At 60.2% G+C, this 54946-nt stretch carries 51 protein-coding genes; 2 read left to right on the forward strand and 49 right to left on the reverse strand.

Features of this window, described 5'->3' with window-relative positions; translation table 11 throughout:
* Window positions 1–333: 333 nt before the first annotated feature.
* The gene (locus D8U60_RS24465) at window positions 334–570 is read right to left on the reverse strand and encodes a hypothetical protein (protein ID WP_130901137.1); all 237 of its coding nucleotides are present in this window, start codon (window positions 568–570) and stop codon (window positions 334–336) included.
* A gap of 121 nt (window positions 571–691) precedes the next feature.
* Here D8U60_RS24465 and D8U60_RS24470 point away from each other — a divergent pair, with 121 nt between their 5' ends.
* Together D8U60_RS24470 and D8U60_RS27730 are read left to right on the forward strand one after the other, a co-directional pair.
* The gene (locus tag D8U60_RS24470; protein WP_130901138.1) at window positions 692–892 is read left to right on the forward strand and encodes a hypothetical protein; all 201 of its coding nucleotides are present in this window, start codon (window positions 692–694) and stop codon (window positions 890–892) included.
* Window positions 893–969: 77 nt separating this feature from the next.
* Window positions 970–2760 carry a hypothetical protein gene (locus D8U60_RS27730; protein WP_177435494.1) on the forward strand — a complete coding sequence of 597 codons (1791 nt, stop codon included), beginning with the start codon at window positions 970–972 and terminating at the stop codon, window positions 2758–2760.
* Between the two features lie 79 nt (window positions 2761–2839).
* On the opposite strand, the gene flhB is transcribed toward D8U60_RS27730, so the two are convergent.
* The 48 genes from flhB to flgH all read right to left on the reverse strand — a co-directional run bounded on the left by flhB (window position 2840) and on the right by flgH (window position 54842).
* On the reverse strand, window positions 2840–3979 hold the full coding sequence (gene flhB / locus D8U60_RS24480) for a flagellar biosynthesis protein FlhB (protein WP_076566597.1): 1140 nt from the start codon (window positions 3977–3979) through the stop codon (window positions 2840–2842).
* A 3-nt stretch (window positions 3980–3982) separates the two neighbouring features.
* Window positions 3983–4768: a flagellar biosynthetic protein FliR gene (fliR, locus tag D8U60_RS24485; protein WP_073472764.1), complete on the reverse strand. Its 786-nt coding sequence runs from the start codon at window positions 4766–4768 to the stop codon at window positions 3983–3985.
* Between the two features lie 3 nt (window positions 4769–4771).
* Window positions 4772–5041, reverse strand: a complete 270-nt coding sequence (gene fliQ / locus D8U60_RS24490) for a flagellar biosynthesis protein FliQ (RefSeq protein WP_016771067.1) — start codon at window positions 5039–5041, stop codon at window positions 4772–4774.
* Window positions 5038–5796, reverse strand: coding sequence for a flagellar type III secretion system pore protein FliP (fliP, locus tag D8U60_RS24495; RefSeq protein WP_071171446.1), 759 nt, complete (start codon window positions 5794–5796; stop codon window positions 5038–5040). The genes fliQ and fliP overlap by 4 nt, the downstream gene beginning before the upstream one ends.
* Window positions 5796–6248, reverse strand: a complete 453-nt coding sequence (gene fliO / locus D8U60_RS24500; RefSeq protein WP_024012109.1) for a flagellar biosynthetic protein FliO — start codon at window positions 6246–6248, stop codon at window positions 5796–5798. The genes fliP and fliO overlap by 1 nt, the downstream gene beginning before the upstream one ends.
* Window positions 6249–6710, reverse strand: coding sequence for a flagellar motor switch protein FliN (fliN, locus tag D8U60_RS24505; RefSeq protein ID WP_162999812.1), 462 nt, complete (start codon window positions 6708–6710; stop codon window positions 6249–6251). It lies immediately after the preceding gene.
* Window positions 6711–6762: 52 nt separating this feature from the next.
* A complete protein-coding gene (fliM, locus tag D8U60_RS24510) occupies window positions 6763–7731 on the reverse strand; it encodes a flagellar motor switch protein FliM (RefSeq protein ID WP_008077655.1) in 969 nt (322 codons plus the stop codon).
* 9 nt (window positions 7732–7740) lie between these two features.
* Entirely contained in the window at window positions 7741–8244 is a 504-nt protein-coding gene (fliL, locus tag D8U60_RS24515) for a flagellar basal body-associated protein FliL (RefSeq protein ID WP_016771071.1), read from the reverse strand.
* Window positions 8245–8451: 207 nt separating this feature from the next.
* Window positions 8452–9819 (reverse strand): flagellar hook-length control protein FliK, encoded by a 1368-nt coding sequence (locus tag D8U60_RS24520; protein WP_130901139.1) that lies wholly within the window; start codon window positions 9817–9819, stop codon window positions 8452–8454.
* Between the two features lie 105 nt (window positions 9820–9924).
* Window positions 9925–10272: an Hpt domain-containing protein gene (locus D8U60_RS24525; RefSeq protein ID WP_016771073.1), complete on the reverse strand. Its 348-nt coding sequence runs from the start codon at window positions 10270–10272 to the stop codon at window positions 9925–9927.
* A 30-nt stretch (window positions 10273–10302) separates the two neighbouring features.
* Window positions 10303–12006, reverse strand: a complete 1704-nt coding sequence (locus D8U60_RS24530; protein ID WP_130901140.1) for a fused response regulator/phosphatase — start codon at window positions 12004–12006, stop codon at window positions 10303–10305.
* A 5-nt stretch (window positions 12007–12011) separates the two neighbouring features.
* Window positions 12012–12317, reverse strand: a complete 306-nt coding sequence (locus D8U60_RS24535) for an STAS domain-containing protein (RefSeq protein ID WP_016771075.1) — start codon at window positions 12315–12317, stop codon at window positions 12012–12014.
* Window positions 12318–12481: 164 nt separating this feature from the next.
* Entirely contained in the window at window positions 12482–12931 is a 450-nt protein-coding gene (fliJ, locus tag D8U60_RS24540) for a flagellar export protein FliJ (protein WP_016771076.1), read from the reverse strand.
* Between the two features lie 6 nt (window positions 12932–12937).
* On the reverse strand, window positions 12938–14296 hold the full coding sequence (gene fliI / locus D8U60_RS24545) for a flagellar protein export ATPase FliI (RefSeq protein WP_016771077.1): 1359 nt from the start codon (window positions 14294–14296) through the stop codon (window positions 12938–12940).
* The gene (gene fliH / locus D8U60_RS24550; RefSeq protein ID WP_130901141.1) at window positions 14286–15092 is read right to left on the reverse strand and encodes a flagellar assembly protein FliH; all 807 of its coding nucleotides are present in this window, start codon (window positions 15090–15092) and stop codon (window positions 14286–14288) included. Before fliH ends, fliI begins: the two co-directional genes overlap by 11 nt.
* Window positions 15093–15096: 4 nt before the next feature.
* Complete coding sequence (gene fliG / locus D8U60_RS24555; protein WP_016771079.1) at window positions 15097–16116, reverse strand: flagellar motor switch protein FliG; 1020 nt, start codon at window positions 16114–16116, stop codon at window positions 15097–15099.
* Window positions 16109–17896 carry a flagellar basal-body MS-ring/collar protein FliF gene (fliF, locus tag D8U60_RS24560; protein ID WP_016771080.1) on the reverse strand — a complete coding sequence of 596 codons (1788 nt, stop codon included), beginning with the start codon at window positions 17894–17896 and terminating at the stop codon, window positions 16109–16111. Before fliF ends, fliG begins: the two co-directional genes overlap by 8 nt.
* Before the next feature lie 14 nt (window positions 17897–17910).
* Complete coding sequence (gene fliE / locus D8U60_RS24565; protein ID WP_016771081.1) at window positions 17911–18240, reverse strand: flagellar hook-basal body complex protein FliE; 330 nt, start codon at window positions 18238–18240, stop codon at window positions 17911–17913.
* 128 nt (window positions 18241–18368) lie between these two features.
* The gene (locus D8U60_RS24570) at window positions 18369–19751 is read right to left on the reverse strand and encodes a sigma-54 dependent transcriptional regulator (RefSeq protein ID WP_130901142.1); all 1383 of its coding nucleotides are present in this window, start codon (window positions 19749–19751) and stop codon (window positions 18369–18371) included.
* Between the two features lie 5 nt (window positions 19752–19756).
* On the reverse strand, window positions 19757–20968 hold the full coding sequence (locus D8U60_RS24575; RefSeq protein WP_130901143.1) for an ATP-binding protein: 1212 nt from the start codon (window positions 20966–20968) through the stop codon (window positions 19757–19759).
* Between the two features lie 110 nt (window positions 20969–21078).
* A complete protein-coding gene (locus D8U60_RS24580) occupies window positions 21079–22554 on the reverse strand; it encodes a sigma-54 dependent transcriptional regulator (RefSeq protein ID WP_016771084.1) in 1476 nt (491 codons plus the stop codon).
* Window positions 22555–22726: 172 nt separating this feature from the next.
* Window positions 22727–23023, reverse strand: a complete 297-nt coding sequence (locus D8U60_RS24585; protein WP_016771085.1) for a hypothetical protein — start codon at window positions 23021–23023, stop codon at window positions 22727–22729.
* A gap of 11 nt (window positions 23024–23034) precedes the next feature.
* Window positions 23035–23433, reverse strand: coding sequence for a flagellar export chaperone FliS (fliS, locus tag D8U60_RS24590; protein ID WP_024012101.1), 399 nt, complete (start codon window positions 23431–23433; stop codon window positions 23035–23037).
* Between the two features lie 129 nt (window positions 23434–23562).
* Window positions 23563–25011, reverse strand: coding sequence for a flagellar filament capping protein FliD (gene fliD / locus D8U60_RS24595; RefSeq protein WP_130901144.1), 1449 nt, complete (start codon window positions 25009–25011; stop codon window positions 23563–23565).
* Window positions 25012–25093: 82 nt separating this feature from the next.
* Entirely contained in the window at window positions 25094–25450 is a 357-nt protein-coding gene (locus tag D8U60_RS24600; protein ID WP_024012099.1) for a flagellar protein FlaG, read from the reverse strand.
* 73 nt (window positions 25451–25523) lie between these two features.
* On the reverse strand, window positions 25524–26375 hold the full coding sequence (locus tag D8U60_RS24605) for a flagellin domain-containing protein (protein WP_073472782.1): 852 nt from the start codon (window positions 26373–26375) through the stop codon (window positions 25524–25526).
* 242 nt (window positions 26376–26617) lie between these two features.
* Window positions 26618–26884 carry a hypothetical protein gene (locus tag D8U60_RS24610; protein WP_130901145.1) on the reverse strand — a complete coding sequence of 89 codons (267 nt, stop codon included), beginning with the start codon at window positions 26882–26884 and terminating at the stop codon, window positions 26618–26620.
* On the reverse strand, window positions 26881–28170 hold the full coding sequence (locus D8U60_RS24615; RefSeq protein ID WP_130901146.1) for a 6-hydroxymethylpterin diphosphokinase MptE-like protein: 1290 nt from the start codon (window positions 28168–28170) through the stop codon (window positions 26881–26883). Before D8U60_RS24615 ends, D8U60_RS24610 begins: the two co-directional genes overlap by 4 nt.
* Window positions 28171–28256: 86 nt before the next feature.
* Window positions 28257–29183 (reverse strand): ketoacyl-ACP synthase III, encoded by a 927-nt coding sequence (locus D8U60_RS24620; RefSeq protein ID WP_122880892.1) that lies wholly within the window; start codon window positions 29181–29183, stop codon window positions 28257–28259.
* A 227-nt stretch (window positions 29184–29410) separates the two neighbouring features.
* On the reverse strand, window positions 29411–30463 hold the full coding sequence (gene pseI, locus D8U60_RS24625) for a pseudaminic acid synthase (RefSeq protein ID WP_130901147.1): 1053 nt from the start codon (window positions 30461–30463) through the stop codon (window positions 29411–29413).
* Window positions 30456–31961, reverse strand: coding sequence for a UDP-2,4-diacetamido-2,4,6-trideoxy-beta-L-altropyranose hydrolase (gene pseG, locus D8U60_RS24630; RefSeq protein WP_130901148.1), 1506 nt, complete (start codon window positions 31959–31961; stop codon window positions 30456–30458). The genes pseI and pseG overlap by 8 nt, the downstream gene beginning before the upstream one ends.
* The gene (gene pseF, locus D8U60_RS24635) at window positions 31958–32653 is read right to left on the reverse strand and encodes a pseudaminic acid cytidylyltransferase (RefSeq protein WP_130901149.1); all 696 of its coding nucleotides are present in this window, start codon (window positions 32651–32653) and stop codon (window positions 31958–31960) included. Before pseF ends, pseG begins: the two co-directional genes overlap by 4 nt.
* On the reverse strand, window positions 32650–33270 hold the full coding sequence (locus D8U60_RS24640) for a pseudaminic acid biosynthesis-associated methylase (RefSeq protein ID WP_123442854.1): 621 nt from the start codon (window positions 33268–33270) through the stop codon (window positions 32650–32652). The genes pseF and D8U60_RS24640 overlap by 4 nt, the downstream gene beginning before the upstream one ends.
* A 27-nt stretch (window positions 33271–33297) precedes the next feature.
* Entirely contained in the window at window positions 33298–34458 is a 1161-nt protein-coding gene (pseC, locus tag D8U60_RS24645) for a UDP-4-amino-4,6-dideoxy-N-acetyl-beta-L-altrosamine transaminase (protein ID WP_130901150.1), read from the reverse strand.
* Window positions 34455–35456, reverse strand: coding sequence for a UDP-N-acetylglucosamine 4,6-dehydratase (inverting) (gene pseB / locus D8U60_RS24650; RefSeq protein ID WP_130901151.1), 1002 nt, complete (start codon window positions 35454–35456; stop codon window positions 34455–34457). The genes pseC and pseB overlap by 4 nt, the downstream gene beginning before the upstream one ends.
* 22 nt (window positions 35457–35478) lie before the next feature.
* Window positions 35479–38394, reverse strand: coding sequence for a TIGR00180 family glycosyltransferase (locus D8U60_RS24655; RefSeq protein WP_130901152.1), 2916 nt, complete (start codon window positions 38392–38394; stop codon window positions 35479–35481).
* A gap of 54 nt (window positions 38395–38448) precedes the next feature.
* Entirely contained in the window at window positions 38449–39186 is a 738-nt protein-coding gene (locus tag D8U60_RS24660) for a cephalosporin hydroxylase family protein (RefSeq protein ID WP_039761138.1), read from the reverse strand.
* A gap of 17 nt (window positions 39187–39203) precedes the next feature.
* The gene (locus D8U60_RS24665; RefSeq protein ID WP_123442858.1) at window positions 39204–40274 is read right to left on the reverse strand and encodes a class I SAM-dependent methyltransferase; all 1071 of its coding nucleotides are present in this window, start codon (window positions 40272–40274) and stop codon (window positions 39204–39206) included.
* On the reverse strand, window positions 40264–41136 hold the full coding sequence (locus D8U60_RS24670) for an NAD(P)-dependent oxidoreductase (RefSeq protein WP_241663574.1): 873 nt from the start codon (window positions 41134–41136) through the stop codon (window positions 40264–40266). Before D8U60_RS24670 ends, D8U60_RS24665 begins: the two co-directional genes overlap by 11 nt.
* On the reverse strand, window positions 41133–41693 hold the full coding sequence (gene rfbC / locus D8U60_RS24675; RefSeq protein ID WP_130901154.1) for a dTDP-4-dehydrorhamnose 3,5-epimerase: 561 nt from the start codon (window positions 41691–41693) through the stop codon (window positions 41133–41135). Before rfbC ends, D8U60_RS24670 begins: the two co-directional genes overlap by 4 nt.
* The gene (gene rfbG, locus D8U60_RS24680; protein WP_122611595.1) at window positions 41690–42772 is read right to left on the reverse strand and encodes a CDP-glucose 4,6-dehydratase; all 1083 of its coding nucleotides are present in this window, start codon (window positions 42770–42772) and stop codon (window positions 41690–41692) included. The genes rfbC and rfbG overlap by 4 nt, the downstream gene beginning before the upstream one ends.
* Window positions 42754–43527, reverse strand: a complete 774-nt coding sequence (rfbF, locus tag D8U60_RS24685; RefSeq protein WP_039761130.1) for a glucose-1-phosphate cytidylyltransferase — start codon at window positions 43525–43527, stop codon at window positions 42754–42756. Before rfbF ends, rfbG begins: the two co-directional genes overlap by 19 nt.
* Window positions 43528–44352: 825 nt before the next feature.
* Window positions 44353–47940, reverse strand: a complete 3588-nt coding sequence (locus tag D8U60_RS24690) for a glycosyltransferase (protein ID WP_130901155.1) — start codon at window positions 47938–47940, stop codon at window positions 44353–44355.
* Window positions 47941–48049: 109 nt separating this feature from the next.
* Window positions 48050–49618, reverse strand: a complete 1569-nt coding sequence (locus tag D8U60_RS24695) for a flagellar hook-associated protein 3 (protein WP_130901156.1) — start codon at window positions 49616–49618, stop codon at window positions 48050–48052.
* A 13-nt stretch (window positions 49619–49631) separates the two neighbouring features.
* On the reverse strand, window positions 49632–51677 hold the full coding sequence (flgK, locus tag D8U60_RS24700) for a flagellar hook-associated protein FlgK (protein WP_130901157.1): 2046 nt from the start codon (window positions 51675–51677) through the stop codon (window positions 49632–49634).
* A gap of 25 nt (window positions 51678–51702) precedes the next feature.
* Window positions 51703–53019 carry a flagellar assembly peptidoglycan hydrolase FlgJ gene (gene flgJ, locus D8U60_RS24705; protein ID WP_122602227.1) on the reverse strand — a complete coding sequence of 439 codons (1317 nt, stop codon included), beginning with the start codon at window positions 53017–53019 and terminating at the stop codon, window positions 51703–51705.
* Window positions 53020–53030: 11 nt separating this feature from the next.
* A complete protein-coding gene (locus D8U60_RS24710; RefSeq protein ID WP_024012083.1) occupies window positions 53031–54119 on the reverse strand; it encodes a flagellar basal body P-ring protein FlgI in 1089 nt (362 codons plus the stop codon).
* A 27-nt stretch (window positions 54120–54146) separates the two neighbouring features.
* Entirely contained in the window at window positions 54147–54842 is a 696-nt protein-coding gene (gene flgH, locus D8U60_RS24715; protein ID WP_016771110.1) for a flagellar basal body L-ring protein FlgH, read from the reverse strand.
* Between the last annotated feature and the right edge of the window lie 104 nt (window positions 54843–54946).

Consider the following 54946-nt stretch of genomic DNA (forward strand, 5'->3'; position numbering starts at 1 on the left):
TGGCCAACGCCTGCGAAACCCTCGCCTCGGCCAAAACCATCGCCCAGGAATTCGCCGGACTGGTCAAGCCATCGCAACGCCGAACGCTGATGGGGATTGCGCAGCTGATCATGCTCGGGGAATTGGCGGTGAATCGGGTGCTGGATAATCTGGAGTTGCCGCAGTAGCAACACGCGATGATCGTTCCCACGCTCCTGCGTGGGAATGCCTCAACGGACGCTTTGCGTTCGGCTTTGGAAGGGACGCGGAGCGTCCCGGGCTGCATTCCTTTGCTGCGCGTGGGAACGATCATAAAGAACCGCCGCCCCGTTCAGCAGCTCTGCGATCAATTGCTCAATACCGGAGGATTTTTACTTTTCCATTCTTGCTCTTGGGCAATTCGAACTCGACCTCGCCGCCCACTTTGATCTTCGCCTGCAAGGCCTCAGCCAATGGAACGCTGAACCGGTACTCTTTGGCCGTCAGAAAAAAACCCGTGGCTTCGGCAAAGGACAGGCATCGTCCCGAGGGCTTCGGCGTGATGGTGCCTGTGCCGGTTTTTTCATCGTAGCTGCTGAAAATACCTTTCATGGTCGCGCTCCCTTGCACTCGCTCGACTGACGCGCCAGTGCGCGGCAGCACCTTGCATCAAACTGCAAAATCACGGAGAGGGCACCTGTCAGAGTTGACAGTAAAGGGAGGCCTCAGACCAATGGCCGCGCAGCAACTCAGGAATCCCGACGCAAAATCCGGCATCTCAAGCTGCATGAATTTGTTGGCCAAAGCGATTTCGCGGAATTACAGGGCGATGAACTCGCTGCCCTTGCGCCAGCAGCCCGAGACGCTTCGTGTCAAATCCCGCGACGAGGCTCTGACCGCTTGTCTGAAACACGCATTTACCTGTCAGATATGACAGTGGGCAAAATTCACAGACGAGTATGTGATAGCGCTTCACCCATTTGCCTGCCTCTCAAGGGCCAGGAGCGCGTCATGGACACTGAATCAACTATCGATATCCAATCCGACGAGGTGATTGAAGTTTTAAAACTGGTCCCGGTATTCATACCTGGCTGGGTGACCCCGGTGAAACCCTCCGGTCTTGCTCATGGCGGTGTTCCGAGACGCCTTTTCACCGGGACACCGGAAAGCGTGCGGTGTGTGGTTGATCCGTGGACTTTATTGCTAAACCGAGGCGTGGCGACGCTAGCTGAATATGAATCAGTCGAATTATTTATTAATGCAGGGAAAACCCCCGTATACAGCGCCGTTATCGAGCCCGGCGAGGAAAATAAGCGAGTCGCGCTGAACGCTCCGAAAGCCAAGTTCATAAACGGCATTAACAAACTGCATTACGTAGTTAAACGGTTAAGCGGCAATGAGGAGTCATCGGATATCTTGCACGTGCTCTACCATCTGCACCCCCACGCCAACTTCAAGCTGATTATTCCATCGGAGGTAATCGCTTATGGTGTTACCGCTGAACTGGCCAAGAGGGGCGTAACGTTCGAAATGAGCTACACCACTAAAGAACCCTTCGACCAGGTGCAATTACAACTAGGCAATGCAACATTCATGATGGAGGTCACCGATCCCTCGGCGCCAGTGAGCGTAACGCTGTATACCGATGACTTTGAAAACTTTATTGACGGCGAGATCAATGCCAATTTCGAGGTGACGGACCAATTGGGGAACTTTGGCGAATCGCCGAATGAGACGCTGAACATTCGTCTTAAGGAGAATTTGCCGGCCCCTACCCTCACCAACGTATTGGACTCGAACAATAACGAAGTGCCTGAAGGTGCCAGCACTATCAGCACCAAGTTAATCCTCAAGGGCACCGCCAGCAAAGGCAGGGAAGTCGAGATTTTCGATGGTAGCGGTCCGAGCGCAGTGTCGAAAGGCAAAGTAACCGCTAGTTCAATCGATGGGGCTTGGCAGCACACCATCACCATCACAGTCGGCGGTCACCGCTTGTATGCTAAATCGCTTTACCACCCTACCCCGGTTTATTCAAACGTACGCAATCTGACAGCGGTAGCAGCCCCGGCGCCCACACTGACCTCCGCTAGAGGCTTCCCAAGCGGGACTGCAATTGCCAGCAATGGGTCTACTTTCGAAACTTCCGTAACGTTGAGCGGTACAGCAGCAGCTGGCCAAAAAGTTGAAATACTGGATGGTATTACGCCCAAAGGCCAACCCACCGCCGATGAGACGACCGGCGTCTGGCAGGTGCTTTTATCCGGGCTGGGCCTGGGTCTACATGTTTTCAAAGCCAGGGCTTTATATGGGCAGGAAGCTGAATCAGCCACATGGACTGTGACTGTAGCTGTTGATACTTGGAGAGATTCGATTACCGACTTCAATGGCAATGCGGGAAACTGGGCGTTTGGATCAGCCTCGAGAACAGCCCGAATTCTCAACGGTTATTATGAAAACTACACTTATGACGTCGCGGGCAACTCAGGGGTTTTATTGAGCCAGACGTTTCAATTCGATGCAGCAAGAACTTACAGCTTTAGCTATCGAATAGCCAATGTTAGCCCCCAGCCCGATAACCAACCACCGAGGATCAGCGTCAGTACCTCCAGCGGCCTGGCGATTTTGGGACTGTTTGTTGTTCCTCGCAATGGCGCCTATTACGAGCAAACTGCTCCGTTCAGAGTACCGGTAAGTGGGCCCTACACAATTTACATATCGAATCATGAAGATCGGGGAGGGTATGGCGGAGCAAACGGTGGAAATGACTTCCACATCGACTACATTCATGTACGGCGGTTATAAACAAAGACAACGCATCTTCAGGCAAAAAAACGCCGCCCCATACAATCGGGACGGCGTTTTTTTGTTTCGTACAGTCCGGTCAAGAATCCCGACGCAAATCCGGCGGAATCGGCAAATCATCCTTCAACGGATCCGGCCGTTTGCCCTTGCCTGCCTGGTGCTGGCGGATCTGGTAGACGTAGGCCAATACCTGCGCCACTGCCAGATACAGCCCGCCAGGAATTTCCTGCTCAAGCTCAGTTGAGTAATAGATCGAGCGCGCCAACGCAGGCGATTCAAGCAGCATGACGTTGTTGGCCACTGCGATTTCGCGGATTTTCAGGGCGATGAAGTCGCTGCCCTTGGCCAGCAGCACCGGCGCGCCGCCCTTCTCCGAGTCGTATTTGAGCGCGACGGCATAGTGGGTCGGGTTGGTAATGACCACGTCGGCTTCGGGAATCGCCGCCATCATGCGCCGCTGGGACATTTCCCGCTGGGTCTGGCGGATGCGTTGCTTGACCTCTGGGCGACCTTCCTGGTCCTTGTGTTCGTCGCGCACTTCCTGCTTGGTCATCAGCAGTTTCTTGTGCGCTTCCCAGAGCTGCACCGGCACGTCGACGGCGGCGATGATGATCAGGCCGCAGGCCAGCCACAGTGTGCTCCAGCCCACCAGCAGGACGCTGTGAATGATCGCCATGTCCAGTGGTTCGTGGGCGATGCGCAGCAAGTCGTCGACGTCGGCGGACAGCACCAACAGCGCCACCCCCAGAGTAATCAGAAACTTCGCCAGGGCCTTGAGCAGTTCGACCACAGCCTTGAACGAGAACATGCGTTTGAGGCCGGCGGCCGGGTTCATCCGGCTGAATTTGGGCGCCAGCGACTTTGCGGCGAACAGCCAGCCACCGAGGGAGATCGGCCCGATGATGGCGGCGAGCAACAGGGTGATCATCACCGGCTGAATCGCCAGCAAGGCGATCAGGCCCGACTCCAGCAAGAACCGGCCCATCGCGCCTTGGTCCATGACCACTTCGCGGGACAGGGTGAAGTTCAGGCGCATCACGTCCATCATTTCTTGCGCGAGCATGCCGCCGAAGATCAGCAGCGCAGAGGCACCGGCCATCATCACGGCCAGAGTGTTGAGCTCTTTGGAACGGGCGATTTCACCCTTCTCACGGGAGTCCTTTTTGCGTTTCTCCGTGGGGTCTTCTGTTTTGTCCTGACCGCTTTCGCTCTCTGCCATGACTCAGCGCGCCCGTGCCAGTTCGCGTAGCAACTGCAAGGCCTCGCTGGCCAGCGGTTGATACTGGTTGAGAATGTCCGCAAGGCCCACCCAGACGATGAACAGGCCGAGCACCAGGGTCAGCGGAAAACCGATCGAGAAGATGTTCAGTTGCGGCGCGGCGCGGGTCATCACCCCGAACGCGATGTTGACCACCAACAGTGCGGTGACGGCCGGCAACACCAGCAGCAAGGCGGCGCCGAGGACCCAGCCAAGTTTGCCGGCCAGTTCCCAGTAATGCGCAACCATCAGACCGCCGCCGACCGGCAGCGTGGTGAAACTTTCAGTGAGGACTTCGAACACCACCAGATGGCCGTTCATCGACAGAAACAGCAACGTCACCAGCATGGTGAAGAACTGCCCGATCACCGCCACCGAAACGCCGTTGGTAGGGTCGATCATCGAGGCGAAGCCCATGCCCATCTGCACCGCGACAATCTGCCCGGCGACGGCAAAGGCCTGGAAGAACAGTTGCAGGGAAAAGCCGAGCACGGCGCCGACCAGAATCTGCTCGCCGATCAGCAGCAGGCCGCTGAGATCGAGTGGGCTGACGGCGGGCATCGGCGGCAGCGCCGGGGTGATGACCACGGTGATCGCCACGGCGAAATACAGGCGCACGCGACGCGGAATCAGGGTGGTGCCGAACACCGGCATGACCATCAGCATCGACGCCACGCGAAACAGCGGCAACATGAATGACGCCACCCAAGTGCTGATCTGGGTGTCGGTCAGCTGAAGCAGCGATTGCATGGCTTAGCCGATGACCATCGGAATGTTTTTGTACAGCTGGATGATGTATTCCATGAACGTCTGCACGATCCACGGACCGCCAATGATCAGGGTCACCAACATCACCAGCAGACGCGGCAGGAAGCTCAGGGTCTGTTCGTTGATCTGCGTGGCAGCCTGGAACATCGACACCAGCAGGCCGACCAGAAGGCTCGGCACCACCAGGATGGCGACCATCATGGTGGTCAGCCACAGGGCTTCACGAAAGATATCGACCGCGACTTCCGGCGTCATGGCGAAACACCTCCAAAACTGCTGGCCAGAGTACCGATGATCAGCGCCCAGCCATCGACGAGCACGAACAGCATGATCTTGAACGGCAGCGAGATGATCAGCGGCGAGAGCATCATCATACCCATGGCCATCAGCACGCTCGCCACGACGAGGTCGATGATCAGGAACGGAATGAAGATCATGAAGCCGATCTGGAAGGCGGTTTTAAGCTCGGAGGTCACGAACGCCGGTACCAGAATGGTCAACGGCGCCTGATCCGGGCTGGCGATGTCGGTGCGCTTGGACAGGCGCATGAACAACTCCAGATCGCTGGTGCGGGTCTGCGCGAGCATGAAGTCCTTGATCGGCACCTGAGCCTTTTCCACAGCTTGCTGGGCGGTGAGGGTTTCCGCCAGATACGGTTGCAGCGCGTCGTTGTTCACCCGGTCGAACACCGGCGCCATGATGAACAGCGTCAGGAACAGCGCCATGCCGGTGAGGATCTGGTTCGACGGCGTCTGTTGCAGGCCGAGGGCCTGACGCAGGATCGAGAAGACAATGATGATCCGCGTGAAACTGGTCATAAGGATGACCGCTGCCGGAATAAAACTCAGCGCGGTCATGATCAGCAGGATCTGCAGACTGACCGAGTATTCCTGCGCGCCGTCGGCATTGGTGCCCAGCGTGATCGCCGGGATCGACAACGGATCGGCGGCGAACGCCAGCGGCGCGGCCAGCAACAGGAGCAGCGTCAAGACGATGCGGAGCGCACCCATTACTTCGTATCCTTTTGGTCCTTGCCAAGAATCTTCAGCAGATGCTGAGCAAATTCCGGCGTCGCTTTTTCACTGGCGGTGGGGACTTCGACCGGCTCTTTGAGCACATGCAGCGCGGTGATGGTGCCGGGGCTGAGGCCGAGCAGAATCTGCTCGTTGCCGACCTGCACCAGCATCAAGCGATCACGCGGACCGAGCGCGCGGGAACCGATCAGCTCGATCACCTGGCCCTTGCCCGCCGGCCCCGCCTGTTGCACGCGGCGCAACAGCCAGGCGAGGAAGAAGATCAAGCCCAGCACCAGCAGCAAACCGAACACCAGTTGCGTCAACTGACCGGCCACGCCGCTGTTGACCATCGGCGCGGTGGCGGCAGGCGCGGCAGTGGTTGCGCTCGGCTCGGCAGCCAGCACGCTCAACGGCCATGCCAGCAGCACCCAGAGAAACCTTTTCACTCAGCGCAGCTTCTTGATGCGTTCGCTTGGGCTGATCACGTCAGTCAGGCGGATGCCGAACTTCTCGTTGACCACCACTACTTCGCCGTGGGCGATCAAGGTGCCGTTGACCAGCACGTCGAGCGGCTCACCGGCCAGCCGATCAAGCTCGATCACCGAACCCTGGTTGAGTTGCAGCAGGTTGCGGATATTGATGTCGGTGCTGCCGACTTCCATCGAGATCGACACTGGAATGTCGAGGATCACGTCCAGGTTCGGACCGTCGAGGGTCACCGGATCATTGTTCTTCGGCACGCTGCCAAACTCTTCCATCGGCAGACGGTTGGAGCTGGAAGTACCGGCGTCGGCGGCCAGCAGTGCATCGATGTCAGCCTGGCCGGCATCACCGGTTTCTTCCAGGGCCGCAGCCCATTCATCGGCCAGTGCCTGATCGTCCTGCGCGTTCATATCGTCGTTCATCATGTGTCCTCGGCGGGCAACAATTCGGTTAAATACGGGGGTGAAAGGCGCCGCCTCAGCGACGCTCGATCGGCTCGATCACTTGCAACGCGAGGTTGCCTTTGTGCGAGCCCATCTTGACCTTGAAGGCCGGCACGCCGTTGGCGCGCATGATCATGTCTTCCGGCATCTCGACCGGGATCACATCGCCCGGTTGCATGTGCAGGATGTCGCGCAGCTTCAACTGGCGGCGGGCTACGGTGGCACCGATCGGCACGTCGACATCGAGCACGTCCTGGCGCAGGGCGTTGACCCAGCGCTCGTCCTGATCGTCGAGGTCGGACTGGAAACCGGCGTCGAGCATCTCGCGCACCGGCTCGATCATCGAGTACGGCATGGTCACGTGCAGATCGCCGCCACCGCCATCGAGTTCGATGTGGAAGGTGGAGACCACAATCGCTTCGCTCGGGCCGACGATGTTGGCCATGGCCGGGTTCACTTCCGAGTTGATGTACTCGAAGTTCACTTCCATGATCGCCTGCCAGGCTTCCTTCAAATCGATGAAGGCCTGCTCCAGCACCATGCGCACCACGCGCAGCTCGGTCGGGGTGAATTCACGCCCTTCGATCTTGGCGTGGCGGCCATCGCCGCCGAAGAAGTTGTCCACCAGCTTGAACACCAGCTTGGCATCGAGGATGAACAGCGCAGTGCCGCGCAGCGGCTTGATCTTGACCAGGTTGAGGCTGGTCGGCACGTACAGCGAGTGCACGTATTCGCCGAACTTCATCACCTGCACGCCACCGACGGCCACGTCCGCCGAGCGGCGCAGCATGTTGAACATGCTGATGCGGGTGTAGCGGGCAAAGCGCTCGTTGATCATTTCCAGCGTCGGCATGCGTCCACGGACGATGCGATCCTGGCTGGTCAGGTCGTAGCTTTTGACACTGCCGGGTTCGGCAGCATTATCGGTCTGTACCAGACCATCATCGACGCCATGCAGCAGCGCATCGATTTCATCCTGGGACAGCAGATCCTGCACGGCCATGTCGTGTTCCTACTGCAGTACGAAATTAGTGAAAAGCAACTGTTCGATAACCACTTTGCCCAGTTCTTTCTGCGCCACTTCCTGGACGCTGGCGGTGGCCTTCTGGCGCAGCATCTCTTGTCCGACCGGTGTCGCCAGCGTGGCGAAATCCTGACCGGAGAAGAGCATTACCAGGTTGTTGCGGATAACCGGCATGTGCACCTTGAGCGCGTCCAGATCGGCCTGATTACGCGCCAGCATGGTGATGCTCACCTGCATGTAGCGCTGACGGCCGTTCTGGTTGTAGTTGGCAACGAAGGCCGGCGCCATCGGCTCGAAAATCGCCGCCTGCTTGCCGACCGGCGCAGCTTCAGCGGCCTCGGCAGGCTTGCTCTGCGCGCCGTGCATGAAGAACCAGGTCGCCCCGACGGATGCACCGATGGCCACCAGCAACGCCAGCACGATCACGATGATCAGCTTGAGTTTGCCTTTGGTTGCGGGGTCTTTTACTGCTGCAGCTTCGCTCTTCGCCATGCCAATAATCCGTCACTAATCGGGGGTTTCACAGTCGCACGGCAAGGCAAGAGCAAGTGTTATGCCAGAAGTGTCGGAGTATCTGATTGAGGAAATTGCCACAAACACAAAAGCAAAAGATCGCAGCCTTCGGCAGCTCCTACAGTAGCCGGTGTACACCCTGTAGGAGTTGCCGAAGGCTGCGATCTTTTTGGGTCACCGCAACCGTCAGGCGTAGTAGTCGACCGCGCTGGTGCCGATGACGCTGGTGGTCTGCGCGGCAACTTCCGCCACTGTAGCCGGTGCCAATTCCTCATCCACCGAATCAAGACGCCCACCCGCCGCGCTGGTCCGGCCACTCTGCCCCTGCTGCGCTTGTTCCTGACCTTGCTGCCCCTGCCAGCCACGGTTCTGGTCGGCGACATTGACGTCGACCTGGCCCATGCCCTGCTGGTTGAACATGTCGCGCAGGCGGTGCATCTGGCTGTCGAGCGCTTCACGCACGCTCGGATGCGCGCTCATGAAGGTGACCTGGGTCTGCTGATCGGGAACCATGTTCACGCGGATATCCAGGCGCCCCAGCTCCGCCGGCTGCAACTGAATGTCGGCGGCCTTCAGGTTGACGCTGGACAGGTACATGACGCGGTTGACCACTTCTTCGGTCCAGCCGCTCTGGTGCATGGCGATCGGCTGATTCACCGGCAGCGCATTGGCTGTTTTCGGCGTAGCGGCCTGGGTCAGTGCCGCCAGACGGTTGGCGAAGTCGTCGACGCGGGTGTCGCTGGTCGCGGATTTCAAATCTTTCAAACCATCGTCGATCAACCCGCTGAAAGCTTGTTCGCCGCCCTGGCTGGTGCTGTCCTTGTCGGCCTGCACGTCGAGCATGCTGGCCATGCCGGCGGCAAAGTTCTGCGCGGCGGTCAATTCGCCGTCAGCCTGAGCTTGAGCAGGCGTGGCTTTCGGTTGCGCCTGGCTGGCGGCAGAAATATGCCCGCCCTGCTCCATCGCCATGCGCACGGCCGGCAGGGAATCGAGCGGGTCGGCTGTCGGATCAAATTCGCTGTCGGTAGCCGCCGGATCTTTGACCATGCCCGACACGACCGCCAGTGCAGGCGCTTCGGTTTCCGGCTGGGCTGGCGTGGTGACTGTTGGTGCTTGCACCACAGGCGCTGCCACCAACGGCTGAACGACTTGCGCCAAGGCCGGATCAAGCGCCGGATCTACAGGCGCGGCATCGGCCACAGGGGTTTGTACCGTTTCAGTGGTGTCATCGGCAGTGGCAGTCGCGTCGTCGCTCGTCGCCGCTTTGTCGGCAGGCAACGCTTTGCCGCTATCGGCAACTGCTGGCTCGGGCGCGGCAGGCTGATCTTTGCCGATATCCTTTTTGCCGCTGCTGTCTGCGACCTTATCGCGTGCCGGCTTGACTGAATTGTCAGCACTCACGGCAGGCTTGGCCGGCGCCTGATCGGCAAACACTCTGGCGAAGCTGGAAGCCTTGTCCCCGGCGTCTGCGGCCATTGCCGACGATTTGGCAGAGGCGGCTTGCGCCTTGGCCTGAGCGGCGGTCTGAAGAAGTATGTTGGGGGTCGCAGGCATGACACGGTCTCCGCTGCACTGGGATCGTAGGTACAGTTGAGCAAGATGACTGCAAGTGCCGGGCCAGTTTGGCCAGACACTTGCGAAAAGCGCCGGACGGCAGCTTCAGTGGATGTGGGCGTGGTGCTTTTCGCTTTCGTACACCGGGCGTACTTCGGCGAATTCGGAATGGATATCGGCCACCAGTTGAGCGAGCGCTTCCGGACTTTTGTCCTTGGCATTCGACTCAAGGTCCTGGCACAACTCGGCCAGTCGAACCGCGCCCATGTTGCTCGCGCTGCCCTTGAAGCTATGGGCTACATCGGATAGCGCTTTGGCGCTGGTGCTGTCCTGCAACTCGTGCAGGCGGCTTTGCGAATCTGCCAGAAAAGTCTCCAGCAATTCCGTATAGCCGTCCTCCATCACCTCGCGCAAAGTGTCGAGGACTTCGCGATCTACATGTGGGTCTGTCACTTGCTCACTCCTTGATCAAGAATGGGCGGATTATGCCTCAATCTCCCAGAAAAACTCCACGCTGGCACTACGACCCTGGTCAGACCAACTGGCGTTGCGCCCCAGTTGCCGGACCAGACCGATGCCGCGTCCCGACAAGCGGACGTTATCCACGGGCCGCTCCATGACCCGCGCCACATCAAAGCCCTTGCCGCTGTCCTCGACGCGAATGACCAGCCGCCCGCCCTCGCCTTGCGGCTGGACCTGCAGATGCACGCGCACGAAACCGTCTTGCAGCGCCTCCAGCCGCGCCGCGCGCATTTCATAGTAGCGGGCGAAACCTGCCGCATCGCGTTTAAGGCTGGAGTCCAGCCCGAGCACGCCGTGCTCCAGGCCATTGGAATACAGCTCGGCGAGCACGCTGTACAGCGCCCCGCTTTGCGCGCGCAACCCATGCACCTCAAGCAGCAACTGCAAGAGGAACGGCAACGGATTGAAACGCCTGAGCGTGGCGCCGCGAAATTCGAAACTGGCCGACCAGTCCAGCGGGCACGACTGGCCGCTGTCGGAATACACCGGCGCCGCGCCGTGGGCCTGCGCCGACTCAAGCAGACTGACCTCGACCATGCTCACATCGTCACGGGCCTGCCCGCGAAAATCGCGCAGTGCCTGTTCGATATCCTCGAACAACCGATCCGGCTCGCGGTTCGCCGCAAACACCTGCTGCAAGCGTTCGACGCCGAACAACTGGTCATTGGCATCGCAGGTATCGATTACCCCGTCCGATAACAGAAACACCCGATCATCGACGGCCATCGGATACACATCCGTACGGTCATCGAAGGCTTGCGCGCTGAGAATCCCCAGGGGCAAATGCCGCGCCGGCAACGGCACGCGTTCGCCACTGGCCATGCGGTGCAAGTAACCGTCGGGCATGCCGCCGTTCCACACCTCCACCGAACGGCTCTGGAAACTCAGACTGAGCAAGGTGGCACAGCAGAACATGTCCACCGGCAGGATGCGTTTGAGCTTGGCGTTCATCTCGCGCAGGATTTCGGCCAGGCCATAACCCTTGGCGGTCATCCCATAAAACACTTCGGCCAGCGGCATCGCCCCCACCGCTGCCGGCAAGCCATGCCCGGTGAAATCGCCGAGCATGACGTGCATGTCACCGGCCGGCGTGTACGCCGCCAGCAACAGATCGCCATTGAACAGCGCGTAAGGCGATTGCAGGTATCGGATGTTCGGCGCGCTCAGGCAACCGGAATGCGCGACCTTGTCGAACACCGCTTTGGCCACGCGTTGTTCGTTGAGCAGATAGTCGTGATGTCTGGCGATCAGATCGCGCTGTTGCAGGACCGTTGCCTGAAGGCGACGCAAGCGATCCATCGCCTTGATTTTGGCGGCAAGTATCACCTGGTTGTACGGCTTCGCCAGAAAATCGTCGCCGCCAGCCTCCAGACACCGAGCCAGCGCTTCACTCTCGGTCAGCGAGGTGAGGAAGATGATCGGCACCAATGCTTCACCCGCCAGTGCCTTGATCTGCCGCGCCGCTTCGAAGCCGTCCATCACCGGCATCAGCGCGTCCATCAACACCAGATCGGGCTGCTGCTCTTTGAACGTTTCGACCGCTTCGGCACCATTGGCCGCCGTCAGCACCTGATGGCCCTGACGGCGGACAATGGTCGACAGCAGCAGCCGGTCGGCGGCGCTGTCTTCGGCGATAAGAATGGTCAGCGGCTCTTGCGCCTGCATGGGCGTCAACTGATGTCGAAGAGTTTGTCGAAGTTGGAAATCGCGAGGATTTTCTTCACATCGGAGCTGCTGTTGACGACACGGATATCCGACTCGTCGCCACCGGCGTGATCACGCAGCAGGAGCAGCATGCCCAGCGCGGAGCTGTCGAGGTAAGTGGCCTCTTTGAGATCGACCACGATGGATTCGGGTTTGTGTGGGAGCCGTTCATACGACTCGCGAAATTCCTGATGGCGACCGAAATCGAACCGGCCTTTGACGGCGATCGTGAGCTTTTTCTGGTCTGGAGAGACTTCTGTAACGACTGACATTGACTGGCTTCCTTGTCATTGACGAACCTGTACAAGGTGTAGCACCTGGATAGGGTTGGGGCAAGGCTGGAAAAGCAGATCAAAAGATCGCGGCCTTCGGCAGCTCCTACATTTGAAAATGCATTCCCCTGTAGGAGCTGCCGAAGGCTGCGATCTTTTGATCTTTAAAAGGCATCACGCCGTGGCAACCGCTGCGACAATTCATCGAGCAGCTTCTGCTCGCGCTTGTCTTCCAGGCGTTGTGCTTCATCACGATAGCGCTGCACCAGTTTGCGCAAACCCTCGACGCGGGCAAACGCCTGCTGCCATTCCTCACGCGCCTTGTCGAGCTTGTTCTGATGCCAGACCAGGCTCTGCCGTTGCTGGTCGACGGCGGTGTCGAGTTGCGCGAGAAAACCCTGAAAGCCCAGCAGCCATTGCCCGGTCACGCCGGTGCTGCCGCGCACGATCCATTGCTGCGAGTAATCCAGACGAAAGGCATTGAGGTCGGCCAGTTTGCTTTCGGCAACTTTGACCTGGCCCTGAAAGTAGGCGAGGCGCTGCACGGCGGCTTTCTCGGCCTTTTCGGCCATGTCCACCACCGGTGCCAGGCGCGCGGCGCGGCTGACGGCCATGGCCGGTTACCCGCCCGCCGCAGGGGCGAACAGGGTTTCCAGATAGGCCTGGCTTTCACCCAGATTGATTTTGTCGTTGAGGCCCTGGCGCTGATACCTGACCAGTTGTGGTTGCAGGGAAATCGCCAGATCGGTCTCGCGATCGCCACCGGCTACGTAGGCACCGACGCTGATCAAATCACGGCTCTGCTGATAGCGCGACCAAAGCTGTTTGAAATACTGCGCGCGCTGCATGTGATCCGGCGAAACCACCGCCGGCATCACCCGGCTGATCGACGCTTCGATGTCGATCGCCGGATAGTGGCCTTCCTCGGCCAGACGCCGCGACAGGACGATGTGGCCGTCGAGCACGCCCCGCGCCGAGTCGGCAATCGGGTCCTGCTGGTCATCGCCTTCGGACAGTACGGTGTAGAACGCCGTGATCGAGCCACCGCCCTTCTCCGCGTTACCGGCGCGCTCCACCAGTTTCGGCAGTTTGGCGAACACCGAGGGCGGATAACCCTTGGTTGCTGGCGGCTCACCGATGGCCAGAGCGATTTCCCGCTGGGCCTGGGCGAAACGGGTCAGCGAGTCCATCAGCAGCAGAACGTTCTTGCCCTTGTCGCGGAAATACTCGGCGATGCGCGTGCAATACATTGCCGCGCGCATACGCATCAGCGGTGCGTCGTCCGCTGGCGAGGCGACCACTACCGAACGTTTGAGGCCTTCTTCACCGAGAATGTGTTCGATGAATTCCTTAACTTCGCGACCACGCTCACCGATCAGGCCGACGACGATGATGTCGGCCTCGGTGAAGCGGGTCATCATGCCCAACAGCACCGATTTACCGACCCCGGTGCCGGCGAACAGACCCAGACGCTGGCCACGGCCGACCGTCAGCAAACCGTTGATGCAACGGATGCCGACGTCCAGCGGTACGCTGATCGGGTCACGGTTGAGCGGGTTGATGGTCGGGCCATCCATCGGCACCCAGTCTTCGGCCTTCATGCCGCCCTTGCCGTCCAGCGCACGACCGGCACCGTCAAGAACACGACCGAGCATGCTCATGCCCATCGGCAAACGACCGGTATCGGCCAGCGGCACCACGCGGGCGCCCGGGGCAATCCCGGCGACGCTGCCGACCGGCATCAGAAAGACTTTGCTGCCGGAAAAACCCATGACTTCCGCTTCCACCTGGGACGGGTGGTAGCTGTCGTCATTGATCACCATGCAACGGGTGCCCATGGCGGCGCGCAAGCCTTCGGCTTCGAGGGTCAGGCCGACCATGCGCAGCAGCCGACCTTCAAGGATCGGCGCGCCGGCAATCTCGGTGGCCTCGGCGTAGGTGCTCAGGCGCTTGGCGAAGCTGGTGCGTTCAAGGCGCATCGCTGGCGTCCGCGCGCGGCTCGTCAGAGTCGACAGCCGCTGGGGTGTCTTCAGGAATATCGAGCGTCAGGTCTGCCGCTGCCGGATGCAGAGCCTGCTCATGCAATTGGTCGAACAGCTTGGCCATGACCTGGGTCACCCGCGATTCGACGCTGGCGTCGATGCGGCTGTGCTCGGTTTCAACCCGGCAACCGCCCGGCAACAGCGACTCGTCTTCGACGATGCGCCAGCTTTCTTCGTGGCGTTCGCGCAGGGCTTTGACCTGGGCGAAATCCTGCGGATTGACGTACAGGCGCACGTTTTCCACGCCCAGCGGCAATAGCTTGAGGGCATCGCGCATGACGTGTTCGATCTGCGTTGAATCGATGGCCAGTTCGCGCTTGATCACCTGCTTGGTGATGTGTTGCACGAGGTCAACCAGCGACTTTTCAATCTGGGTGTCTTGCTCGGCGATCGGTTCGAACAGGTTGGCCATCAACAGCTCGAGGCTGGCGATTTTCGCCGCCAGCGCCGTTTCGGCTTCCTGACGCACCTTCAGCGTGGTGCTGTGAAAACCTTCTTTTTCGCCGATGGCGAAGCCCTCGTTGTAAGCCTCCTGACGGATACTTTCGAGTTCTTCCAGGGTCAGTGGCTGGACTTCTTCCAGCGGCACTTCTTCCATTTCCGGCGGTTCGGGCTCCGGTTCCGGCTCGGGTTCCGGTTTCGGCGGGTCGAAGCTGGGCAGCGCCCAGGATTCGAAACCACGAACATCGCGGGCGCGGATCAGATCCGTCACAGACTCGTCAGGCTTATCCATGGGCTTAGATCATTTCCTCGCCGCCCTTGCCACCGAGCACGATCTCGCCGGCTTCGGCCATACGACGGGCAATAGTGAGGATTTCCTTCTGTGCGGTTTCGACGTCGCTGACGCGCACCGGGCCTTTCGCCTCGAGGTCGTCGCGCAACAGTTCGGCAGCACGCTTGGACATGTTCTTGAAGATCTTTTCCTTGACGCCTTCGTCCGAACCCTTGAGGGCCAGCACCAGCACATCGGAAGAGACTTCGCGCAACAGTGCCTGGATGCCACGGTCGTCGACGTCGGCAAGGTTGTTGAAGACGAACATGAGGTCTTCGATCTGACCGGACAGGTCTTCGTCGACTTCGCGGATCGAGTCCATGAGCTGGCCTTCGATCGAGCTGTCGAGGAAGTTCATGATGTCGGCCGCACGCTTGATGCCACCCAAGGTGGTGCGCGAGGCGTTCGAGTTGCCGGAGAACTGTTTCTCGAGAATCTGATTGAGTTCTTTCAAGGCGGCCGGTTGCACGGTGTTCAGCGACGAAACGCGCAGGATGATGTCCAGACGCACTTTATGGTCGAAGTTGCCGAGCACTTCACCGGCCTGATCCGGATCGAGGTACGCAACCACGATCGCCTGGATCTGCGGGTGTTCGTAACGGATGACGTCAGCGACTGCGCGCGGCTCCATCCATTTCAGGCTGTCGAGGCCGCTGGTGTTGCCACCGAGCAGGATGCGGTCGATCAGGCCGTTGGCCTTGTCTTCGCCCAGGGCCTGGGTGAGCATCTTGCGCACGTAGTCGTCGGAACCGACGCCGAGGCTGGTCTGATCGCCGACGATGTCGACGAACTCGCTCATCACCTGCTCGACCTGTTCGCGATGGACGTTGCCCATCTGCGCCATGGCCACGCCGACGCGCTGAACCTCTTTGGGGCCCATGTGGCGCAGCACTTGCGCAGCATCGGTCGAACCCAGGGACAGCAGCAGAATCGCGGCTTTGTCGACCTTGGTCAGTTTGACGGTGGCGGCTCGGTTATCACTCATCTGCGTTAATCCACTCTTTCACGACCTGAGCCACGCGACCCGGGTCTTCAGCTACCAGACTCTTGATTGCATTCAGCTGCGCGTCATAACCCTCGCTCGGGCTCGGCAACAGAATGCTCTGCGGACCACCGAGGCTCACGCGGTCGTTGGCCAGTTCGCCGTCCAGGCCGCCCATGCCACCAAGTTCCACGTCGCTGCCCAGACCGGCCAGCTCCTTGCCTTTGCCACCGCCGGTGATGTTGTTGAGCACCGGACGCAGCACACCAAACACCAGTACGAGGATGAACAGCACACCCAGCACTTGTTTGACGATGTCCCAGAACCATGGCTGGGAGTAGAACGGAATATCGGCAATCACTTCGCCGCGTTCGGCGGAGAACGGCATGTTGATCACGCTGACGCTGTCACCACGGCTTGCGTCGAAACCGACCGCGTCCTGCACCAGACGGGTGAAGCGCGCCAATTCGTCGGCGCTCCACGGCGCACGACTGGTTTCACCGTTGGCCGGGTTGACCTTGACCTGATCGTCGACCACTACCGACACCGACAGGCGATTGAGACGGCCCTGCTGCTGCTTGGTGTGGCTGATCGAACGGTCGAGCTCGAAGTTCTTGGTCGATTGTTGACGCTTGTCCGCCGGGTACGGTGCAAGCATCGGCTGGCCGGTGGCCGGGTCCATGATCTGCTGACCGTTGGCGTCAACCAGTGGCTGACCCGGCTGGATCATCCCGGCCGGTGCGGCGGTGCCACCGGTGGTCTGCGGCGCCGAGGCTGGCGCCGGTGGCTGGTTGCTCAGGGCACCCGGCACACCTTGCGGACCATTGCTGGCGGTGCGTTGTTCGTTGACCGACTGCTCGCTGCGCAACGCCGGTTGGTCCGGGTTGAATTGCTCGGCAGTCGATTCGACGGCACTGAAATCGACGTCGGCCGAAACTTCAGCCTTGTAGCGATCGTTGCCCAGTACTGGTTGCAGAATGTTGTGCACGCGCTGGGTGAGCATGCTTTCCATGCGGCGGCTGTAATCGAACTGCTTGCCGGCCATGGTCATTTCCGAGTTCTCCGCCTGATCGGAGAGCAGGTTGCCCTTCTGATCGACGACGGTGATCTGCGATTTGCTCAACTCGGGCACGGAAGTCGCCACCAGGTTGATGATCGCCACCACCTGACCCGGCTCCAGCGAACGCCCGCTGTACAGCTCGACCAGTACCGAAGCGCTTGGCTTGCGCTCGTCACGGACAAACACAGAACTCTTCGGAATCGCCAGGTGCACGCGGGCACCCTTGACGTTGTTCAGGCTGGAGATGGTCCGCGCCAGTTCGCCTTCGAGGCCGCGACGATAACGGGTCGCTTCCATGAACTGGCTGGTGCCCAGACCCTGTTCCTTGTCGAGGATTTCGAAACCGATGTTGCCGTCGCTGGGAGTGACACCAGCAGCAGCGAGTTTCATCCGCGCACGAGACAGGTCGTCGGCCTTGACCAGCAAGGCGCCGGAATTGGGTTCTACGTTGTAAGGGATGTCAGCGGCGGCCAGGGTTTCCATGACCTGCTTGGCGTCCATGCCGGCAAGGCTGCCGTACAGTGGACGGTAATCCGGCTGCTGCGACCACAGCACCACGGCAAAGCCAATCGCCACGCTCGCAGCCAGACCGACCAACAGGCCGACCTGACGCAGCACGGTCATCTGGGAAAGGTTTTCCAGAAAGGACAGGCCGAACAGCGGCGGTTTGCCGTCGATCGGGGTGGCCTTGGCCGGAACGTTATCAGCGACTGCTTCTGCCATGACTTATTTCGCCCTTAAACCGGCATCTGCATGATGTCTTGGTAAGCCTGGACCAGCTTGTTGCGCACCTGGGTCAGAGCCTGGAACGACACGCTGGCTTTTTGCGACGCAATCATGACGTCGGTCAGGTCGACACCGCTCTTGCCGATCTCGAACGCGTTGGCCAGTTGAGTCGACGCCTGCTGGGTATCGCTGACTTTATTGATCGCCTGACCGAGCATGTCGGAAAAGCTGCTGCCCGCGATTTCAGGGACAGCGGCAGTCGATTTACGCGCAGACATGGCATCCACTTTCATGGCCTGCATGTCCATCATCAACCGATTAAATTCAATACCTTGGCTCATGGTCTACTCTCTTGGGCGGCCCGCAATTTTTTGACACTCACTCGGCGGGTACACAGGTATTAGCAACAAGGGTGCCAGCTAGTGGGCACCCTTCTGAGAAAAGCATCTGGAATGTTTTGCAGCATCGATCAGGTGGCGAACAGATAGCCTTCGACGTCCATCCCGGCGTCGCGCATTTGCGCCAGTTTGTAGCGCAGAGTCCGCGGGCTGATGCCGAGCTTTTCGGCAGCTTCCTTGCGCCGGCCACGCTCAGCGCGCAGGGTGTCGATGATCATCTGAAACTCCCGGCGGCGCAGGTCATCGCCCAGGGCGCCGGAGGAGTCCGCCTCGATTTCCACCTCGCGGATCACCGGTGCCGGGACCGGCAGCGGCGCAAGTGTCACCGCACCGCTCAGGCAAAAATCCTGCGGCTGAATCAAACCGCCCTGCTGCAGAATCAGCGCGCGCTGAATGGCGTTGTCCAGTTCACGCACATTGCCCGGCCACGGGTACGCGGTCAGACATGCTTGAGCTTCGGGGGACAGCTTCGCTGCTGCGTGCTTCATTTTATTGACGTGTTTGGCCAGCAACTTTTCCGCCAGCGGCAGGATATCGGCAGTGCGTTCGCGAAGTGGACGCCAGGCCAGAGGGAAAACCGACAAGCGGTAAAACAGGTCTTCGCGAAAACGCCCCGCCGCCACTTCGCCGGCCAGATCGCGGTTGGTCGTGGCGACCACGCGAATATCCAGACTGATCGGCTTGCGCGCGCCCACTCGCTCCACTTCACGCTCTTGCAGAACGCGCAGCAGCTTCGCTTGCAGGCCCAGGGGCATTTCGGAAATTTCGTCGAGCAGAATGGTGCCGCCGTCCGCCTGCTCGAACTTGCCGGCCTGCGAAGCGATGGCGCCGGTGAACGAACCCTTCTCATGACCGAACAATGTCGCTTCGAGCATGTTGTCGGGGATCGCCGCGCAGTTGATTGCGATAAACGGCTGGCTCGCCCGCCGCGATTGCTGATGAATGTAGCGCGCCAGCACTTCTTTACCGGTGCCGGACTCGCCGGAGATGAGGACAGTCGAATCACTGCGCGCGACCCGTGCCGCCAGCTCAAGCAACTGCGCACTGGCCGGTTCAACGGCGACCGGACCGTCCGCTTCGCCCGCGTCAATGCTGCCCAAGGCATGGCGCGCCACCAGATCGAGCAGCGCTTTGGGCTCGAACGGCTTGACCAGATAATCCGCCGCGCCCTGGCGCATCGCATCGACCGCACGCTCGACTGCGCCGTGGGCGGTCATCAATAGCACCGGCAATTGCGGTTGGCGTGCGCGCAGCAACGCGAGCAACTGGTGGCCGTCCATACCCGGCATGTTGACGTCACTGACCACCAGGCTGAAGGCTTGCTGCGCGACCGCCGTCAGTGCTTCTTCGGCGCTGCCGACGGCGTGATAGTCGTGGCCGGCGAGCAACAGCGTATCGGCCAGCGCTTCGCGCAACGAACGGTCATCCTCGACCAGCAACACCTTGATGCCCATGACGTTTATTCAACTCCCTGTGCAGCGGAAAACAGTGGCAGGCTGACCTGCACGCAGGTGCCGCGCCCGACTCGCGAGCGCAGGGTCAATTCTCCCTGATGCGCGCGGGCCACCGCTTTGACCACGGTCAGGCCAAGGCCGGTGCCGGTGACTTTGGTAGTAAAAAAAGGCTCGCCGAGGCGCGCCAAAACTGTCGGCTCAATGCCGCTGCCGCTGTCGCTGACACACAGACGCAGGGTGTTGCCTCTGGTGTAGCAATGCACTTTCAGGCGCGCTTCGCCGGCGCTGGCCTGAATGGCGTTTTCAATCAGATTCAGTAATGCCCCGACCAGTGTGTCGCGGTTGCACAGCAGCTCACCGGCATGGCTGTCGCACTGCCAGCGAATTGGCAGATCCTGCACATGGGTCAACGCCGCTGCCTGCAGCGATTGCATCAAGGCATTGGGCGTAATGCGGTCGGTCAGCGGCAATTCACCGCGAGCGAACACCAGCATGTCGCGCACCTGATGTTCGAGTTCGTGCAGACGTTCTTTCAGGCGGCCGGCAAAGCGCTGCTGGGTTTCCACCGGCAATTGCTGTTCAGTCAAATGACTGGCGTAGAGCAAAGCGGCGGACAGCGGCGTGCGAATCTGATGGGCCAGCGAGGCAACCATGCGCCCCAGCGACGACAAACGCTCATGCCGTGCCAGTTGATCCTGAAGATGCCGGGTTTCGGTCAAGTCGTTGAGCAGCACCAACTGCCCCGGCTCGGCATCCAGCGAGCGGGTGGAAATCGACAGACGTCGACCGTTTTTCAAGGAGATTTCATGACCGTCGTCTTCACGGGGAGCGAAGCAACGTGCGATCACATGGCGCCAGAGTTCGCCTTCGAGTGGCGAGCCGAGCAGATCGATGGCGGCCGGGTTGGCTTCGCGTACCAGGCCGTGACCGTCGATGACGATGACGCCGCCGGGCAACAGGTCGAGAAGGTTTTGCAGGCGATTGGCCAGGCGTTCTTTTTCCGCCAGTTCCTGCATGCGTTGGGCGCTGACCACGGCCAGCTCACCCTTGAGTTCGGTGACCCGCGCTTCGAGCAGGCTGTAGGAGTCGGTCAGCTGGCTCGACATCTGGTTGAACAGCTGGAAGGCCTGCTCAAGCCCCTGACGACTTGCCTGCTCTACGGACGAGGGTTGCCCCACGATATTGGAGGCAGAAGAGATCTGGGCGGCTTGGGGCATTGGGCTCTCTCGCTTGGCTGACCGTCAGTGAAACGGAACGTTGCGAGGGCTATAGCAATACCCGTGCCTAAAAAAAACCGCTTATAAATGAAGCGCTTGAAAAACAGGCGTCAATCATCCGCCTGTTCATCTCCTCCAGCCCGGCTCATGCCGTACTTGCGCATCTTCTCGACCAGGGTGGTGCGACGGATGCGCAGACGTTCAGCGGCGCGGGCAACAATACCATTGGCATCGTCCAGCGCTTGCTGAATCAGGCCCTGCTCCAGGCCACCGAGGTAGTCTTTGAGGTCGAGACCTTCCGGCGGCAGCAGCGCACTGGCGCTGAAATCCGGCGTATGGCCGTTGATCGCCACGCGCTCTTCCAGATCGCTGCGCAGGCTGTCGACCATCTGCTCGTCTTCGTCGTCGACGTAGCGGAATTTCTTCGGCAACTCGACCACGCCGATTACCCCGTACGGGTGCATGATCGCCATGCGCTCGACCAGGTTGGCCAGCTCGCGGACGTTGCCCGGCCAGCCGTGACGGCACAGCGACATGATCGCCGCCGAGTTGAAACGGATCGAACCGCGCTTCTCGTGCTCCATGCGCGAGATCAGTTCGTTCATCAGCAGCGGAATGTCTTCGACGCGCTCACGCAGCGGCGCCATCTCGATCGGGAACACGTTCAGGCGATAGTAGAGGTCTTCGCGGAACGAGCCGATCTCGATCATGCTTTCGAGATTCTTGTGCGTTGCGGCAATGATGCGCACGTCGACGCTCTGGGTCTTGTTGCTGCCCACGCGTTCGAAGGTGCGCTCTTGCAAAACGCGCAGCAGCTTGACCTGCATCGGCAGCGGCATATCGCCGATTTCGTCGAGGAACAGCGTGCCGCCGTTGGCCAGCTCAAAGCGCCCGGCACGGCTGGTGATCGCGCCAGTGAAGGCGCCCTTTTCGTGGCCGAACAGTTCGCTTTCCAGCAACTCTGCAGGGATCGCCCCGCAGTTGACCGGGACGAACGGCGCGTCGCGGCGTTTGGAGTGGTAGTGCAGGTTGCGCGCGACCACTTCCTTGCCGGTGCCGGACTCGCCGAGGATCAGTACGCTGGCGTCGGTGTCGGCCACTTGCTGCATCATCTGCCGCACGTGCTGAATCGCACGGCTGGTGCCGACGAGGCTGCGGAATAGATTGGGTTCGCGATGACGGCCGCGTTCGCGGGCCTGGTCGTACATTTCGCGATAGACCTGGGCGCGATGCAGCGAATCGAGCAATTTGCTGTAGCTGGGCGGCATTTCCAGGGTGGACAGCACGCGGCGACGCTGGTCTTCAGGCAGGTCAACGGAAGAATTATCGCCCATTAACAAAACCGGAAGGAACTCATCCCAGGTTGCGAGTGTCTTTAGCAAGCCCAAAAGCGCGCCAGGAGCATTGACGGTCCCGATCAGTACGCAAATGACTTCACGACTAGACGACAAAGAGCCGACAGCCTGCTGCCAGTCATGGCTGCCGCAGGGTAAATTTTCTTCGCCAAGAAAATTCAGAATCACCGCCAGGTCGCGGCGGCGGACGCTATCGTCATCGATCAGCAGAATTTTGGTTTCACGCCACATGCAATAGCAACTTCCCTAGTCAACTCAATGCCCGAAAAATAAGGCAAGCGAGACGCTTGCAGGACACCATGTGCCTGTAGACGCCCTAAACCTGATAATAGCCACTAGTTAAGTCAAAAAACCGTTCACAGTCAAATTTATGGCGCACATCTCTGGTTTAACTGACGGTTAATCAACCAAACAGATGGTAAACCTTTGCAGCCTTTTGCGCTTGGGTGATCTGCGACATCTCGTTGGCTATCGCCTGCCGCTCGCCCATTGCTACCTCGAGAAGCTCTTTGTAGACGAATAGCAGCTCTTCAAGGTTGTCGCGCAGTGCCACTTCGTCCAGCGAAGCTTCCGCCATGACGTCTTCCATGCAGGAACGGCAAGCCAGATCCAACTCACCAATGGCTTCCCAGTTTCGTTCGGCCAATGCTCCGACCAACGCTTCGCGGGTATCGGCTATTCGCTGCAATACAAGACTCATGGTGATCTCCTTCAGAACTGCGGAGCCGGCACAGGCGCGATGGCGTCCCAGCCTTCTTTGACCGTTGTCAGCAGGCCGGCGACTTCGTCGAGTACACGGGGATCGCTGCTGATGTTCGCTTCGGCGAGGCGCTTCATCATGTAGATGTACAGGCCATCCAGATCGGCCAGTGCCTCGGCGTTGTTCTCAAGGTCGAGGCCTTCACGCAGGCCACTGACAATGCCGATGGCCTTGCTGATCGCCGTGCATTTGGCGGGGATGTCCTTGCGCTCGATGGCGCCCTTGGCCTGAGCAATACGGGCCAGTCCACCTTCCATCAACATTTGCACCAGGCGGTGCGGGCTCGCTTCGGACGTCTGCGCATGGGCGCCGACTTTCTGGTACTGCCGAAGGGCTAACATCGGGTTCATGTTCTACCTCATTGCCACGTTGACTCGTATAACCAGTGTATCGCCAACCGGTCCGAAAACTTTAGATCAAAAGACAAAAACCCGGCGCACGCCGATAAAGCGTAGCCGGGTTTTTGTCGTTACTGACTGTTACTTCGCCGACTGCTGAGCGTTCAGCGAGCTGAAGAACGACGTGATGTTGCTCGCCGTTGCCTTCATTTGGCCTACCAGCAAGTCCATGGCGTTGTACTTGGCGGTCAACGTCGTAGTCAGGTTGGCCACGCGCAGATCCAGCGCCGCCTGCTGCTTTTGCAGGCTCGATGTCAGATTAGTCAGGTTGGAACTGCGCTGATCGAGCAGCCCACCAGTCTTGACGTATGGATCAACCGCCGCAGTCATACGCGCCAACAGACCATTCTTGGAATCGGTGCCGCTGAAGAGCTGCTGAACCTGGCCAGCCATGCCCGGAGTTTCCATCCGCTTGTTGAACACCGCCGTATCGAGCGTCAGCAAACCGGTTTTGCTATCGGTCAATACGCCCATCTGCGAGAGCACGGACAATTGCCCCGCTCCGCCCGCCCCTGGATCTGTCAACTGAGCGCGCACATCCGCCATCAACGAACGCGGCAGAGCGTCACCAGTGAAGGCTGCGGAAACGGTCAGATTGCCGTCGGCATCCGGCGTTGCCTTGGACAAGGTGTCGATGGTTTTCTTCAGGGTGTTATAGGAATCGATGAACGATTGCAGCGATGTCTGGATGCCGGCGGTATTGGTCGCAACCGAAACGGTCGCTGGCGTTGCGACGCCATTGACCAAGGGACTGGCGGCAGTCAGGTTAAGCGTCATGCCGCTGATCGCACCGGTCACGGTGTTGGTCTTGCTGGTAACGGCCAGACCGTCAATGGTCAGGCTAGCGTCCTTGGCCACATCACCGACCGCACCGGATGCCCCTGCCGCAGGACTGTCACCCATCTTCTGGGTACCATCGATTTCGAGGCCGGCGATACCGCTGACCTGCAGGTCCATGCCGGCGCCCGTCTTGTTGGAGCTCAGTACCAGACGCGAGGCGCCCGTACTGTCAGTCACGATATTCGCGGAAATGCCATTGCTGGACTGCGCGGTGTTGATCGCATCGCGCGTGGACTGCAAGGTGGCATTGGCCGGAATCGCGACATTGTAATCAATGCCATTCTGACTGATTTTCAGAGTACCACTCGGAATGGCACTGGCGGCCCCGCCGGCGAAGGCGGCACTGGCGACTTTCGAGCCGGTGGCCAGATTTTTCACAACGACGCTATACGTACCCGGTACGGCGGTTTTATCCGAAGTGGCACCAACAACAGTCGGCGTGTCCGAAGTCGCAGTAAAACCGGCAAACGCCGGGCTCGTTGCCTTGTTCAGATCGCCCATGGCTTTCTGATACGCAGCCAGTGCACTTTTCAGCGAACCGACACCGGAGATCTTCAGGCTGTTGGTTTTGGTCGCAGTATCGATCTGCGTCTGCTTGGCAGACTTGTCGGCGTTGACCAGCGCGGTCACGATCGCGCCGATGTCCAGGCCGGAACCCAGTCCGGAACCCGGTAGAATTGGACTTGCCATGTGCATCTCCCTTCAAATTGCTGTCATTCTTTTGACCGTTACACGCGTCCTGAGAACGAACAAACACTATTCATGCCATTTATCAGACTTTGGCGTCGAACAATACATGACTTGCATTGGCGAGGCTGTCGGCCAGTTTGAGGGCTTCGGCGGAAGGAATCTGTCGAACGACTTCACCCGTCTCGCTCGCGATCACCTTGACGATGACCTTGCCGGAATGCTCGTCGATCGAGAACTCCAGATTACGCTTGATCGACTGGACGAACTTTTCTATCTCTTGCACCGCCAGTTTCAACTTGGCGCCGTCCGCATCCTGATCCTTGGCAGCGACCGGCGCTTCAGTCTTTTGGACTTTAGGCAGCTCTGACGGTTTGTCAGCAACCGGTGGCACTGGCTTGGGAGCCGGATAAGACACGTTAAGCTTTACGCTCATGTCCATGCCCATCACCTCTTAACGTAAAAAAGCGAGAGAGCACGACAAGCGCACTCCCCCGCTTAAACTCATTCCGAAATTACTGAAGCAGCTTCAGTACAGCGGAAGGCAGTTGGTTGGCTTGAGCCAGTACGGAGGTCGAAGCTTGCTGCAGAGTCTGCTGCTTGGTCAGGTTAGCAGTTTCAGCGGCGAAGTCGGTGTCCTGTACACGACCCTGAGCAGCGGTGGTGTTTTCAGTGATGTTCTGCAGGTTCTGGATGGTGCTGGTCAGACGGTTTTGCGAAGCACCCAGGCTGGCGCGGGTTGCACCGATGTTAGCGATAGCTGCGTCGATTGCAGTGATCGCGCTGTCGATGGCGACGGCAGCGTCAGAAGGGCTGGCGCCAGTCAGTACAACAGTGCCGCTGCCAACCGACAGGCTGACGGCGTCGAACTTGGAGCTCAGTACCAGGTCGATGTGGTTAGCCGAACCGGTGTTTGCGCCCACTTGCAGGGTCACAGTGCCAGCCGAACCGTCCAGCAGGTTTTTGCCGTTCAGGTTGGTCGAAGCCGAGATACGGGTGATCTCGTCGGACATCTGAGCGAATTCAGCGTTGGTAGCGGTCTGGTCAGCAGTGCCGTTGGTACCGTTACGGGCTTTAACAGCCAGTTCACGCATACGCTGCAGGATGTCGGTAGTAGCTTGCAGAGCGCCTTCAGCGGTCTGGGCAACGGAGATACCGTCGTTGGCGTTCTGGATGGCCTGGGTGTTACCGCGGATCTGCGAGGACATACGGTTGGAGATCTGCAGGCCAGCGGCGTCGTCTTTGGCGCTGTTGATTTTCAGGCCGGAAGACAGGCGCTGCATCGAAGTGGACAGAGCGTCGGAAGCGCGGTTCAGGTTTTTCTGAACGTTCAACGATGTGGTGTTGGTGTTTACTGTTAAAGCCATGACGAATTCCTCGTTGGTTGGGTACTGCGGCTTCCGGCCCTGGCAACCGCCGGGTATGGCCTAGAGAACCTTCGTAATAGTTATCGTCGGGATTGCAGGTTGCTTGAGGGCTTTTTGAAAAAATTTTGCCATCACCACGCCACCCCCGAGAAAACAAAGACTTAGCAGCACATCCAGCGCGAAAAAATGACGTCATAAAACCGCCTGTAACGCAAAGCCGCGGGCCAGCGCTGCGCAGCGGTTCAGCGCCTGGCACTTTCCAGCAATTCGACCAGTTCGTATTCCATATAGTCAGCCAGACCCAACCAGTCCTGGCGCTCCTGGCAATCGAGCATTTGCGTGAGCACCTGTGCCCACGCCTGCTGGATATCCACTGAGGCAGACGCCAGACATTGCTGGGCCTGTTCGAATACATCGACCATCGTCAGCGCCGCCTCAACGTCACGCCCAAGGCGAAACAACGCCGCACACTGACGACACTGATCCTGACACTGACTCAGCGCCCTCATTGCACGAACTCCGGATTGAAAGCGGTCCCGGCAATCAATGCACCGGCGCGGCTGCTGTTGAGAAACTCGACCTGCGGATGCGCGGCGATATAACGCTCAAGCACACACAGATAACCGCGAAAGTTTAGCTGAGTGCTGACGCGCTGACCGTGGCCATCGCGCACCCAGTGCCGCGCCTGATTCACCGGTGGTCCGAGATCGCCGTCATTCCAACCGGCGTGAGTCTTGTTCATCGGGAAAGCGAAGTCAGCGCCAAATAGCGTGATACGCCTCGCGCCCATTTTTACCGCGAGATCCACCGCCGGATGGATCACGCTGCCGCCGACGTGCAGCTCGCCGCGTGGATACTGTTCTTTCAGCTCGGCATAGATCGGGCTGGCCGAATAGCCGCCATAGCGCTTGCCCTTCCATGCCTTCAATACCTGCGGGTCGCTCATCGGCAGGTACACCAGCGTAATGCCGTCAGACGTCTCGAAGGGCAGATGCCGAAAGCCGATGCGCTGATCGATGCTCACCACCAGATCAGGCACGATGCCATGTTCGCGCAACGGTCGATAAGCGGTATCAACACAGATGAACAACGGCCGCTCGGCACGCTGACGAATCGCCGCCAGCCGCTCGAAATGCTGCTCCAGCGTCGGGCCGGTGGCGATCACGTAGATTTCACGTCCAGCGCAACTGCCGAACAGCTGTGCGACATCGTCATCGCCAAGCAGCACCGGCAGACAGTCCTGCAAGCGTTGCTGGATTTCTGGCGACTGCGGATCGAAATCGCGATTGTTGAATGTCAGGTGCACTTCATTGATCAGCCGGTCGCGGATCTTCGCGTTGAAGTCATCGGCCAATAACATCTCGGCGGGCAAGGCAAAGAATGGCGTGAAGAAGTCCGAATGATCACCCGCGTAAAACAGCTCGACCCGAGGATCCTCCAACCATTGGCGCTGATCGAGCAGTTGCAGTACCAGCGCGAACAGCGCGCCGTTGAGGATGTGTACGTACAGTTTTTCCAGGTCTGCGCGATCGAGCAGCACGCCGGGCAAGTCGCCCAGGCCGGTGCCATAGACATGCAGATGCGGTTTTGCCGGCAGGCTTGCCGCCTGAACCTGCGCCTCGTGCAGACGATCATGGCGACTGGTCAACTGAATGCCGTCAACGCTCAGCGTCGAGCCCAGTCCTTGCACGAGTTCGGCCTGCACGGACGCGCTGTCTTCAGCCATCAATCGCTCGAACAGCGCCGGCCAGCGCCGTTGCAACACCTCGGCATTGGCTTGGAAAAACTCGCTCATGGCGCCTCGCGCTCCTTCTCGGGCAAAAAAATAGCGTTCAAGGTTAACCTTGAACGCTATTTTTGTATCAGTGGTTTTTCTGCAGTTTACGGACGATAGATGATCGCCGAGCCCCACGACAGACCGACCCCAAAACCGCTCAGCGCAACGCGCTGCCAGTCGGAATCAAGCACATGTTTTTCCAGCAGCAGCGGAATGCTCGACGACACGGTGTTACCGGTCTCGACCATGTCCTTGATGAACTTCTCCGGCTCGCCTTCGAAGCGTCGCGCCACGGCGTCGACAATCGCCGCGCTGCCCTGGTGAATGCAGAATGCGTCGATGTCATCGGCCTTGAGATTGGAATCGTCGAGCAACTCGTGCAGGTGCGCCGGGACTTTCAGCAGAGCGAAGTTGAAGACCTGACGACCATTCATGAAGAACACGCCGTTGCTGACTTTCAAATGCGGTGCGCCGGAACCGTCGGTGCCGAACTTGGCCTTGCCCAGCGCCCAGGTCGGGTTTTCGCCCATCCAGGTGGCGGTGGCGGCATCGCCAAACAGCATGGTGGTGTTGCGGTCTTCCGGGTCAACGATTTTCGAATACGGGTCAGCAGTGATCAGCAGGCCGTTCTTCAGGCCGGCGGCTTCCATGAAGCCCTTGATCGCGTAGATGCCGTAGACGTAACCGGAGCAGCCCAAAGAGATATCGAACGCTGCGACATTGGTCGGCAGGCCGAGCTTGTCCTGGACGATTGCTGCTGTGTGCGGCAGGCCTTCTTCATCACCGTTCTGAGTGACGACAATCAACGCGTCGATCGATTCACGCTTGAGTTCAGGATGGCTGGCAAACAGCGCATTGGCCGCTTCCACGCACAGATCGGAAGTTTCCTGCTCAGCGTCTTTGCGCGGCAGGAACGCCGAACCGATCTTGCCAAGGATGAACTCTTCATCTTTTTCGAATTTTGCACCTTGTGCGTAATTGTCCACGCCGGCTACAGGAACGTAGCTCGCAATGCTTTTTATGCCAATCATTACGGCTTCCCAATAAAAAACAGCCCAAAACCACCGCTCGCAAGGATTCGAGGGGCGCCGACAAACAGAAAACGGCCGCCACGACGGGCAGCCACGGGAAGCGCAAAGGGCTATCACTGGAACCGCAAAACGGGCCAGGCGCCATCTCCCCGGTCAATACAATACAGTGAAGATGCGCGTTATGACTCGCAGGTCACGCTATTTTGCCGAATCGATGGCAGATTGGCCTATTCGACCAGCGACCAGTCCAGCGGCGTACCGCGCTTGATCGCGGTGCGCGCACGGCGTCCGAGCACGGCTTCGGTGTGCTTGGGCGGCAGACCGAGGCCGGGACGAATGGCGCGCAGATTGTCCCCGGTAAAGGCTTCACCGGCGGCCATGTCAGCGGTGACATACAGCGAGCGGCGATAGACCAGCGACTTGCACTCGGCCGCGGTCGGACCGTACTGAACACGCCCCATCGCCTGCCAGGCACGCTCGGTTTCGACGACCAGACTGGCCAGCTCCGCGGGCTCCAGGGAGAAACTCGCGTCCACGCCACCGGCGGAACGGTCGATGGTGAAATGCTTCTCCACCACCGTCGCCCCCAATGCCACCGCTGCCACCGACACGCCAACGCCCATCGAATGATCTGACAGCCCCACCTCGCAACCAAACAGCTCGCGCAGATGGGGGATCGTGCGCACATTGCTGTTGAGGGGCGTGGCCGGATAAGTGCTGGTGCACTTAAGCAACACCAGATCCTTGCACCCGGCCTCGCGTGCGGCACGCACGGTCTCATCCAGTTCGGCGATGCTGGCCATGCCGGTAGAGATGATCAGTGGTTTGCCGGTCGCTGCCACTCGACGGATCAACGGCAGATCGGTGTTTTCAAAACTGGCAATCTTGTACGCTGGCACTTCAAGGCTTTCGAGAAAATCCACCGCGCTGTCATCGAACGGCGTCGAGAACGCGAGCATCCCCAACTCCTTGGCCCGAGCAAAAATCGGCGCGTGCCACTCCCACGGCGTGTGGGCTTTTTCGTAGAGATCGTAGAGCGACGTGCCGGCCCACAGACTGCCCGGATCCTTGATGAAGAATTCACCTTCAGCCAAATCCAGGGTCATGGTTTCGGCGGTGTAGGTTTGCAGCTTCAAGGCATGCGCCCCGGCCTTGGCCGCCGCCTCGACGATTTGCAGAGCGACGTCAAGGGACTGGTTATGGTTGCCGCTCATCTCAGCAATGATGAACGGCGGAGCATCAGCACCGATGGTGTGCTGGCCAATCTTGAAACTAGACATGCGGGTGATCCTTCAAAACACGGCTGAACGCGCAGGTCTCTTGAGTGAACCCGGCGTCGCGAAAAACTTTCAATGAGGACTGATTGTCGGGCATGACCCGCGCAGTGATGCGTGTCAATTGCGGCCAGTGCGCAGCGACAAATGCTTCGCCACGGCTGAGCACTGCCCTGCCCCAACCGAGGCCGAAACGCCCTTCCAGCAGATAGATCGACACTTCGGCATCGAACCCGCGCAAGTCGTAGCGCAGCACCCCGACCGGGCCGTCATCCGCCTCGGCGATCAACAGCAACCGTTGCGGATTGCGCAGGGTCGCCGTCAGCCAGTTCAGATGCTGCGCCCAATCGATCACGCCGGTTTCCAGCGACCAGCGCCGTACCGCTTCGGCATTGCGCCCATCGAACAGCAACTGCGCATCGTCCAGCGTCGCCGGGCGCAGTTTCAGCACCGCGCCGGCCAGCGCCGCCGCGACGCGTGCGGCACCACGCCCGTCGACCAGTTGCCGCGAGCGCTCGGCAAGGCTGCGGCGTAGAAAATGATTGTTCACGACGAAGCCGACCGCATCACGCAACTGCTCGACGCTGACCTGCTCGCGAGCCCCCATGAACACATGCGCACCGGCAGCGGCCATGACTTCGCCGTTGGCCTGCTGATTGTTAGCCACGGCGATGCAGATGGTCGGCAAACCCAGCGCCGCGCGCTCCCAACTGGTGCCACCGCCAGCGCCGATAAACAGGTCGGCCTCAGTCATGCGCTGATGGAAATCACTGACGAAACTGTGCAGGCGCCAGTTCGGTCGCTTCTCGGCCAACGCTTGCATCTGCGTCCACGCCGGGTTGTCGGCGCCAGCGACGAAATCCACCTGCAACTCAGTGAAATCAGCCAGCGCCAGCATCGCGTGATGAGTCTGCCTCGCCGCGTCGAAACCGCCGAAATTCACCAGCACGCGCCGGGCCTTCGGTTTGATCTCGATGGCCTCGCAGTCGAATTCTTCGCGCAACATGGCGTAGCGCGGGCCGAGCAAGGTGCGACAGCCTGGCGGCAGCAGCGGCGCGTAGTTTTCACTCAAGCCAGAGAGGTTCTGATTGAGCAGCAGATCGACGCTGTAGCGCCGCGTGGCCAGATCATCCACGGCGGCGATTCGGTGCGCCCAGCGCCGGGCAGCGGTTTGCCAGTGATGATCGAGGCCGTAATGGTCGGCGATGATCCAGTCGAACGGTGCCTGCCCGTCCAGCAGCAGGCCCAGTGCATCAATATCGAACTGCCACGGCAACATCGATTCGATAGCCTGCAGCGGGTCTTCGTCACGATAGCGCTCGGGCAGCGCGAAGATCTCGAAGCCCTCGGCATTCAGGGCATCCAGTCGATGCCCGGGCAAACGCCGACAGGCAAATGCGACATGACTGCCCTGCCCGCGCAGCACCCGCGCCAGCGTCAGGCAACGGGCGATGTGGCCGCTGCCAATGGTTGGCGAGGCGTCGGCGCGGATCAGCACCCTCATTGCAGTTCTCCGCCGGCCTTGAGCGCCGCGTAAAGGTATTCGGCGCGTTTCCAGTCCTCGGGGGTGTCGATGTCCTGGACCAGATGACGCGGCAGGATCACCGGCAGGCTGGCTGGCGAATACAGCACATCACCGCGCAACCACGCCGCGCTGCGGCCCCAGTAAAACTGCCCGGCATCCTGAAACGCCTCGGGCAAGTCCTGCGAACGAGTATTGCGAAACTCGGGATACAACGCCGTCAAGGCGCCGTCCCCGTCGACTGTCAGTGCACGCTGTACCGGAAACGCGAAATCGCAAACCGAGAATGCAAATGATCGATGCGGATGCTGCTCCAGCAACTCCAAACCCTGACGCAGATAACGTGCCTGCAACAGCGGCGCAGTGGCGTAAATGCAGCAAGCGAAATCGAAGGACGGCAACTGCTGCAGTGCGTGCACGATGACCGCCGCAGTGCCGGTGAAATCATCGGCCAGATCGGCCGGGCGCATGAACGGAACTTGAGCACCGTGCGCCAGTGCCAGTTCGGCAATTTCGGCATCGTCGGTGCTGACCACGACCTGCTCGAACAAACCTGATTCCAGCGCTGTGCGGATCGAGCGGACAATCATCGGCACGCCCTCGAACGGCAAGAGATTCTTGCGCGGGATACGCTTGCTGCCGCCACGGGCAGGGATGATTGCGACGTTGCTCAAGGGCGTTTTTCCAACAGGAACCAAGTGATGTCATCGGCCGGAAATTGCCGATCACGGTGATAGACGAAGCCATAGTCGAGCAGTTGCAAATCGGCATAGCGATCAAGCATTTCCCCGGCAAAATCGCGCTTGAACAGCTTGCCGCTGTTACCGCGGTAAGCGATTTCCATCGGTGCCGGATTGTAGTACTCGGCGATCAGGATGTAGCGCTGGCTCAGCTCGTACATCTGCGCATAGGCGCGCGGCACCAGCTCGGGAGCCAGATGGATCAGCACGCCTTTGCTCAGTGTCAGATCGTAGCGGCGCTCGACAGGAAAATCGAACAACGAGCCGTGCCAGATTTGCGCGATGTCCAGCGCCTGCGCCTGCGCGCACGCGCTTTCGTTGATCTCGACACCGAACAGTTCGCAACGCGGCAATAACTGACGCAATGCCTGCAAATTGTTGCCGGCGTTGGTACCCAGCTCCAGCAGACTGTCGACGCGACCCGCGCGGCTCAGCGCTTTGGCGAAAAAACCTAGATTGCCCGCCACCAGCGCTTGGCCGACATTGCGCTCAACGTAATGGTTGCCGAACTCACCCTGCCAGAATCTTTCCTGCTCGCTCAGATCGCGCATACACAGTCTCGTCTACCGCCGCAGCGGTCATCGTTCGGTCAGTCGGCGCAGTTGCTCGACTACATGATCCTGCTGCTCATCAGTCAGCAAGGGGAACAGCGGCAGGCTGATCGCCTCGGCGTAATAGCGCTCGGCCTCGGGGAAATCGCCCTCGGCAAAGCCCAGCTCGCGATAGTAAGGCTGCAGATGCAGCGGAATATAGTGCAGATTCACGCCGATGCCGGCGGCGCGCAAACCTTCGAACACCTGACGATGACTGAGGTTGCAGCGCTCGGTCTGCACGCGCACCACGTACAAATGCCACGCTGATTCGGCCTCGGGCTGCGCGCTCGGCAAGGTCAGCGGCAGGTAGGCAAGCAACTGATCGTAACGTGCGGCCAGTTCCCGGCGACGTGCGACAAACTCATCAAGTTTGCGCAGTTGCGACAGACCCAGCGCCGCTTGCAGATCGGTGATCCGGTAATTGAAACCCAGCTCGATCTGCTGGTAATACCACGCCCCGTGGCTCGGCTCGGTCATGTGCTCGGGATCGCGGGTCATGCCGTGGCTGCGCAGGCGTCGCAGACGTTCGGCCAGCGCCGGGCGATTGGTCAGGACCATGCCGCCTTCGGCGCTGGTGATGATTTTCACCGGGTGAAAACTGAACACCGTCATTGCCGCAAATTCGCCACAACCGACCGGGCGTCCGGCGTAGCTCGCGCCCACCGCGTGCGAGGCGTCTTCGATCACGGTGAAGTGGTAGCGCTCCGCCAGTTCGGCGATGCGCCGCATATCGCAGCTCTGCCCGGAGAACGCGACGGCGACGAGGACTTTGGGCAACGTGCCGTCGCGCTCGGCCTGTTCGAGCTTCGCTTCAAGCGCGAACGCATCGAGGTTCCAGGTCAGCGAATCGATGTCGACGAAATCAACCTCTGCGCCGCAATAGCGCCCGCAATTGGCCGAGGCCAGAAACGTATTTGGCGTGGTCCACAAGCGATCGCCCGGCCCCAGGTCAGCGGCCAGACAAGCAATGTGCAGCGCCGCGGTGGCGTTGCAAACCGCCACGGCGAAATCGGCCTGGCAACGCGCGGCCATCGCCTGCTCGAAGCGCTCGATGGTCGGTCCTTGGGTCAGCCAGTCCGATTGCAGCACCTCGACCACCGCATCGATGTCCGCCTGATCAAGGCTCTGCCGACCGTAAGGAATCATACCGACAGCTTCGCGTGCAGATCGGCGATCTGCCCCACTGAAAGGAAATGCGGGTTGGTGTCCGAGCGATACTCGAAATCCTCGCCCACCGCACGGCCACGTTCACCGAGTTTATCGACGGCGAAATCGACGTCGACGCTGGTAAAACGAATCGACGGCTGAATCGTGTAATGGTCTTCAAACTCAAGGGTCATGCGCGCATCGTCCAGCGGCACCATCAGTTCGTGCAGCTTCTCGCCGGGACGAATGCCGACGTTCTTGTGTGGCAGATGCTCGGCCATGCCGCGCGCCAGATCGACGATGCGGATCGACGGGATCTTCGGCACGAACACTTCGCCGCCGTGCATGCGCGCGAAGCTGTCGAGGACGAACTGCACGCCGTGGTCGAGAGTGATCCAGAACCGCGTCATGCGCTCGTCGGTGATCGGCAATTCTTGCGCACCGTCTGCAATCAGCTTGCTGAAAAACGGCACTACAGAGCCGCGCGAACCGGCGACGTTGCCGTAGCGCACCACGGCAAAACGGGTCTGCTGCTCGCCGGCAATGTTGTTGGCGGCGACGAACAATTTGTCCGAAAGCAGCTTGGTCGCGCCGTACAGATTGATCGGGCTGGCCGCCTTGTCGGTGGACAGCGCGACGACTTTCTTTACGCCGTTATCGATCGCCGCAGCGATGATGTTTTCTGCGCCGTTGACGTTGGTGCGAATGCATTCGGTGGGGTTGTACTCCGCCGCCGGCACCTGCTTCAACGCGGCGGCATGCACGACGTAATCGATGCCGCGCATCGCCTGACGCAAGCGCTCGGCGTCACGCACGTCGCCGATGAAATAACGCATGCACGGTGCATTGAACGTCTGCTGCATTTCGTATTGCTTGAGCTCGTCGCGGGAGAACACCACCACGCGCTTGGGCTGGTATTGCTCCAGCAAGCGACGGATGAAGTTGCGCCCGAACGAGCCGGTGCCGCCGGAGATGAAAATCGATTGTCCGTTGAACATGTTGTAGTTCCTGTCGGCCTGCTCAGGCGAGCAACTGCGCCCAATTGATCGAGGCGTTTTCGCCCAGAGTGAAACCTTTACCACTCAAGGCCAGGTTGGCGTTGTACGCCGGATCCTGGGCAAAGGCGTCGGGCCATTTTTCACGCAATGCCGCCAATGCCGCTGGCGCCTGTGGCAGCTCGCCGGTGTGCAGCACCTGCACCAGTGGCGTCCACATGGTGAGGTAACCGGCCTGACCGGCCTTCAGGCACAGATCGACATCGGCATAGCCGTCAGCGAAGGTCGCTTCGTCGAGGCCGCCAAGGGCATTGAACAGCTCTTTGCCAACCATCAGGCATACCCTGGAGACGGCCGAATAATTCTGCTCGACAACCAGCCGCTGCATGTAGCCCTCGGCCTTGTGTTGCTCGCCGATGAAAGGCGAACCCACGCCTTCGTTCAGACCAAGAATCAGACCGGCATTGGCAACTTTGCCATCGCGATCGACGAGTTTGGCGCCGACGATGCCGACCTCAGGACGCTGGGCATGGTTGAGCAGCGAATCGATCCAGTTCGGGTTGACCACTTCGCTGTCCGCGGCCAGCAGCACCAGGTATTCACCCTGCGCCTGTTCGCTGGCGGCGTTGAACAAGGCGACTTCGCTCAGCGGTTGGTCGGCACGCAACACGTTGACCTTGGCGTGGCGCAGCGTTCCCAGCCAATCGTTGACCGCTGCCGACTGCTTGCCGTTGGCTGCCAGCAGCACTTCGTAGCGGCTGTAACGGGTTTTGAGCAGCACGCCCTCCAGGCAGCGGCGCAGTGCCGGCAAATCATCGATGACCGGCACAATGATCGAAACCAGTGGCTGCTCAGTGTGGCGATAATCGATCTGCCAGGTGCCCGGCGCCGCCGAAGTGACTTTGGCCTTGTAGCCGCGATTGCCCAAGTGACGCAGCAACGCCTGACGCTCGTGGGCGTTTTCTTCCAGAGGCGCCTGCTCGGTGATCAGCAGCGGCTCGTCGAGATGCGCGAGACCGTCAAGTCCGCCCTGTTCGATGATGCGCAGCAACAGATCGAATTCCAGCGCCTTGCTGAAGTCGGCCTGATAACCGCCAGCGTCAAGCAGCACCTGGCGACGGATCAACCAATGCCGCGCCATCAGCGACGGCACGCTTTGCAGCAGATCCAGGTTGAAACCGGGACGGAATACGTCGACCAGTGCGCCGTTTTGCTTGCGCTGGATTTCATCGGTGGCGACCGCACGCACACTCTCGGCACCCATCAGTTCAAGGCTGGCGCGCAACAGGCCGCTAGCGGTGAACTCATCACCGGCCTGAGCCAACATCAACCAGTCGCTTGGCGACTGCTGAGCGCTCTGGTTGAGTTTGTCGACGAGATTGCCGGGCGTGACACGGACAAAGTGCAGGGTGTTCTGCGCAGTGGTCGCTGCCGGTGCTTCACCAGTGGTGAACACGACAATCCTGAACGCTTTGCAGTACCCCTCGACCAGGCTGTCGAGCGACACCTGCAACTTGTCGATGTCGTTGTCCAGATCAAGCAGGAAGATACCGAACTGCTGACCACCACCTTCGGCAGCCACGTGTTGGCTGATCGACTCGAGCTGCTCGATGGCAGGCGCACGTGCAGCCAGCCAATTCAACAAACGTCCCGATTGCATCTTGTCGAACGTGACCTGATGATCGTCGACCGTCAGCGCCTCGAGGCGGGCGACCCATTCATGCATGGCTTGCGCCGCCGTCTCGTCACCGAGCACGTGCAGCTGCGCGGCCAGACGCTTGGTAACCACCTGGTTGAACGCATTCAGATCATGCGCCTGCCACAACCGGTCGACCACGCTCTCCGGCGTATCGTTATTGCGCGCCTGGAGCAGATGCGCCTGACGCGTCCATACACCTTCCAGCCCTTCCAACTGAAGGCGACCCGCCGGCAGGGTGTGCATCATGAATTCAAACTGTTCCAGAAGATCGAAAAACGTCTGGTTGTAGAACGGCATCTCAACGTACTGCAGTGGGCCGAAACGCCGATCAGGCCGCCGCAATTGCTGATTCCAGGTCGACTCGAAAATCAACTCGGCAGTCAGCGCCCGGCGGACCGCCAGACTCTCGGCCATCGCCGCAAAGCTCTCCAGAACAAATGCCTTGGCCTGCCCTGCATCGAGGTTCTGGATACCGGTCGGCAGCGAGACGAGGAATTGGGCAAACGCCTCTCGTTCGGCGACCGACTTGCCATCAACATAGGTCAGCGAGTGATACACGTCGGTATTGTGTTCGGAAACGCAGTAGTTGATCTCGCGCACCACATAGGGAATCGGCAGGATCCGTGCCTTGGCGCTCGCCAGCAGGAAATACACGTGCCCGATTTCCTGCCATTGGAAATTGGTCCCCGGCGGCAATGACGAGTGCCAGGTTTTCACCAGGTCGGTACGGGTCACCGCGTAGAACGGCGGGATGTACTGACTCATGTAGTCAATGACGCGATCCTGCGCCCGCTCGGACGAATAGTCTTCCTGAACCTTCTTGTCCCGGCGGTAGTAGTTCACGCCATCGGCCTTCGCCAGGTACATCAGGCAATAGCCGTGGCACATGCCATAGTCACGATTGGCCTGAAGAAAGCCGACAGACTCGCAGAGCGAATCGAACACAATGAAATCGTCATCCGCCGCCAGCACCATGTATGGCGTGCTCAGTTGCTCGACGCCATAGGCCAGTTTGGCCTGCATCCCCCAGTAGGCGAATTGCGGTACATGATGATAATCGACGGCGGAGAAATCGCCTTCCGGACGTTCCGGCGTGGAATCCAGCACCATGATTCGGCAGGGCAAGCTGCTGTAATACTTCACCGCACGGCGCAGGAACGCCGGCCGGTTGTGAGTAATCAGCACCACCGTCAACAACTCGTTGAGCGGTAGCGTCAGTTCAGAACTGTACTTGCCTTGCATAACTTCTCTCCACAACCGGCGACTCGCCGAAACAACGCTGGGTAATGTTGCGAATTAACGAACGCGGCGCAGATAACCGTCCGGCGCCACGGTGATCAGCAGTTTGTTCTGCATCTGCCGATCGATCTCGAAATCCTTGTTCTCTTCCAGGTATTTCCACACGGCGGTTTTCGGGTTATCGCCATGACCCCACGGGCGATCCGGAAAAAAGTCCGCCGGCATGTCTTCAACCACGGTGTCCATCACCACGCAGTAGCTGCCCACCGAAACCAGCGGCGCGTACAAGCGCAGCTCCTCGAGTACGTGGTCGTGGGTATGGTTGGAATCGAGGACCAGAATCACTTTCTTGCCCTCGGCAATCGCACGGACTTTCTGCGCGGTCGCCTCATCGATACTCGAACCTTCGATCATCTGGATGCGCTTGGCCATCGGGTGGCTTTCGATGGCCTCACGGTTGTGCGGGCGAATGTCGAGGTCGATGCCCAGCACTTCGCCGTGGCCCTGCAGCTCCAACAGCGAGGCGTAATAGATGATCGAACCGCCGTGAGCGATGCCGCATTCGATCACCAGGTCCGGTTTGACCTGCCAGATGATCTCTTGCATGGCCATCATGTCTTGCGGCAACTGGATGATCGGACGGCCCATCCACGAGAAGTGGTAGCTGTATTTATGGCGGGCCGATTCGTTGAAGAAATCCCGGGCCAGTGCTACCACTTTCTGGTCGTCACCCTGGCGCGCGATCTCTTGTTGGCATTCGGCTTCGAAGGCTTTGTGGATGTTGTTTTCGGTCATCTTAATAATCTCAAGGGTCACTGAAACGAAGCGCTGTCGACGGCGTGATAGACGTAGCGTGCGCCAGTCATCCGCTTGATTTCTTCGAGGTAGTTGGAATTCATCACAAACAGATGGGCGCCTGCAGGCAGCGCATCCATGGCCTCTTGCGGCGAGGACACCCGCACGCCACTGAGCGGCAGGTAACGGCCCTGCTTGGCCGGGTTGATGTCGACGACGCGATCTACCGCCACGCCGGCGCGCTGCAAGGCCAATGAATAAATCACGCCCTTGGACGAAGCGCCCCAAATGGCCGAGCCCTGTGCGGGCGCGGATTGAATGATCTGCACCGCGCGATCAAGACTGGCGGTGAAGGTGGTCGACAGCGTCAGCAACGACGGCGTCTCGACCGGCGCCCGTTGCAGCGTCGAGAGATCGGCAACGATGTACAGATATTGGCCACCGAACAGATGCCCGGCCTCGAGCACGGTGCCGAACATTGCGCGCAAGTCGGCGAGACGGAAGTAATTGACGTGCTCATAGAACACGTCGAACCAGGCATTGTGCTCGACGATCCAGTCAAAGCACGGCACTTCGATATAAATCTGACCGCCCTGATTGGCTGCAGCCATTTGCGCGAGAAATGCCAACGGATCGCTGATGTGCTCCAGCACATGGCGCAACACAATTGCGTCCGCCGCCAACCCCAGCTCGCGGGTGAACGGTGCCTTGATCACGTCAGGATTGTCACCTTCATACGAAGGGTCGATCCCGGTAATGGCGTAACCTTTGCCCCGCAGCATCTCAAGGAAATAACCTTTGCCGCAGCCGACCTCAATCAGGGTCTGGCCCTTGAAGTGCCGGGCGAGGATCGCTTCGACGGCATTGAGGTGCGCCTGAAACTGCACCGAGTGCGCCTGTTCGTTCTGATAGTCGGCGTCATAGCTCAGCTTGTCGGCATCGAAGGCCTGGTTGAAGATCAATCCGCTTTGGCTGTCCTGTACCAGAACAATGTCTGCCGCCCCTGAGGCCCGCGCCTCTTCGGCGCTGGCAAACGTGCGGTTCTGCAATACCGGCAGTCCGGTCGCGCGATAAAGCTCATGCAGCATGTTCTTGCCCCTTCAATTGCGAGATTCGCTGAGCATCACCCCAGAACGCCATGGGCTCATGGGCGGAATAACCGTAATGGCCCAGATTCAACTTGATCGTCGACTGGCGTTCGCGGACACGCTGTTCAACCAGCGCGCGTACGGAAATCGGCTGGCCGCTGCAGCAGTTGGTGACGCCGTCGACATCAGGCCGGCCGATCAGCGAAGCCAATTGCGCGGCCGCCTCGGTAATCTGCAGATAATCACGCAGCTGGTCGCCCATCGACATATTGAACTGCGCCTCACCACCATCGATGGCGCGGTCGAGGCTGGCCAGCAGGCTGTTGCTGTTCTGCCCTTCGCCATAAAGGTAAAACAACCGCGCCCATTGCAGGGTGAACGCCTGCTCGCGCTGCAATGCTTGAAGGAACAGGCGCAAGGTGTGCTTGGCCAGACCGTAAGGCGTGCAAGGCTGGGGCAAGACCGACTCGGCCAACGGGCCGCTTTGCAAGCCGTATTCAAAGCAAGTCCCGGTGACCAGCACCTGGCTCACCCCTGCCACGACCGCACGCTTGAGAAACGCGTAATCGGCCGGCAGGTTGCGTTCGAAATGAAACAGCGCCTGATAGTTAGGCAAGCCGCTCCAGGCCAGATGCGCGACGACATCCACGCCATCAACCAAGCGCTCGACATCAAGGTCTGGCGCATGCAGATCGGCGCCGACAAATTCCACCTGCGCGAACCACGGCAAACTGCGAGCCGAGTCGAGGGTGCGCGCAACCGCACGCACTTTGAAGCCTTTGGAGAGCAAAGCGCTGACCAAGTGGCGACCGACGAAGCCGGTGGCGCCAGTGACCAGCACAGTGGAGGTGGTCGCCGTCAAAGCTCGACTCCCTGAAACTGTTTGTCGAGCAGCGGATGCCTGGAATCCTTGGCTGACAAATTCTTGACGGGCAGCGGCCATGAGATCGCCAGTGCCGGATCAAGGGCCGACAAACCCGCTTCATGCTCCGGTGCGTAATCGGCATCGGTGAGGTACAGCACTTCCGATTCATCGGTCAGTGACTGGAAGCCGTGGGCAAAACCGGCAGGAATCAAAAAACTGAGGCCATCATCGGCGCACAGTTCTTGCGCATGCCACTGCAAATACGTTGGCGATTGCGGCCGCAGGTCGACCGCCACATCCCAGACCGCGCCGCGCACACAAGTGATCAGCTTGGATTCGGCATAGCCGGCTTTCTGAAAATGCAGACCGCGTACGCTACCTTGGCCGACCGTGCGCGAATGATTGATCTGGCGGATCGCAAAAGGACGCCCCTGGACGGTCAGACGACTCTGGCAGAACAGCCGGGCGAACCGCCCGCGCTCATCGCAGAAGACTTTCTGCTGGATGAGGTACAGGCCCTCCAATGGCGTTTTCTGCAAGGTGTAATCGCTCATGAACGCTCTCTGTACAGATTCAATTGGTTCAAGGTAACGGCGCGCATGTCATCGCCGTGTTGCCACGCCAGATGCCAGCCAAGGGTGTGCGTCAGGCATTGTTCCAGCGTCCAGCGCGGCTTCCATCCAAGCACCTGTCGCGCGCGGCTGCTGTCCAGACGCAGCAGACCGGCTTCGTGCAGCTCACTCGGTTCGATGCGCAGACCGCGGGCCTGCGGCCAACGGTTGGCGAGCAGTTCGACCACTTCACCGACACTGCACATGTCGGCCTCACCGGGACCGAAGTTCCACGCACCGGCGTATTCCGGGCCGTACTCGTAGAGAGCAGCAGCCAATTGCAGATAACCGGCCAGCGGCTCCAGCGCGTGCTGCCACGGGCGCACCGCTTGCGGGTAACGCAGGGTCACTGGCTCGTCGGCGGTCCAGGCTTTCAGTACGTCGGGAATCAGTCGCTCTGGCGCAAAATCACCACCGCCCAGCACATTGCCGGCGCGTGCGGTAGCCAAGGCCAGACCGTGTTCGGCATGTTTGTCCGCCGGGAAGAACGACGCGGCGTAGGACTGCGCGAGCAACTCGCAGCAGGCCTTGCTGCTGCTGTAAGGATCGTGGCCACCGAGGGCTTCGTCTTCGCGGTACGGCCACAGCCATTCCTTGTTGGCGTAGACCTTGTCGGTGGTGACCAGCACGCAGGCGCGCACGCCGCCGACCTGACGAATCGCTTCGAGCAGGTTCAGCGTACCCATGACATTGCTTGAATAGGTGCCGAGCGGATCGCGATAGCCTTCGCGCACCAACGGCTGCGCCGCCAGATGCAGAACGATCTCCGGTTCGGTCTCGGCAATGATTTCGAGCAAGGCGCCTAGGTCGCGCAGATCGCCGCGTTGATCATTGATGCCTTCGTGCACGCGCGCCAGTTCGAACAGGCTCGGCTCGGTCGACGGATCCAGAGAAAAACCGCTGACTTGCGCACCAAGGCTTTGCAGCCACAGGGTCAGCCAACTGCCTTTGAATCCAGTGTGTCCGGTGACCAGGACGCGCTTGCCACGCCAGAACTCCGCACTCAGGCCCATTGCTTCCATGGGGCCTCCCCGCTCTGCCACAACGCTTCGAGATGGTTCTTGTCACGCAGGGTGTCCATCGGCTGCCAAAAGCCGGAATGTTCGTAGGCATGCAGCTGTTCCAACTCAGCCAGTTGCATCAACGGCTCGGCTTCCCAGCTGGTCGCATCGCCGGCGATGTAAGGCAGCACCTGTGGTGACAGGACGAAAAAACCGCCATTGATCCAGCCGCCGTCACCTCGCGGTTTCTCGGTGAAACCCATGACTTGGTGGCCTGTGCGTTGCAAAGCACCGTAACGACCTGGAGGCTGTACGGCCGTAACGGTCGCGAGCTTGCCGTGCGCTTCATGAAAACGGATCAGAGCGCCGATATCGATATCCGAGACGCCGTCGCCGTAGGTAAAACAAAAGGCTTTCTCGTCCTTGAGATAAGGCGCAGTGCGCAAGAGCCGGCCACCGGTCATGGTTTCTTCGCCGGTGTCGACCAGCGTGACGCTCCACGGCTCGCTGTAATTCTGGTGCACCTCCATGCGGTTCTCGCGCATGTTGAAGGTGACGTCGGAGGTGTGCAGAAAGTAGTTGGCGAAGAAGTCCTTGATCGCATAGCCCTTGTAGCCCAGGCAGATGACGAAGTCGTGGATCCCGTGGGCGGAATACTGCTTCATGATGTGCCAGAGAATTGGCTTGCCGCCGATCTCGATCATCGGCTTGGGCTTGAGGTGCGACTCTTCACTGATCCGCGTGCCGAGACCACCCGCCAAAATTACTGCCTTCATCGTCTCCCCTCTTGTTCTTCACCGGGCTGCGCATGGCTTTGTTGAGCGTTGCGGGCCTTGCGGCGACACCTTTTGCCGTTCCGGGCGCAAGTGCAATGACCGCAAGCGCTCGTTTTATGGCGATTTGAGGGGGACTTGCAGGAAACGCGCCAGCTCACAGTCGGGTTTTGGGAGATGGCAGATAGAGGCATCGGTGGAAGTGGCAACAGAATGACGGACGGGCTGAGGGCGTGAAGGGGCAAGAGATCAAAAGCCAGAGCAAAAGATCGTCCGATCGCGGCCCGAACCTTCGGCAGCTCCTACAGTTGGATCGCGTGTAAATGATAGAAGCGGGTTGATCGGCAGGCCGTCATCGCGAGCAGGCTCGCTCCCACAGAAAGGCAAAAGCAAAAGATCGCAGCCTTCGGCAGCTCCTACACAATGAGCGCAAGCTCGAGTGCTTCTGATCTTGCTTTTGATCCACCGGCGACGTCGGAAGGCTGAGCGGAGGGATTGATCCGGGCGTGGGAGCGCAGCGACCGTCTGGCGCAGCCAGACACAGCGGAAGGAGGTGCAGCGAAGCAAACCGGAGCCGCTGCGCCCGGATCAGTCCCGCAGCGAAGGAACCCGAGCCTGCGAGGGCCGAACGTAGGAGCAAGCGTTTTGGGTTACCTTTTTGCTGGGCCGGCACTCCGGCGTTTGAAAAAGGTGACCCGCCGTAAGGGCGGAACCGTAATCCGCAACACCCGCAGAAACGGATATTCACCCAAAACCCCAAGAGCCTGGTCGGCCCAAAGGCCGCCAAGACCCAAAAAAAGCCCCCCCAAAGGCCGCCTCGATGAACGATCAATCCGCTAACCAGCCATACTCCCAATGGCGCAAGTTATCGCCGCGCAGAACATAGTCTCGCAGCACCACCTCACGCAGTTCATCGCCCATGCGATAACTGGCATCCGGGTCAGCCAGATGCATGCGGATCGCTTGCAGCCACTCATCGGTCGTGTTGGTCTTGACCCGGGTGCACGGCAAGTAGCCGCGATAGGCCTCGGTATCGGTGCAGACCACCGGAAAACCGCAGGCGCCATACTCGAGCAGCCGCAGATTGCTCTTGCAGTCGTTGAAGATGTGGAACTCCAGCGGTGCCAGCGCCAGATCGAGGTTCAGGCTGGCCAGTTTTGCCGGATACACATCCAGCGGGATCACTCCGTGAAACTCATGCATGTACGGCAGCAAATCATCCGGGCACATGCCGAAGAAAACCCAGTCGACTTCGTTGGCCAGTTCGCGCACCACGTCGGCGATCACTGCCAGATCGCCATGGTGACTGGTGCCGCCCCCCCAGCCGACACGGGGCTTTTTCGAGGTGCGACGCTGGCTGCGCAGGTGTCCCCACAAGTCCTGAGCCAACATGTTCGGCACCACGCGTATATCGTGGTGCATGTCCGACAGCGCGTTGGCCAGCGGCGCGGTTGAAACGACCACGCGATCGCACAGGCCGATCGCTCGGCGCACCATACGCTCCATGTCCGACTTGCCCGGCATGTTGCGGATGTGTGCATTGCGATGGGGAACGTCGATGACATAGTCGTCGAGTTCGAAAATCCGTCGGGCATTGAAAAACTTCTTCAACGGCGGAATTTCATCAATGGCATGCTCCGAATAGCGCCCTTGCAGGACGATAACATCGGGGGACTGACGCTCGATATCGATGATCGACGGTAAGCCGTAGCAGACCCGTCCCTCCGCCCGGTTGGCCGCTTCCAGCTCGATCATTGGCTGACTCATGCGGTAGTGACCGATGGCAGAAGCATTGATCGGAACCGCGAGCACGTTCGGCAGTTGCGCCTTGGAGAACGCGCTCCAGCCAGTACGCAGGCCCGGTTCAAGGCTGAAGTTGCTGGCGCCAACGCCCTGCAACGTCAGGTTGACGTTATAGGCCGGGTCGCGCGCAACCAGTGGCAGCCAGCGTTGATAGAAGGTGTCCTTCTCCTCGGCGTGCTGCGCTTGCTCTTGCTCCGTCGCCGCGATAACTGGCTGCGTACCAACCGCCAGCACGGCGTGCGGGTTCATCACCACCAGATAACCGTCGCGGCCAATGCGCAGGCATAGATCCACGACACTGAGCGTTTGCTTGAAATCCTGCTCATCAAAACCGCCGGCCGCTTCGAATACCGATTTGCGAATCATCAGGCAGTCGCCACCGACCGCGCTCAGATCATGCACAGCTTGCAGTCGGTGCATATACCCGTCCGACTGCATCGGCTGGCCGTAGAACGGCAGTCCCGCCGGCCCATTCAGCCCCAGGATGAGACCGGCGTGCAGCACGCCACCGTCCGGATTGAACAGCTTGGCGCCCACCACCCCGACTTCAGGGCGTTGTGCATGATTGAGGAGCTCATCGAGCCAGTCGGCCTGGGTGATTACCGCAAAGGCGTTAAGCATCAGCACGTACTCACCGCGCGCCTGGCGCGCGGCGAAGTTGTGCACAGCGGCGGCATCGCCCTTTTGCGCATACCGCAGCACGCGAATCCGGTCGCTGCCCAACTGCGCCATGCCGTCCAGCCACGCCAGCGCTTCGGCGCTTTCGCTGCCGTTGTCGACCAGGAGCAATTCGTACTCGGTGTAGGCGGTTTTCTCCAGCAGCGTTTCGACACAACGCTGCAAGGCGGCAGTCTGGTCCTGAGTGACGATGATCACCGACACCAAAGGGCGCTGCGCGTGACGGTAGTCGACACGATTGAGCAGCCCGTTCTGGCGGATTTCATGAGCAATGCCGAGGCGCTGCAGATGCGCCTCGAGAATTCGCGGACTTTGCTCCACCACGCCAGGCTCGGTGAGCCATTGCGACAGGTCGAATTTCGACTCCAGCAATACCTCGGCGATATGACCGACAACCTGCAGGCCATCGCTTTCGACCATCCGCCAGAGCATGTCGTGTGGCGCCAGTTCGGCGAACGTTGGCGCAAATCCACCGAGGGCGAGGAAGCGTTCGCGCTGGAATGCCAGCGCTCGGCCGACGTATGGATAACTGCGCATGAGGTCGAGGTTGAAGTCCGGTTTGAACGCCGGTTCCGCCGATTCGCCGGCGCGCACGCTGCCTTCATCACTGTACAGACACGTCAGCGACCGCGAATGCGCGATGCGATCGGCCATCACCAGCAATGCCGGTGCCACCGGGCGATCTCCCGGCTGCAGCAGATAGAACCAGTCGGCGCCTTCGAGTTGTGGCAACAGCGTATTGATCTGCTCGAGACCGTCATCCTGCAACGGCATGTGGAACACGCGATCCTGCAACACTGCTTCGGTACAGGCTACGGACAGTACCAGCACCAGCTCCGGTGGATAGTCCTGTGCAGCGAGCGCTTGCAGGGTGCGCTCGAGACCGTCGCGGCTACCCTGCGCATCGATGACGATCGGCACGATCCTCGGCTGCTGCGGCCAGCCAGCAAGCGTTTCCGGCAACCATTGGCGCTGCGTCTCGGTCAGCACCCGACACGCCAGCCACTGCGCATAGAGCTCGCCGAAACTGAAGCTGTCGACACCCACACCCAGCTCCTGGCGGCTTTGCTTGGTGCCAAGGGTACGGCTCAGCGGCAGTTCTTCCCAAACGCGAGGCGACTCGTCGGCGCTCGTCAGTCGCACGTAGCGAACCCAGCCCTTTGCGGGCGCCGACTCGCCGCTGCGCACTTTGAGCATTTGCGAAAGCCACTCGCGCTCAACCTCGGCAGCATCCTTCATCGGTTGCTGCGCGCTCAGGCGCTCAGGGTAAAGTCGCTCGGCGCTCAGGACATTGTTCGACGTCACCATGTTGCCGCGCCGCAACAGACACACGTACAAGGCAAAATCCAGGGTCGCGACGAAGCATGCACCTGCTTCAGTCAGAGCGGGCAACAGTTCGGCGACATCGGCACGCCGGAACAACGCACTGCTGAAGCCGCCGAGTACGTTGACCGGAAATTTTTCGAAGATACTGAGGACATCGTCGCCTTTGAGCAAAGCGCTCACAGGTGATAGCGAGCTGTTTTCCAAACGGGCCGGCAGAATGATGTCGTTGGCGTCCCACAGCAGCCGCTGAGCGATCACCAGACTGACTTCTTCGCGCTGTAACTCATGGGCTTGCTGTTCGATACAGGCCGAATACAGCAGGTCATCGTCACACAGGAATTTGATGAACTCGCCGCGCGCCTGTTCGAGGCAGGCTTTCAGGTTGCCCACCAGCCCCAGCGTCTGTGGATTGCGAACGTAGCGCACTTGGGCCCCGGTCTGCTCCATGACCAGGCTGACGATGTCCTTGATCTCGTCACCACGACTGTCATCGCACACGACGATGTCGAGATTGCTGTAAGTCTGGCTGACGGCACTGTTCAGCGTGCGCTCGAAAAAGCGCGGATTGAACGCAGGGATGGCAATGCTGACGAGAGGAAGTGAATTCACGGCGGGCTCACAGGCGGTACGAGCCCGCTCGCAAAAACGAGCCCTTGATACCGCAAAAAATCATTAACAGAGGCACAACGTTGGCGGGCGTGCACGCGCCCGCCAACCATCAGATCTTGTTGAACAGGCCCAACTGACTGATCTTGCTGAACGCCAGTTGCGCGGCTTGCAGCATGGTCTGTTGCAGGGTCAGACGGGTCATGACTTCAGCCGGATCGGAATCACGGATCGAACCCTGGGTCGTGCTGTTCGCCGTGGTCAGGCTGTCGTTGGTGATGGCCTGCATGTCCAGCGCCTGGCCGCGCGCACCAATGGTGGTGACTGCGGTGCCGATCTGATTGGCGGCAGCGTCGATGTTGCCGAGGCCCGCCTCCATCGCGCCCTGCAATTTCTGCTTGGCAACCGGGTCACCGTCGACTGGCGTATTCAGCGCGGTGATCATCTGGCCCAGAGTGTCGAGCACGTTCTGGGTCTGATGATTGTTCGGCTGGATCGAGAACTGATCACCAGCGGCCGGCGCGCTGCCCAGCGCGAATGTCACACCGGCAGCGGTGGCGTTACCACCGGCAACCGTGCCCGAGGAAACCGGCTTGCTGTCGGCGGTCACTGGCGCGGCATACAGATCGAAATCGGTGGCGCTGGTGAACTTGAGCACCGCGCCGCCCTGCGGAAACGCTGCGGTGTAGGCTGCCTGATCGGTGATGGTCGAACCAGTGATCACGCTGGTCGACGGGTTACCCGGATTACGCGTGGTGGTGAACGAGTCCGGCGAGGCCGACAGCTGGAAGCTGTGCCCTGCGATAACGGCGTCCGGATTGGTATCGCCGGCCTTCAGGTTGACGTTCAGCTTGAGGTCGACGCCGCGGAAACTGACGGTCTGATTGGCGCCGCTGCTGTTGCTGATCAGGCCGTTCTGGCTGGCCTCGGCGGTCACATCGTTGCCCAAAGCATCGGTGATCTTCAGCTGGGTGCTGCTGACGAAATCGACGGTGTACGGCTGCCCGGCAGTGAACTTGGCGTCGTAAGTGGCGGCAGTGCCGACGGTGCCGTTGGACAGCACGACACGGCCGTCATCGACGGCTGGCGCAGTCATCTTGGTGTTGGTGCGGCCGGTGTTGATGGTCTGCTGGAACGCGTCCCAACCGGTGGTGTTGGTGCCCACGGTCATGCCGTCGCCGATGCCCAGATCGATGGTGGTCTGGTCGCCGTTGTAGCTGAACGTGCCGTCAGAATTCTTCGAGTACGGCGCGGTATCGGTTTTCGAACCGGAGAACAGGTAGTTGCCGTTGGCATCCTTGGCGTTCATCAGGCCCAGCACCTGCTGCTGGATCTCACCCAGTTCCGAGGCGTACGCCTGGCGATCCTTGTCGGTGATCGTGCCGTTGTTCGCGGCCAGCGCAAGTTCCTTGGCCCGTGCCAAAGCCGTGGTGATCGAATCCAGCGTGGACTCCTGCACGGTCAACGCACTTTTGGTGGTATCGACGTTGGTCTTGTACTGATCGAGCATCGCTGCCTGCTGGCCCAGCTGCAGCAGACGCCCGGCACCGATCGGATCATCGGCGGCAGTGTTGATGCGTTGCAGGCTGCTCGCCTCGCTCGCGGTGGCGACAGCCTTGTTGAAGTTACGCTGATAATCCGAAGCTTGCGTTCCGTAATACTGGGCGGTGGAAATGCGCATGAATTACGACTCCTTAAAGGCTGTTGATCAGCGTGGCGAAAGTTTCCTGCGCAGCTTTGATGATCTGCGAAGACGCTGTGTAGTACTGCTGGTACTTGACCAGGTTGCCGGTTTCTTCGTCCAGGTTGACCCCGGAAAGCGAATCGCGGGCACCCTTGGCGTTCTCCAGAATCGCCGTGGTCGCGGCGCTGTCGGACTTGCCTTGGGCGGTCTTGGTACCGACGTTGGTCACCAGGGTGTTATAGGCGTCAGTCAGGCTGATGCCCTTGCTAGCCGAACCGGTGTCCACGGTCTGTTTGGTTTGCAATGCGACCAGTGCCTGGGCGTTGCGGTTGTCCGAAGACGCCGCGCCGGTCAGGTTCATGGTGAAGGTCTCGCCGGATTTCGGCGTGCCGCCCACGGTGGTTTGTACGGTGAAGGTCTTCTGCACGTTCGGCGTGACGTTAGTGTCCATCACCGGGTTGCCGCTGGCATCGACGATGCCGACTTTCAAATTCAGCGTGTTCGATTGGCCAGGGACGATGGTGCCGGTGCCGATGGTCGCGCCCTTGGCGTCGACCAGGTTGTACGACTGGCTGCCACCGCTGGCTGCACCGAATACCAGTTTCACTGGTGTCGAATTCTTCAGCGCCGCCTGCATGTCAGCCTGGGCGGTCGGGTTGTAGATGTCGATCTTGTCGCTGAGCGTCGGCTGGGTGTAAGTGCCCAGACCGTTGGCGCTGGCGACGCCGGTCAGCGGACCTGCCGCAGCGATTTTCTTCGGATCGGTCAAGACCGTCTGAATGCTCGCCGCGGCGTTGCGGGTCGGCGTGACTTTAAATGAGTCACCCGCGCTCAGCGCGCCACCATTCAAGGCCAGGGTGAAACCGTCGATCACTGGCGGCGGATTGGTCGTGGTGCTGAATGCGCCCAGATCGGTGCCGTCGGAACGTTTGACGGTGTAATCGGTGGCGCTGGTGAAGGTCACCTGATAATCGCTGGTGGTCAGCTTGCCGGTGTCCTTGATGGTCACATCGAGGTTGCCCGAACCGGCGCTGTTGCCGTCCTTCGCAATGCTGCGCTGACTGATCAGGGCGGCACTGTTGATGTTGTTGAAAATCGCCGCGCCGAAGTCACCGTTCTTGTCGATGCCCTGGGCTTGCTGGCTGTTGATCTGATCGGCAATCACCAGGGCCACGCGACCGAGCTCGTTGAGCGACGGGTCGAGGACTTCCTTGCGATAGGTCAGCAGACCGCCGATTTCGCCACCGCTGATCACCGAAGTGATGTCGATGGTGCTCGAACCGCGATCCATCTGGATCGACATGCGCGACGGGTCGGTCTTGCTCGCAACCATGCTCAGGCTGTTGGTGGTGTTGCCGATGACCAGCGGCTGGCCGCTGCCGACATAAATGTCGAAGCTGGTGCCGCGCTCGACGACCTGGGCACCGGTCAGTTCGGAGAGCTGACGCACGGCTTCGTTACGGCTGTCGAGCAGGTCGTTCGGCGCCCCGCCACTGGTGGAGATTTCGCCGATCTTCTGGTTGAGATTGGCGATCGCCGTGGCGAGTTTGTTCACCTGGGCGGTCATGTCGCCGAGGCTGCCGTTGATCGTGGTGTTCTGGTCGTTGAGCTGCTTGGCCAGGGTATTGAAGCGGCTGGTCAGCGCCTGCGCGCCGGTCAGCACCGACTGACGCGAAGTGTCATCGGTGGCCGACGTCGATACGCCCTGCATCGAGGTGAAGAATTTCTGCAGCACCCCGGTCAGGCCGGTGTTGGTGTCCGACAGCATGGCGTCCAGCGGCGTCGCCTGCTTGAGGAACGCGGCCGATTCGCTGTCCAGCGAAGTCGCGGTGTGCAGCTGCGATTCCAGGTACGAGTTGTACACCCGGCGCACGTCGGCCAGGGTCGTGCCCGTGCCGATGAAAACGCTGCCGTACTGCTGCGAGGACTTGGTGCCCTGCACGGTTTGCTGACGTGAATAACCGGCGGTGTCGACGTTGGCAATGTTGTTGCCTGTCGTAGCCAGAGAGGACTGGCTGGCCGACAGTCCCGACATCCCGATATTGAGCAAACTCATGGTTCAGACCTTATTACCTGGTGCCTTATAAAGGCGTGGTGGAGACACCCGCCGCAGCGTAGTTTTCAAAACTGTTCATCTGCTTGGCAATTTGCGAAATCTTCGTCGCGTAGTTCGGGTCGGTGGCGTAACCGGCCTTCTGCAACTCGCGTACAAACTGTTCTGGGTTATCGGCCGACTTCAGCACTTCTTGATAGCGATTGTTGCTCTGCAGCAACGTCACCAGATCGTGGAAGCTGTCCTTGTACGAGGCGTAGGAACGGAACTCGGCCGTCTCCTTGACCATCGCGCCATTGCGGAACTCGCTGGTGATCGCGCGGGCCGAATCGCCCTTCCAGTTGCTGCTCGCCTTGATGCCGAACAGGTTGTGGCTGCTGCTGCCATCCTGAGCGCGCATGACCGATTTGCCCCAACCGGTTTCCAGCGCCGCTTGCGCCACCAGGTAACGCGGATCGACGCCGATGCGGTCGGCGGCTTCCTTGGCCATCGGCAGCATGGTGTTGACGAATTCGTCGGCGGAACTGAAGGCCTTTTTCGCCGGTGCCAGCGGAATCTGCGCCATGGCGCGGCCGTAGACCTGCATCTGCCCGCCAGCGGCTTTCTGCTCTTCGGCACGGGCCAGCCAGTCGCCGTTGTACAAAGCGCCGGAGCCTGTGACGGCGGTAGTCGCAGCACGTTGCGGCAAGGCGTTGGTCGCTGCGGCCGCAGTGCTGGCAGTGGCCACGCTCGGCGCCGACGGCACCAGACCAGCGAGCAAGCGATCGGCCAGTTTCGGCGGCAATGCCAGACGCCGCTGGTTGATCAGCGCCATGTCGTTGCGATGGGAAATATCGGTGTTGTTCGGCGCATGCACCGAGCGCGATGCCCACAACGGACGCTCGCCGTTGACGCGGGACAGCGGACCGGTGGCGACGGTGCCGGCGGCAATCGGCGTCGGCACGGCGGCGGCCTTGGCCAGCGCTTCCTGCTGCTTGGCGGCGGACGCAGCCGCAGCCTCGCCCGGCGCCATCGGTTTGTTCTTCGACATTTGCCGGATCAGCACGTCGGCCAAGCCGATACCACCGCCCTCGCGGGACATGGAAACCGCCAACTGCTGGTCGTACATTTCCTGATACTGCTTGGCCGCCGGCGTGTTCAGCGGGTTGTCCTGACCAAGCGCTTCGGTGGCCGAGCGCATCGACTTGAGCATTTCGCCGAGGAACAGCGACTCGAATTCCTGCGCAACCTTGCGCATGTTTTCGTCGCTGTTCTTGTCGCCGACCTTGAGCTGGTTCAGACGATTGAGGTCGGAGTAGGAACCCGAATCGCTGCTGCTGACCAGACCGCTTTTGCGCATATCCATGGTGGCCGGCCTCAGATCACGATCAGGTCGGCTTGCAATGCGCCGGCCTGCTTCAAAGCTTCAAGAATCGCCATCAGGTCACCCGGTGCTGCGCCGACCTGGTTTACCGCACGGACGATCTCGTCGAGGGTGGTGCCCGGGCCGAACTTGAACATCGGTTTTGCTTCCTGTTCGGCATTCACCCGCGAGCGCGGTACGACAGCGGTCTGGCCGTTGGACAGCGGGCCCGGCTGGCTGACAATCGGGTCTTCGGTGATGGTCACGGTCAGGCTGCCGTGGGTCACGGCGGCTGGCGACACTTTCACGTTCTGGCCGATGACGATGGTGCCGGTACGCGAGTTGATGATGACTTTCGCCACCGCCTGACCCGGATCGATTTCGAGGTTTTCCAGGATCGACAGGTAGTCGACACGCTGGCTCGGATCCAGCGGCGCGGTGACCCGCACCGATCCGCCGTCGATGGCTTGGGCGACGCCAGGGCCGAGCATGTCGTTGACCTTGTCGACGATACGCTTGGCGGTGGTGAAGTCGGAGCGGTTGAGGTTCAGCGTCAGGCTGTTGCCCTGGTTGAAACCGCTCGGCACCGCACGTTCCACCGACGCACCGCCAGGGATGCGACCGGCCGACGGAACGTTGACGGTGATCTTCGAACCATCACGGCCTTCAGCGTCGAAACCGCCAACCACGAGGTTGCCCTGAGCGATCGCATAGACGTTGCCGTCGATACCCTTGAGCGGCGTCAGCAGCAAGGTGCCGCCACGCAGGCTCTTGGAGTTACCGATCGAGGACACAGTGATGTCGACCTGCTGACCCGGTTTGGCAAACGCTGGCAGATCGGCACTCACCGACACCGCCGCGACGTTCTTCAACTGCACGTTGCCCGATCCCGGCGGCACCTTGATGCCGAACTGCGAGAGCATGTTGTTGAAGGTCTGCAGGGTGAACGGGGTCTGCGTCGTCTGGTCACCGGTGCCGTTAAGCCCGACCACCAGGCCGTAACCGATCAACTGGTTGGAGCGCACGCCGGAAATGCTGGCGATGTCTTTCAGCCGCTCGGCGTGTGCGGTGAACGCCGCAGACATCAACAACGCGGCCACCATAAGGCTTTTCAGATTCAACGTAGCCACCTAGAAAGGGAACAGCGGGCTGAGGAAGAAACGGTCGAACCAGCCTGGCTGACTCGTATCGGCAAACGCGCCGGTACCCGAGTAGGTGATGCGCGCATCGGCGACACGGGTCGACGACACGGTGTTGTCGGTCGCGATGTCATCGGCGCGGACCATGCCGGCGATGCGCACCAGTTCGTCACCGGTGTTGAGCGTCAGCCACTTCTCGCCACGCACGGCGATGATGCCGTTGGGCAGCACGTCGGCCACGGTCACGGTGATCGAACCGGTCAGGCTGTTGCTCTGCCCGGACTTGGCGTCGCCCTTGGTCGAACGGTCGGCGCTGTAGCCGGCGTTGAGGCTCAGGTCACCGCCACCAATCGGGTTGTTGGTGGTCAGGCTGGAGCCGAACAACGAGGTCAGGCCGATCGAGTTATCGCTGTTCTTGTCCATCTGCGAGTTGGCGTTCTTGCTTGCCTGGGTGCGCTCGTTCAGGGTGATGGTGATGATGTCACCGACCCGGAACGCCTTGCGGTCGCTGTACAGGTTCTGCTCGAAGCCGGCCTGATAGATCGAGCCGTTGTTGGCAGCCGCCGGCAACGGTGTGCGCGGCAACACCGGGGCGTAGTAAGGGTCATTGGGCTTGGGCGTCGGGGCGACGCAGCCCGCGAGCGAGACGACCCCACTCAATGCCAGAACAGATACAAAGCGCTTCATGACCCTACCTCACGGTGTTGCTGGCGACCTCAGGCCGCCCCAAAGACTGGATTACAGATTCTGCGTTACGAACGAGAGCATCTGGTCGGCGGTGGAGATCACCT

This window comes from Pseudomonas sp. Sample_11, from assembly GCF_004307505.1.
GTDB classification, from domain to species: domain Bacteria; phylum Pseudomonadota; class Gammaproteobacteria; order Pseudomonadales; family Pseudomonadaceae; genus Aquipseudomonas; species Aquipseudomonas atacamensis.

Bases quoted from the DNA above. Each gene is read 5' to 3' on its own strand.
- D8U60_RS24640 (WP_123442854.1), bottom strand. From the start codon at position 33,270: ATGCGCGATCTGAGCGAGCAGGAAAGATTCTGGCAGGGTGAGTTCGGC.
- fliG (WP_016771079.1), bottom strand. From the start codon at position 16,116: ATGAGTGATAACCGAGCCGCCACCGTCAAACTGACCAAGGTCGACAAA.
- fliM (WP_008077655.1), bottom strand. From the start codon at position 7,731: ATGGCCGTGCAGGATCTGCTGTCCCAGGATGAAATCGATGCGCTGCTG.
- fliN (WP_162999812.1), bottom strand. From the start codon at position 6,710: ATGATGAACGACGATATGAACGCGCAGGACGATCAGGCACTGGCCGAT.
- rfbF (WP_039761130.1), bottom strand. From the start codon at position 43,527: ATGAAGGCAGTAATTTTGGCGGGTGGTCTCGGCACGCGGATCAGTGAA.
- D8U60_RS24615 (WP_130901146.1), bottom strand. From the start codon at position 28,170: ATGAGCGAGTTTTTCCAAGCCAATGCCGAGGTGTTGCAACGGCGCTGG.
- pseC (WP_130901150.1), bottom strand. From the start codon at position 34,458: ATGATTCCTTACGGTCGGCAGAGCCTTGATCAGGCGGACATCGATGCG.
- rfbG (WP_122611595.1), bottom strand. From the start codon at position 42,772: ATGGAAGCAATGGGCCTGAGTGCGGAGTTCTGGCGTGGCAAGCGCGTC.
- flgH (WP_016771110.1), bottom strand. From the start codon at position 54,842: ATGAAGCGCTTTGTATCTGTTCTGGCATTGAGTGGGGTCGTCTCGCTC.
- D8U60_RS24600 (WP_024012099.1), bottom strand. From the start codon at position 25,450: ATGGACATGAGCGTAAAGCTTAACGTGTCTTATCCGGCTCCCAAGCCA.
- fliH (WP_130901141.1), bottom strand. From the start codon at position 15,092: ATGGATAAGCCTGACGAGTCTGTGACGGATCTGATCCGCGCCCGCGAT.
- flhB (WP_076566597.1), bottom strand. From the start codon at position 3,979: ATGGCAGAGAGCGAAAGCGGTCAGGACAAAACAGAAGACCCCACGGAG.
- fliL (WP_016771071.1), bottom strand. From the start codon at position 8,244: ATGGCGAAGAGCGAAGCTGCAGCAGTAAAAGACCCCGCAACCAAAGGC.
- pseI (WP_130901147.1), bottom strand. From the start codon at position 30,463: ATGTCTAGTTTCAAGATTGGCCAGCACACCATCGGTGCTGATGCTCCG.
- D8U60_RS24605 (WP_073472782.1), bottom strand. From the start codon at position 26,375: ATGGCTTTAACAGTAAACACCAACACCACATCGTTGAACGTTCAGAAA.
- fliJ (WP_016771076.1), bottom strand. From the start codon at position 12,931: ATGGCCGTCAGCCGCGCCGCGCGCCTGGCACCGGTGGTGGACATGGCC.
- fliE (WP_016771081.1), bottom strand. From the start codon at position 18,240: ATGAGCCAAGGTATTGAATTTAATCGGTTGATGATGGACATGCAGGCC.
- fliI (WP_016771077.1), bottom strand. From the start codon at position 14,296: ATGCGCCTTGAACGCACCAGCTTCGCCAAGCGCCTGAGCACCTACGCC.
- D8U60_RS24665 (WP_123442858.1), bottom strand. From the start codon at position 40,274: ATGCTGCATGAGCTTTATCGCGCGACCGGACTGCCGGTATTGCAGAAC.
- pseB (WP_130901151.1), bottom strand. From the start codon at position 35,456: ATGTTCAACGGACAATCGATTTTCATCTCCGGCGGCACCGGCTCGTTC.
- D8U60_RS24610 (WP_130901145.1), bottom strand. From the start codon at position 26,884: ATGAGGGCGCTGAGTCAGTGTCAGGATCAGTGTCGTCAGTGTGCGGCG.
- D8U60_RS24695 (WP_130901156.1), bottom strand. From the start codon at position 49,618: ATGCGCATTTCCACCGCCCAGTATTACGGAACGCAAGCTTCGGATTAT.
- flgK (WP_130901157.1), bottom strand. From the start codon at position 51,677: ATGAGTTTGCTCAATATCGGGATGTCGGGACTGTCGGCCAGCCAGTCC.
- D8U60_RS24530 (WP_130901140.1), bottom strand. From the start codon at position 12,006: ATGCAGGCGCAAGAGCCGCTGACCATTCTTATCGCCGAAGACAGCGCC.
- D8U60_RS24535 (WP_016771075.1), bottom strand. From the start codon at position 12,317: ATGTCAGTCGTTACAGAAGTCTCTCCAGACCAGAAAAAGCTCACGATC.
- D8U60_RS24470 (WP_130901138.1), top strand. From the start codon at position 692: ATGGCCGCGCAGCAACTCAGGAATCCCGACGCAAAATCCGGCATCTCA.
- D8U60_RS24620 (WP_122880892.1), bottom strand. From the start codon at position 29,183: ATGATTGGCATAAAAAGCATTGCGAGCTACGTTCCTGTAGCCGGCGTG.
- D8U60_RS24710 (WP_024012083.1), bottom strand. From the start codon at position 54,119: ATGGTGGCCGCGTTGTTGATGTCTGCGGCGTTCACCGCACACGCCGAG.
- D8U60_RS24655 (WP_130901152.1), bottom strand. From the start codon at position 38,394: ATGCAAGGCAAGTACAGTTCTGAACTGACGCTACCGCTCAACGAGTTG.
- D8U60_RS24575 (WP_130901143.1), bottom strand. From the start codon at position 20,968: ATGCCCCAAGCCGCCCAGATCTCTTCTGCCTCCAATATCGTGGGGCAA.
- D8U60_RS24585 (WP_016771085.1), bottom strand. From the start codon at position 23,023: ATGAGTCTTGTATTGCAGCGAATAGCCGATACCCGCGAAGCGTTGGTC.
- fliD (WP_130901144.1), bottom strand. From the start codon at position 25,011: ATGGCAAGTCCAATTCTACCGGGTTCCGGACTGGGTTCCGGCCTGGAC.
- fliF (WP_016771080.1), bottom strand. From the start codon at position 17,896: ATGGCAGAAGCAGTCGCTGATAACGTTCCGGCCAAGGCCACCCCGATC.
- rfbC (WP_130901154.1), bottom strand. From the start codon at position 41,693: ATGAGCGATTACACCTTGCAGAAAACGCCATTGGAGGGCCTGTACCTC.
- D8U60_RS24570 (WP_130901142.1), bottom strand. From the start codon at position 19,751: ATGGGCATCAAGGTGTTGCTGGTCGAGGATGACCGTTCGTTGCGCGAA.
- fliP (WP_071171446.1), bottom strand. From the start codon at position 5,796: ATGGGTGCGCTCCGCATCGTCTTGACGCTGCTCCTGTTGCTGGCCGCG.
- D8U60_RS24520 (WP_130901139.1), bottom strand. From the start codon at position 9,819: ATGCCTGCGACCCCCAACATACTTCTTCAGACCGCCGCTCAGGCCAAG.
- fliR (WP_073472764.1), bottom strand. From the start codon at position 4,768: ATGCAATCGCTGCTTCAGCTGACCGACACCCAGATCAGCACTTGGGTG.
- D8U60_RS24660 (WP_039761138.1), bottom strand. From the start codon at position 39,186: ATGACCGAAAACAACATCCACAAAGCCTTCGAAGCCGAATGCCAACAA.
- pseG (WP_130901148.1), bottom strand. From the start codon at position 31,961: ATGAGGGTGCTGATCCGCGCCGACGCCTCGCCAACCATTGGCAGCGGC.
- D8U60_RS24465 (WP_130901137.1), bottom strand. From the start codon at position 570: ATGAAAGGTATTTTCAGCAGCTACGATGAAAAAACCGGCACAGGCACC.
- fliQ (WP_016771067.1), bottom strand. From the start codon at position 5,041: ATGACGCCGGAAGTCGCGGTCGATATCTTTCGTGAAGCCCTGTGGCTG.
- D8U60_RS27730 (WP_177435494.1), top strand. From the start codon at position 970: ATGGACACTGAATCAACTATCGATATCCAATCCGACGAGGTGATTGAA.
- flgJ (WP_122602227.1), bottom strand. From the start codon at position 53,019: ATGGATATGCGCAAAAGCGGTCTGGTCAGCAGCAGCGATTCGGGTTCC.
- fliS (WP_024012101.1), bottom strand. From the start codon at position 23,433: ATGAACCCGATGTTAGCCCTTCGGCAGTACCAGAAAGTCGGCGCCCAT.
- D8U60_RS24580 (WP_016771084.1), bottom strand. From the start codon at position 22,554: ATGTGGCGTGAAACCAAAATTCTGCTGATCGATGACGATAGCGTCCGC.